64 protein-coding genes and 2 pseudogenes (2 of these 66 cut by a window edge) are annotated in these 53,328 nt (G+C 63.9%); 34 read left to right on the top strand and 32 right to left on the bottom strand.

Going from position 1 to position 53,328, the window contains the following annotated elements; genetic code table 11:
* The 5 genes in view from AC4CS3_RS11005 to AC4CS3_RS10985 are tightly spaced (each overlapping or abutting the next) and all read right to left on the bottom strand, a layout consistent with a single transcriptional unit that may run on beyond the window.
* Positions 1-604: the start of a CaiB/BaiF CoA transferase family protein gene (locus AC4CS3_RS11005; protein WP_490783496.1), read on the bottom strand. 635 nt of this gene lie to the left of the window's left edge; only the first 604 of its 1,239 coding nucleotides appear in the window; its start codon is at positions 602-604; the stop codon falls past the left edge of the window.
* The gene (locus AC4CS3_RS11000; protein ID WP_490783495.1) at positions 591-1,481 is read right to left on the bottom strand and encodes an enoyl-CoA hydratase/isomerase family protein; all 891 of its coding nucleotides are present in this window, start codon (positions 1,479-1,481) and stop codon (positions 591-593) included. Before AC4CS3_RS11000 ends, AC4CS3_RS11005 begins: the two co-directional genes overlap by 14 nt.
* The gene (locus AC4CS3_RS10995) at positions 1,478-2,452 is read right to left on the bottom strand and encodes an ABC transporter permease (protein WP_490783494.1); all 975 of its coding nucleotides are present in this window, start codon (positions 2,450-2,452) and stop codon (positions 1,478-1,480) included. Before AC4CS3_RS10995 ends, AC4CS3_RS11000 begins: the two co-directional genes overlap by 4 nt.
* Positions 2,449-3,984, bottom strand: a complete 1,536-nt coding sequence (locus AC4CS3_RS10990) for a sugar ABC transporter ATP-binding protein (protein WP_490783493.1) — start codon at positions 3,982-3,984, stop codon at positions 2,449-2,451. Before AC4CS3_RS10990 ends, AC4CS3_RS10995 begins: the two co-directional genes overlap by 4 nt.
* A complete protein-coding gene (locus AC4CS3_RS10985) occupies positions 3,984-5,156 on the bottom strand; it encodes a sugar ABC transporter substrate-binding protein (RefSeq protein WP_490783492.1) in 1,173 nt (390 codons plus the stop codon). The genes AC4CS3_RS10990 and AC4CS3_RS10985 overlap by 1 nt, the downstream gene beginning before the upstream one ends.
* Positions 5,157-5,445: 289 nt before the next feature.
* Here AC4CS3_RS10985 and AC4CS3_RS10980 point away from each other — a divergent pair, with 289 nt between their 5' ends.
* From AC4CS3_RS10980 to AC4CS3_RS10965, 4 genes are read left to right on the top strand one after another with little or no spacing between them, the layout of a single operon-like run.
* Positions 5,446-6,384: an ABC transporter ATP-binding protein gene (locus AC4CS3_RS10980; protein ID WP_490783491.1), complete on the top strand. Its 939-nt coding sequence runs from the start codon at positions 5,446-5,448 to the stop codon at positions 6,382-6,384.
* Positions 6,381-7,490: an ABC transporter permease gene (locus AC4CS3_RS10975; protein ID WP_490783490.1), complete on the top strand. Its 1,110-nt coding sequence runs from the start codon at positions 6,381-6,383 to the stop codon at positions 7,488-7,490. The genes AC4CS3_RS10980 and AC4CS3_RS10975 overlap by 4 nt, the downstream gene beginning before the upstream one ends.
* Positions 7,490-8,590 carry an ABC transporter permease gene (locus AC4CS3_RS10970; protein ID WP_490783489.1) on the top strand — a complete coding sequence of 367 codons (1,101 nt, stop codon included), beginning with the start codon at positions 7,490-7,492 and terminating at the stop codon, positions 8,588-8,590. Before AC4CS3_RS10975 ends, AC4CS3_RS10970 begins: the two co-directional genes overlap by 1 nt.
* Positions 8,591-8,636: 46 nt before the next feature.
* Entirely contained in the window at positions 8,637-9,539 is a 903-nt protein-coding gene (locus AC4CS3_RS10965; protein WP_490783488.1) for a pyridoxal-phosphate dependent enzyme, read from the top strand.
* A gap of 14 nt (positions 9,540-9,553) precedes the next feature.
* On the opposite strand, the gene AC4CS3_RS10960 is transcribed toward AC4CS3_RS10965, so the two are convergent.
* Complete coding sequence (locus AC4CS3_RS10960) at positions 9,554-10,480, bottom strand: LysR family transcriptional regulator (RefSeq protein WP_490783487.1); 927 nt, start codon at positions 10,478-10,480, stop codon at positions 9,554-9,556.
* 146 nt (positions 10,481-10,626) lie between these two features.
* On the opposite strand from AC4CS3_RS10960, the gene AC4CS3_RS10955 reads away from it, so the two are divergent.
* The gene (locus AC4CS3_RS10955) at positions 10,627-11,067 is read left to right on the top strand and encodes a VOC family protein (protein ID WP_490783486.1); all 441 of its coding nucleotides are present in this window, start codon (positions 10,627-10,629) and stop codon (positions 11,065-11,067) included.
* A 39-nt stretch (positions 11,068-11,106) separates the two neighbouring features.
* On the top strand, positions 11,107-11,406 hold the full coding sequence (locus AC4CS3_RS10950; protein ID WP_441414458.1) for a muconolactone Delta-isomerase family protein: 300 nt from the start codon (positions 11,107-11,109) through the stop codon (positions 11,404-11,406).
* A 58-nt stretch (positions 11,407-11,464) separates the two neighbouring features.
* On the opposite strand, the gene AC4CS3_RS10945 is transcribed toward AC4CS3_RS10950, so the two are convergent.
* The 3 genes from AC4CS3_RS10945 to AC4CS3_RS10935 all read right to left on the bottom strand — a co-directional run bounded on the left by AC4CS3_RS10945 (position 11,465) and on the right by AC4CS3_RS10935 (position 15,109).
* Positions 11,465-11,731, bottom strand: coding sequence for a GlsB/YeaQ/YmgE family stress response membrane protein (locus AC4CS3_RS10945; RefSeq protein ID WP_490783485.1), 267 nt, complete (start codon positions 11,729-11,731; stop codon positions 11,465-11,467).
* A gap of 109 nt (positions 11,732-11,840) precedes the next feature.
* Entirely contained in the window at positions 11,841-14,108 is a 2,268-nt protein-coding gene (glgX, locus tag AC4CS3_RS10940) for a glycogen debranching protein GlgX (RefSeq protein ID WP_490783484.1), read from the bottom strand.
* Positions 14,109-14,209: 101 nt separating this feature from the next.
* Positions 14,210-15,109, bottom strand: coding sequence for a diacylglycerol/lipid kinase family protein (locus tag AC4CS3_RS10935; RefSeq protein ID WP_490783483.1), 900 nt, complete (start codon positions 15,107-15,109; stop codon positions 14,210-14,212).
* 319 nt (positions 15,110-15,428) lie between these two features.
* Here AC4CS3_RS10935 and AC4CS3_RS10930 point away from each other — a divergent pair, with 319 nt between their 5' ends.
* Positions 15,429-16,334, top strand: a complete 906-nt coding sequence (locus AC4CS3_RS10930; protein WP_490783482.1) for a transglycosylase domain-containing protein — start codon at positions 15,429-15,431, stop codon at positions 16,332-16,334.
* Positions 16,335-16,368: 34 nt separating this feature from the next.
* Here AC4CS3_RS10930 and AC4CS3_RS10925 read toward each other — a convergent pair whose 3' ends face one another.
* The 3 genes from AC4CS3_RS10925 to AC4CS3_RS10915 are packed head-to-tail and all read right to left on the bottom strand — an operon-like array spanning position 16,369 to position 18,963.
* Positions 16,369-17,007 carry a hypothetical protein gene (locus tag AC4CS3_RS10925; protein WP_490783481.1) on the bottom strand — a complete coding sequence of 213 codons (639 nt, stop codon included), beginning with the start codon at positions 17,005-17,007 and terminating at the stop codon, positions 16,369-16,371.
* A gap of 43 nt (positions 17,008-17,050) precedes the next feature.
* Positions 17,051-18,082 (bottom strand): aldo/keto reductase, encoded by a 1,032-nt coding sequence (locus tag AC4CS3_RS10920; RefSeq protein WP_490783480.1) that lies wholly within the window; start codon positions 18,080-18,082, stop codon positions 17,051-17,053.
* A gap of 8 nt (positions 18,083-18,090) precedes the next feature.
* Positions 18,091-18,963, bottom strand: a complete 873-nt coding sequence (locus AC4CS3_RS10915) for an NAD-dependent epimerase/dehydratase family protein (protein ID WP_490783479.1) — start codon at positions 18,961-18,963, stop codon at positions 18,091-18,093.
* A 336-nt stretch (positions 18,964-19,299) separates the two neighbouring features.
* On the opposite strand from AC4CS3_RS10915, the gene AC4CS3_RS10910 reads away from it, so the two are divergent.
* The 3 genes from AC4CS3_RS10910 to arfB are packed head-to-tail and all read left to right on the top strand — an operon-like array spanning position 19,300 to position 20,702.
* The gene (locus AC4CS3_RS10910; protein WP_441414466.1) at positions 19,300-19,599 is read left to right on the top strand and encodes a hypothetical protein; all 300 of its coding nucleotides are present in this window, start codon (positions 19,300-19,302) and stop codon (positions 19,597-19,599) included.
* 45 nt (positions 19,600-19,644) lie between these two features.
* Complete coding sequence (locus AC4CS3_RS10905) at positions 19,645-20,229, top strand: HhH-GPD-type base excision DNA repair protein (protein ID WP_078105204.1); 585 nt, start codon at positions 19,645-19,647, stop codon at positions 20,227-20,229.
* A 50-nt stretch (positions 20,230-20,279) separates the two neighbouring features.
* Positions 20,280-20,702, top strand: a complete 423-nt coding sequence (gene arfB / locus AC4CS3_RS10900) for an alternative ribosome rescue aminoacyl-tRNA hydrolase ArfB (protein ID WP_490783478.1) — start codon at positions 20,280-20,282, stop codon at positions 20,700-20,702.
* A gap of 5 nt (positions 20,703-20,707) precedes the next feature.
* Here arfB and AC4CS3_RS10895 read toward each other — a convergent pair whose 3' ends face one another.
* The 5 genes from AC4CS3_RS10895 to trxA form a co-directional block, all read right to left on the bottom strand.
* A complete protein-coding gene (locus tag AC4CS3_RS10895; RefSeq protein ID WP_490783477.1) occupies positions 20,708-21,103 on the bottom strand; it encodes a carboxypeptidase-like regulatory domain-containing protein in 396 nt (131 codons plus the stop codon).
* An 8-nt stretch (positions 21,104-21,111) separates the two neighbouring features.
* Positions 21,112-21,582: a cupin domain-containing protein gene (locus AC4CS3_RS10890; protein WP_490783476.1), complete on the bottom strand. Its 471-nt coding sequence runs from the start codon at positions 21,580-21,582 to the stop codon at positions 21,112-21,114.
* 94 nt (positions 21,583-21,676) lie between these two features.
* On the bottom strand, positions 21,677-22,045 hold the full coding sequence (locus AC4CS3_RS10885) for a hypothetical protein (protein WP_490783475.1): 369 nt from the start codon (positions 22,043-22,045) through the stop codon (positions 21,677-21,679).
* A 46-nt stretch (positions 22,046-22,091) separates the two neighbouring features.
* Positions 22,092-22,481 carry a heavy metal-responsive transcriptional regulator gene (locus tag AC4CS3_RS10880; RefSeq protein ID WP_490783547.1) on the bottom strand — a complete coding sequence of 130 codons (390 nt, stop codon included), beginning with the start codon at positions 22,479-22,481 and terminating at the stop codon, positions 22,092-22,094.
* A 66-nt stretch (positions 22,482-22,547) separates the two neighbouring features.
* Positions 22,548-22,874 (bottom strand): thioredoxin, encoded by a 327-nt coding sequence (gene trxA, locus AC4CS3_RS10875; protein ID WP_490783474.1) that lies wholly within the window; start codon positions 22,872-22,874, stop codon positions 22,548-22,550.
* A 411-nt stretch (positions 22,875-23,285) separates the two neighbouring features.
* Between trxA and AC4CS3_RS10870 the strand changes: the two genes are divergently transcribed.
* Positions 23,286-23,846 (top strand): hypothetical protein, encoded by a 561-nt coding sequence (locus AC4CS3_RS10870; protein WP_490783548.1) that lies wholly within the window; start codon positions 23,286-23,288, stop codon positions 23,844-23,846.
* Here the strand turns inward: AC4CS3_RS10870 and AC4CS3_RS10865 are convergent.
* The 3 genes from AC4CS3_RS10865 to AC4CS3_RS10855 form a co-directional block, all read right to left on the bottom strand.
* Positions 23,762-24,136, bottom strand: a complete 375-nt coding sequence (locus AC4CS3_RS10865; RefSeq protein ID WP_490783473.1) for an NAD-dependent epimerase/dehydratase family protein — start codon at positions 24,134-24,136, stop codon at positions 23,762-23,764. The genes AC4CS3_RS10870 and AC4CS3_RS10865 overlap by 85 nt on opposite strands.
* A 40-nt stretch (positions 24,137-24,176) precedes the next feature.
* Positions 24,177-24,812 carry a dihydrofolate reductase family protein gene (locus tag AC4CS3_RS10860; RefSeq protein WP_490783472.1) on the bottom strand — a complete coding sequence of 212 codons (636 nt, stop codon included), beginning with the start codon at positions 24,810-24,812 and terminating at the stop codon, positions 24,177-24,179.
* Positions 24,813-24,941: 129 nt separating this feature from the next.
* Entirely contained in the window at positions 24,942-26,276 is a 1,335-nt protein-coding gene (locus AC4CS3_RS10855) for a phosphoribosyltransferase family protein (RefSeq protein WP_490783471.1), read from the bottom strand.
* A 234-nt stretch (positions 26,277-26,510) separates the two neighbouring features.
* On the opposite strand from AC4CS3_RS10855, the gene AC4CS3_RS10850 reads away from it, so the two are divergent.
* From AC4CS3_RS10850 to AC4CS3_RS10795, 12 genes are all read left to right on the top strand, one after another.
* Positions 26,511-27,491, top strand: coding sequence for a CapA family protein (locus AC4CS3_RS10850; protein ID WP_490783470.1), 981 nt, complete (start codon positions 26,511-26,513; stop codon positions 27,489-27,491).
* A gap of 112 nt (positions 27,492-27,603) precedes the next feature.
* Positions 27,604-28,020, top strand: coding sequence for a hypothetical protein (locus AC4CS3_RS10845; RefSeq protein ID WP_490783469.1), 417 nt, complete (start codon positions 27,604-27,606; stop codon positions 28,018-28,020).
* A gap of 157 nt (positions 28,021-28,177) precedes the next feature.
* Positions 28,178-28,804 (top strand): dihydrofolate reductase family protein, encoded by a 627-nt coding sequence (locus AC4CS3_RS10840; RefSeq protein WP_490783468.1) that lies wholly within the window; start codon positions 28,178-28,180, stop codon positions 28,802-28,804.
* The gene (locus AC4CS3_RS10835) at positions 28,801-29,889 is read left to right on the top strand and encodes a DNA polymerase IV (protein WP_490783467.1); all 1,089 of its coding nucleotides are present in this window, start codon (positions 28,801-28,803) and stop codon (positions 29,887-29,889) included. The genes AC4CS3_RS10840 and AC4CS3_RS10835 overlap by 4 nt, the downstream gene beginning before the upstream one ends.
* A 140-nt stretch (positions 29,890-30,029) precedes the next feature.
* Positions 30,030-30,623, top strand: coding sequence for a sulfite oxidase-like oxidoreductase (locus AC4CS3_RS10830; RefSeq protein WP_490783546.1), 594 nt, complete (start codon positions 30,030-30,032; stop codon positions 30,621-30,623).
* Positions 30,624-30,633: 10 nt separating this feature from the next.
* On the top strand, positions 30,634-31,371 hold the full coding sequence (locus tag AC4CS3_RS10825) for an FAD-binding oxidoreductase (RefSeq protein WP_490783466.1): 738 nt from the start codon (positions 30,634-30,636) through the stop codon (positions 31,369-31,371).
* Positions 31,368-31,715, top strand: coding sequence for a DUF6510 family protein (locus AC4CS3_RS10820; RefSeq protein WP_490783465.1), 348 nt, complete (start codon positions 31,368-31,370; stop codon positions 31,713-31,715). The genes AC4CS3_RS10825 and AC4CS3_RS10820 overlap by 4 nt, the downstream gene beginning before the upstream one ends.
* Positions 31,716-31,804: 89 nt before the next feature.
* Positions 31,805-32,761: an MTAP family purine nucleoside phosphorylase gene (locus AC4CS3_RS10815; RefSeq protein ID WP_490783464.1), complete on the top strand. Its 957-nt coding sequence runs from the start codon at positions 31,805-31,807 to the stop codon at positions 32,759-32,761.
* Entirely contained in the window at positions 32,758-33,822 is a 1,065-nt protein-coding gene (locus tag AC4CS3_RS10810) for an NAD-dependent epimerase/dehydratase family protein (protein WP_490783463.1), read from the top strand. Before AC4CS3_RS10815 ends, AC4CS3_RS10810 begins: the two co-directional genes overlap by 4 nt.
* A gap of 126 nt (positions 33,823-33,948) precedes the next feature.
* A complete protein-coding gene (locus AC4CS3_RS10805) occupies positions 33,949-34,725 on the top strand; it encodes a glycosyltransferase family 2 protein (protein WP_490783462.1) in 777 nt (258 codons plus the stop codon).
* Positions 34,722-35,426 carry a TIGR04282 family arsenosugar biosynthesis glycosyltransferase gene (locus tag AC4CS3_RS10800; RefSeq protein ID WP_490783461.1) on the top strand — a complete coding sequence of 235 codons (705 nt, stop codon included), beginning with the start codon at positions 34,722-34,724 and terminating at the stop codon, positions 35,424-35,426. The genes AC4CS3_RS10805 and AC4CS3_RS10800 overlap by 4 nt, the downstream gene beginning before the upstream one ends.
* On the top strand, positions 35,423-36,187 hold the full coding sequence (locus tag AC4CS3_RS10795; protein ID WP_490783460.1) for a methyltransferase domain-containing protein: 765 nt from the start codon (positions 35,423-35,425) through the stop codon (positions 36,185-36,187). Before AC4CS3_RS10800 ends, AC4CS3_RS10795 begins: the two co-directional genes overlap by 4 nt.
* Here the strand turns inward: AC4CS3_RS10795 and AC4CS3_RS10790 are convergent.
* Together AC4CS3_RS10790 and AC4CS3_RS10785 are read right to left on the bottom strand one after the other, a co-directional pair.
* Positions 36,148-36,660: a hypothetical protein gene (locus tag AC4CS3_RS10790; RefSeq protein WP_490783459.1), complete on the bottom strand. Its 513-nt coding sequence runs from the start codon at positions 36,658-36,660 to the stop codon at positions 36,148-36,150. The genes AC4CS3_RS10795 and AC4CS3_RS10790 overlap by 40 nt on opposite strands.
* On the bottom strand, positions 36,660-37,868 hold the full coding sequence (locus tag AC4CS3_RS10785; RefSeq protein ID WP_490783458.1) for a molybdopterin-dependent oxidoreductase: 1,209 nt from the start codon (positions 37,866-37,868) through the stop codon (positions 36,660-36,662). Before AC4CS3_RS10785 ends, AC4CS3_RS10790 begins: the two co-directional genes overlap by 1 nt.
* A gap of 121 nt (positions 37,869-37,989) precedes the next feature.
* Here AC4CS3_RS10785 and AC4CS3_RS10780 point away from each other — a divergent pair, with 121 nt between their 5' ends.
* Complete coding sequence (locus AC4CS3_RS10780; RefSeq protein WP_490783457.1) at positions 37,990-39,393, top strand: glycosyltransferase family 87 protein; 1,404 nt, start codon at positions 37,990-37,992, stop codon at positions 39,391-39,393.
* Positions 39,394-39,516: 123 nt separating this feature from the next.
* On the opposite strand, the gene AC4CS3_RS10775 is transcribed toward AC4CS3_RS10780, so the two are convergent.
* Positions 39,517-39,813, bottom strand: coding sequence for a hypothetical protein (locus AC4CS3_RS10775; protein WP_490783456.1), 297 nt, complete (start codon positions 39,811-39,813; stop codon positions 39,517-39,519).
* A gap of 103 nt (positions 39,814-39,916) precedes the next feature.
* A complete protein-coding gene (locus tag AC4CS3_RS10770) occupies positions 39,917-40,399 on the bottom strand; it encodes a MarR family winged helix-turn-helix transcriptional regulator (RefSeq protein ID WP_490783455.1) in 483 nt (160 codons plus the stop codon).
* A gap of 123 nt (positions 40,400-40,522) precedes the next feature.
* Between AC4CS3_RS10770 and AC4CS3_RS10765 the strand changes: the two genes are divergently transcribed.
* The gene (locus tag AC4CS3_RS10765) at positions 40,523-41,191 is read left to right on the top strand and encodes a maleylpyruvate isomerase family mycothiol-dependent enzyme (protein ID WP_490783454.1); all 669 of its coding nucleotides are present in this window, start codon (positions 40,523-40,525) and stop codon (positions 41,189-41,191) included.
* A 103-nt stretch (positions 41,192-41,294) separates the two neighbouring features.
* A complete protein-coding gene (locus AC4CS3_RS10760; RefSeq protein WP_490783453.1) occupies positions 41,295-42,218 on the top strand; it encodes an alpha/beta fold hydrolase in 924 nt (307 codons plus the stop codon).
* A gap of 9 nt (positions 42,219-42,227) precedes the next feature.
* Here the strand turns inward: AC4CS3_RS10760 and AC4CS3_RS10755 are convergent, their stop codons facing one another.
* On the bottom strand, positions 42,228-42,689 hold the full coding sequence (locus AC4CS3_RS10755; protein ID WP_490783452.1) for a GyrI-like domain-containing protein: 462 nt from the start codon (positions 42,687-42,689) through the stop codon (positions 42,228-42,230).
* A 25-nt stretch (positions 42,690-42,714) separates the two neighbouring features.
* Positions 42,715-43,020, bottom strand: coding sequence for a hypothetical protein (locus AC4CS3_RS10750; protein WP_490783451.1), 306 nt, complete (start codon positions 43,018-43,020; stop codon positions 42,715-42,717).
* Positions 43,021-43,244: 224 nt separating this feature from the next.
* Here AC4CS3_RS10750 and AC4CS3_RS10745 point away from each other — a divergent pair, with 224 nt between their 5' ends.
* Entirely contained in the window at positions 43,245-44,363 is a 1,119-nt protein-coding gene (locus AC4CS3_RS10745) for an alanine racemase (protein WP_490783450.1), read from the top strand.
* 193 nt (positions 44,364-44,556) lie between these two features.
* Positions 44,557-45,585 carry a DUF6454 family protein gene (locus AC4CS3_RS10740; protein WP_490783449.1) on the top strand — a complete coding sequence of 343 codons (1,029 nt, stop codon included), beginning with the start codon at positions 44,557-44,559 and terminating at the stop codon, positions 45,583-45,585.
* Between the two features lie 70 nt (positions 45,586-45,655).
* Here the strand turns inward: AC4CS3_RS10740 and AC4CS3_RS10735 are convergent, their stop codons facing one another.
* The gene (locus tag AC4CS3_RS10735; protein ID WP_490783448.1) at positions 45,656-46,057 is read right to left on the bottom strand and encodes a hypothetical protein; all 402 of its coding nucleotides are present in this window, start codon (positions 46,055-46,057) and stop codon (positions 45,656-45,658) included.
* Here AC4CS3_RS10735 and AC4CS3_RS10730 point away from each other — a divergent pair.
* Positions 46,047-46,382, top strand: a complete 336-nt coding sequence (locus AC4CS3_RS10730) for a hypothetical protein (RefSeq protein ID WP_490783447.1) — start codon at positions 46,047-46,049, stop codon at positions 46,380-46,382. The two genes, AC4CS3_RS10735 and AC4CS3_RS10730, sit on opposite strands and share 11 nt — an antisense overlap.
* Positions 46,383-46,455: 73 nt before the next feature.
* Here AC4CS3_RS10730 and AC4CS3_RS10725 read toward each other — a convergent pair whose 3' ends face one another.
* Both AC4CS3_RS10725 and AC4CS3_RS10720 read right to left on the bottom strand, forming a co-directional pair.
* Positions 46,456-46,803: a UBP-type zinc finger domain-containing protein gene (locus AC4CS3_RS10725; protein WP_441414499.1), complete on the bottom strand. Its 348-nt coding sequence runs from the start codon at positions 46,801-46,803 to the stop codon at positions 46,456-46,458.
* A 55-nt stretch (positions 46,804-46,858) separates the two neighbouring features.
* Positions 46,859-47,812 (bottom strand): DUF5996 family protein, encoded by a 954-nt coding sequence (locus AC4CS3_RS10720; protein WP_490783446.1) that lies wholly within the window; start codon positions 47,810-47,812, stop codon positions 46,859-46,861.
* Between the two features lie 90 nt (positions 47,813-47,902).
* Between AC4CS3_RS10720 and AC4CS3_RS10715 the strand changes: the two genes are divergently transcribed.
* Entirely contained in the window at positions 47,903-49,162 is a 1,260-nt protein-coding gene (locus AC4CS3_RS10715; RefSeq protein WP_490783445.1) for a phosphatidylserine decarboxylase family protein, read from the top strand.
* A 183-nt stretch (positions 49,163-49,345) separates the two neighbouring features.
* Here the strand turns inward: AC4CS3_RS10715 and AC4CS3_RS10710 are convergent, their stop codons facing one another.
* Complete coding sequence (locus AC4CS3_RS10710; RefSeq protein ID WP_490783444.1) at positions 49,346-49,837, bottom strand: hypothetical protein; 492 nt, start codon at positions 49,835-49,837, stop codon at positions 49,346-49,348.
* 132 nt (positions 49,838-49,969) lie between these two features.
* On the opposite strand from AC4CS3_RS10710, the pseudogene AC4CS3_RS10705 reads away from it, so the two are divergent.
* The 3 genes and pseudogenes from AC4CS3_RS10705 to AC4CS3_RS10695 form a co-directional block, all read left to right on the top strand.
* Positions 49,970-50,149: pseudogene (locus tag AC4CS3_RS10705) on the top strand (SDR family oxidoreductase); the annotation flags it as partial.
* A gap of 52 nt (positions 50,150-50,201) precedes the next feature.
* Complete coding sequence (locus AC4CS3_RS10700; protein WP_490783443.1) at positions 50,202-50,828, top strand: carbonic anhydrase; 627 nt, start codon at positions 50,202-50,204, stop codon at positions 50,826-50,828.
* Complete coding sequence (locus AC4CS3_RS10695) at positions 50,756-51,616, top strand: prephenate dehydratase (protein ID WP_490783545.1); 861 nt, start codon at positions 50,756-50,758, stop codon at positions 51,614-51,616. The genes AC4CS3_RS10700 and AC4CS3_RS10695 overlap by 73 nt, the downstream gene beginning before the upstream one ends.
* Before the next feature lie 96 nt (positions 51,617-51,712).
* Here AC4CS3_RS10695 and AC4CS3_RS10690 read toward each other — a convergent pair.
* Together AC4CS3_RS10690 and AC4CS3_RS10685 are read right to left on the bottom strand one after the other, a co-directional pair.
* Positions 51,713-51,982 (bottom strand): annotated as a pseudogene (locus AC4CS3_RS10690) (recombinase family protein); the annotation flags it as partial.
* Positions 51,983-52,154: 172 nt separating this feature from the next.
* Entirely contained in the window at positions 52,155-52,607 is a 453-nt protein-coding gene (locus AC4CS3_RS10685; protein ID WP_490783442.1) for a hypothetical protein, read from the bottom strand.
* A gap of 509 nt (positions 52,608-53,116) precedes the next feature.
* Here AC4CS3_RS10685 and AC4CS3_RS10680 point away from each other — a divergent pair.
* A protein-coding gene (locus AC4CS3_RS10680) for a hypothetical protein (protein WP_490783441.1) crosses the window boundary here: on the top strand, positions 53,117-53,328 show its 5' portion. The gene runs 124 nt beyond the window's last position; only the first 212 of its 336 coding nucleotides appear in the window; the start codon lies at positions 53,117-53,119; its stop codon lies beyond the right edge, outside the window.

The raw sequence follows: 53,328 nt of genomic DNA, 5'->3' as shown, positions 1-53,328 counted from the left end.
TGGACTCCATCAAGGACGATTCGACTAGCGATCCCCGGCCCGTCCGGTCGCGCTCGTGCAGAGCTGCGAGGACGCCGACGGCCGCGAAGACGCCCGTGGCTGAGTCGCTGATGGCAATCCCGACGCGCAGCGGCCCGGTCTCCTGTGTCCCGGTCACGCTCATGAGCCCGGACATTGCCTGTGCCGTTTGATCGAATCCGGGAAGCGCGTCGCCTGGCGGCTGCGTGCCGAACCCACTGATGTTGACGTAGATCAGCCGCGGATTGCGGGCCCGGAGCACTTCGGCGCCCAGCCCCATCTGTTCGGCGGTCCCCGGTCGGAAGTTCTGCACGAATACATCGGCGTCATCGATGAGCCCCAGCAGCAGGTCCCGGCCTTCCGCTTGTCGGAGATCCACGGCAAACGAGCGCTTGTTGCGGTTCGATGCAAGATAGTAGACGCTTTCATCCCCGTGGAACGGGCCGGACTGGCGGGCCGGGTCCCCGGTCGGGAGGGTCTCGATCTTGATGACGTCGGCCCCAAGATCTGCCAGGAGCATCGTCAACGTCGGGCCCGAAAGGTAGCGGGTAAGGTCAATGACTTTCAATCCGTCAAGAGCGGCCATGAGAGGGGATCCTTCCGTCAGTGAATTTCGGGGTTCGGCCGGTGAGAAATGCGTCGATTCCTTCGCGGAGATCGTTTCCCCCGTAGGCCTGGGTGTGCAGTTCCCGGATCAGTTCGTGCCCGTCCGTGACCGCGGGGTCGGCGGCCAGTGCCGTTACCTGTTTGGTGGCCCGGACCGTGACTTCCGAGCTTTCGACAATGTTCCATGCCAGGCGGGCCGTTTCGGCGCTGAGTTCCCCGGCTTCGACGACCTTTTGGACAAGGCCCCAGGCCAAGGCCTGGTCTGCGGTGGCGAGGGTGCCGCTGTAGACGAGGTATTTGAGGTTGGCGGCTCCGATGAGGCCGGCGACGGCGCGTGTCTCGGTGAGCCCCAGCGTCACGCCGAGCTTGCCGATCGGAATGCCGAAACGCGAGCCGCTGCTGGCCAGGCGGATGTCGCAGGCTGTTGCGAGTTCACATCCGCCTCCGACGGCCAGGCCATCGATCATGGCGATCACCGGGAAGGGCACGGATTGGATCGCCTGCAGGGCCACGGCGATCGCTGCGTTGTATCGGTCTGCCGCGGTGGTCCCTAGGCGCTTTGCCGGGAACTCCGAGATGTCGGCGCCCGCACCGAAGGCTCGTCCCCCGGCGCCCTTCACGATGACGACGCGCACGGCGGGGTCATCGCGTAGGCCAGTGAAAACTGCGCCGAGGCGCTGCCAGCCGGCGAGGGTCAGGGCGTTGTGCTGGGCCGGGCGGGTGAGCGTGACCACGGCGGCGGTCTTGTTCTCCAGCGCCAATGTCTGGACTGCGATCATGTCCTCCACGGTGTCCGCTGAAGGCTCTGCTTCGAGAACGGCGAGCAGATCCTTTGCAGCTTCGATGACGCGCGTCATCCGTTGTCCAATGGAACGCGGCGTCGGGACAGCTGGGACAAGGCGACCGCTACGAGCAGGGCACCGCCGTAGAAGAGCTGCTGGACGTAGGACTGGATCCCCATGAGTTGCAGCCCGGTGATTCCGGTGACCAGGAAGTACACGGCGATGGCGGTCCCCCACGGATTGAACCTGCCGGGCATGATGCTCGTCGCGCCGAGGAACGCCGCTGCGAAAGCGGGAAGCAAGAGGTTCGTGCCCGAGGTGGGATCGGCGCCGCCTGAGGTCCCGGCGTAAAGGACTCCCGCGACTGCAGCCAGGGTCGAGGACCCCATCAGGGCGCCGACCCGGACGCGTCCGACGCGGACACCGCTGAGCTTGGAGACGTTCCGGCCGCGCCCGACGAAGAGCAGGCGGCGTCCGATGGAGGTGTATTCCATGATCCACCACAGCAGGGCGCACAAGCCGATGGCGTAAAAGAACGCCAAGGAAATGCCGCCAAAGCGTTTTACGATGACCCAGTCCACCAGAGTGTGTGAGATGCCCGAAATGGTTGCGGAGTTGCTGACCCAGAGGGTAATTCCGCCGAGTAAGGTACCCATGCCGAGGGTGACGATCAGGGATTCAATCCCGAAGAAAACCATGATGATGCCGTTGAGGAAACCGACCAGCAGGCCCATCGCGAGGGCGGCGATGATGGCTGCCCAGATGGGCCAGCCGTATTGGACGTTGAGGATAGCGATCATCATGGCCGACAGGGTGAGCACTGCACCGACCGAGAGGTCGTAGTCGCCCGCAGTGAGGGGAACGATCAGGGCCAGGGTCAGGACGAGGAGGACGGCTTGGGAGCCGAACATGGTCTGAAACGTTGCCGGTGTCAGGAAGACGTGGGGGTTGGCGATACCGAAGCCTATGATCAGCAGTAGCCACGCACCGGGCAGTGCGATGCGCTGAACAAGGCTGAGCCGGCCCGCGCCCTTGAGAAGGGTCATGAGGCCTCCGCCGGTTGGGCGTCCTGGTCCACGGCGTACGACTGCTCCGAGATCTCTTCCTTGTTCACGTGGGTTCCGGTCAATTCCGTCACGATCCGTCCCTGCCTGAACACCAGGACGCGGTCGCAGATCAATGCCAGTTGTTCGTGGTCGCTGCTCGCGCATAGCACAGCCATCCCTTCTGCGGTCGCTGACCGCAATACGCTGAAAATTTCTTCACGGGCGCCGACGTCGACGCCCTGTGTCGGCTCATGGACCATCAGCAGTGACGGTCTGGTCTGCAGCCATTTGGCCATGAGAACCTTTTGCTGGTTGCCGCCGGACAGGCTTGAACAAGGCAGGGTCGGATCATTGGGCCGCACCTGGAAGGCGGAAAGAACCTTCCTGGCCTCCTCGCGCATGCGGGAGCGGCGAAGGATGGGGCCCTTCTGGAATTGGTCCATGGTCTGCATGCTGACGTTGTCCAGGACCGAGAGGGAGAGAATCGCCCCGTCGCGCGGCCGGTCGGCCGGAACAAGCGCCATGCCTGACCGGAAGGCGCTGGTCGGGTTTTGGCCCCGCAAACGCACGACTGATCCGTTCAAGGCCAGCGTGCCGGTCTCTGCTTTGGCCGCGCCGAACAGAATGTAGGGAAGATCCTCGAAACCGGAGCCCGACAGACCTGTCACCCCGAGGATTTCTCCCTCATGAACGGCGAAGGATGCCTCGGCGACGAGGCCCCCCCTGAGCCCGTCAATGACTGCGACTGGTTTGGTGGCCGCGATTTGCGCGGCGCTGCGGTGAGACACAGCCTTGAGCTCGTGGCCTACGATCAACTTGACCAATTCCTCGCGGCTGGTCTGCTCCGTCGCGCCGTTGCCGACAACGCGGCCGTCCCGGAATACGGTGAATCGGTTCGTAAGGCGCTTCACTTCTTCGAGGTCGTGAGAGACGAACAACACCCCGGCCCCGCCCGCGGCGACGTTGCGGGTCAGATCGAAGAGCATCTCCGTGTCGTCCTGCGGCAGGAACACCGTCGGTTCATCAAGGACCAAGAGACCGTTGCGAGGCGCACCGGAAACGGCCCGGACAATTGCCAGCAGCGCCCGTTCGACAGGCCGAAGCGTGCTGACCGCAGCGGACGGATCCAGCTCGACTTTGTACTTCCTGAAGAACTCATTGGCGATTTGGCGCCAGGACCTCCACCGGATGCCCGCGGAGTGTCCAGTGGAAATCTCATCGAGAAACAGATTCTCCAGAACGCTCAGACTGGAGATGAGACCTAGATCCTGGTGGACAAACCTCATCCCCAGCGCCTTGTAGTCTCCGGGAGCAAGCGGAAGTCTGACTTCGTTTCCGTTCACCAGCAAACGGCCACCGGCATCCGGTTCGTGGAATCCGGCGAGCACCTTGATGAGCGTGGACTTCCCGGAACCGTTCTGGCCCAGAAGCCCGTGAATCTCGCCCGCGTTGACTGTGAGGTCAACCCCTTGCAGCGCCTTGACTCCGCCGAAGGTCTTGGCGAGGTTGCTGATCTGCAGAACGGCTGACATTACTTCACGCCCCAGAGGGTCTTGTATCCGTCCTGGAATTTCGCCGGATCCCCGTAGCCATCCTTCTGGTTTGCGGGTGTTCCCGTCTCATTGACATTGCTTGCGTCGAAGAGCCGCAACGGAGTTTTTTCACTGGCAAGCGGGGCCGTTCCGGTGAGGACACGAAGGACCTGGTCCATGTTGGCCCATCCCAGCCATTCGAGGGGTTCGCCGATCTCGGCTGCGACCAGGTTCTTCGCCTGGATCATGCTCAGTACCGAGGCTGTTCCGTTGTAGGCAACAATCTTGACGCTGTCTGTCTTACCCGCCTGGGTGATGCCAGTGCCAAGCAACGGAGTCATTCCGTCGAACACCGGGACAACATAGTTGATGGTCGGGTCGCTGAGCAGGGCAGCCTGGACCTGGGTGGGGACGTCGGTCGCCCAGTTCGAAATCGGGATGTTCACGACCTTGGCCTTGCAGCTGTCGGGGCAACGGGCCTTTAGTTCGTCACTGAATGCGGACGCGATCCCCGCGCTGGGCTGGACTTCATTGGAGGCCACAAAGTAGGCGTTCACATGACCGCCGGATTGCGCAATCGCATAGTCGGCCATCAGCGTCCCCGCGCGGTAGTGGTGGGCGTCCACGAAGGCCGTCACGTCAGGAAGATCCTTCTTTGCAGAACCGATGTAGGACTCGTCGTAAAGGTGGGTGCTGATGACGGGAATCCCTGCCGCCTTGGCCGCGGCAATCTGTGGTCCGAGGAGCTTCGGGTCAGGTGAGCCCTCGAGGACGATCGCATCGACCTTTTGGGCGATGGCGCTGTCCATTCCCTGGATCCATTGCGACACCTGTCCCTGGTTGGTGAACTGAACCACCTTGACTCCGACAGCCTTGCCGGCGTCTCCCATCGCGGCGTCAACAATCTGGTTGAACGGAACAGTGCTGTTCAAGCTGATGTTGGCCACGACTTTCCCCTTGGCCTTGGAAGCATCGAAAGCCGGACCCGGTGCGGAAAACGACGGTGCCGCCTTCGCCTGGTCGATGACGGCCTTCACCGCGGTGGTATCGATGGCAGGATTCTGCGTTCCGGACGTGGCCGTACTGCCGCCCTCGGAACAGCCTGCCAGTGCCACGAGCGTCATGGCGGCCAGGGAAAGTGTTAGTGCCCTGAATCGGGTGGTGCGCGTCATTGCGGTTCCTTCAGTGGGTTCGGGCAGCGGGGCGGCCAGCCATGCTGCGTGATACGCATCACCCTACTCCGTCTTTTGAATACTGTATACAATTTTCCTTAACTTCCTCGCAGGCCCGTGATGGGTGCGTCGGGATTCTGCACGCTCCTTGTCACTACTTCGATGAGTCAGCGAGACCGCTTGTATTTTGTTCGGCACCGCCCCATCATGGAGCCGTGACGCCGCCAAATGAGTCTGCGCATCGGATCGCGACCGCGTTCCTGCTCCCGCTGTCCGGGGAGGAAAAGGCATGACTGAAACGGCCATTGAGCTCATAGGCGTGACAAAGCGATTCGGTTCCCTCACCGCCGTCGACGACCTCAGCCTGCAGGTTGAACGCGGGGAGATTTTCGGCCTTCTCGGGCCCAACGGCTCCGGCAAAACGACCACCATCGACATGATCAGCGGCCTCAGCCGCCCAAGCTCCGGCGCGGTCAGGGTCCTGGGCATCGACCTGCTGAAGGATCCGCGCAGGATCCGGCGCTCGCTCGGGACGGTACCGCAGGAGAACGCGCTTTACGAGGAACTCACGGCCGATGCCAACCTCCGGTTTCATGCCGACCTCTTCGACGTGCCCAAGCATGGTCTCGATAGGAAGATCACCTCGCTACTTGAGCTTGCGCAGTTGGTGGAACGCCGGAAGAGCCGCGTTTCCACCTTCTCCGGTGGCATGAAACGACGCCTCGCCCTGGTCCGGGCACTCCTCCACGAACCCGAACTGCTCTACTTCGACGAACCGACCCTCGGAGTCGACGTGCAAAGCAGGCATGCCCTCTGGGACAGGATCCTCGAACTCAAGGAACACGGCACCACCGTACTCCTCACCAGCAACTACCTTGAGGAAGCCAACGTCTTGTGCGATCGCTTGGCCATCATCGACCGCGGACGGCTGGTGGCGCTCGATTCGCCATCCAAGCTGCGGCGCAGCTTCGGTGACACGGTGCTTGAAATGCGCACACATCCTGCTCCCGGCGAGGACATCGTTCGGAGGGTCCTTGCGCTCCCCGGGGTTGTCTCGGCAGTTGCTTCCGACGGCTCGCTGAAGGTCACTGTGGAGGGTGGTGCCGACGTCACCGGCAAAGTGGTGACCGCCGTCGTCGGATCCATGAGCCTGGAGGAAATCCAGAGCCGCGAACCGAGCCTCGACGAGGTCTTCCTGAGCCTGACGGGCAAGGAGCTCCGGGAATGAGCCTCCGCCATGACCTGCGTGTGGTCCGGGCCGTGGCGGCGACGGACATCCGGCTCACCCTCCGGGAGCCGTTGTTCGCGATCATCGGCGTCCTGATCCCGATCAACTTTTTGCTTCTCTTCCTGCTCTTCGCGATCAGCGGCGGCCAAGCACCGATCGCGGTCGTGATGAATGATCACGGACCGCTGGCGGAACGTTTCGTCCAGGCCATGGACGGCGCGCATTCGTTCATCATCCACACCGCAACGCCGTCCGATGCAGAACGGGAGATCCGCTCCGGCAGCATTGTCGCCGTCGTGACCGTCCCACAAGAGTTCGACGCCGCCCTCGCCGCCGGAGCGCGAATCGAGATTCCGGTGGAAGTCAACAACTTGAACGTCGACTTCACGAACGACATCCGTAGGGCGGTGCCCCTGTCCATCACGTCCTTCTACGCGGACGCCTTCCCCGATCAGGTGGTGGTGACAGCCCGCGAATCCGACGTCCAAGCCCAGGACACGGGCTACATTCCGTATCTCGCCGTGAGCATCATGGTTGCCGGCCTGATGCTCGCGTCCCAACTGCAAGGCAGCGTCAATACCGCGCGGGACTACGAACTCGGGACCATCAAGGAACTCGCGCTGGCGCCTGTGAGCCGTTTGACCATCGGGGTGGGCAAGGTCCTGGGAGCCGCAGTCCTCGCGGCGGCGTCCGCGCTGCTGCTACTCGCCGTCGTGGTCCTTTTTATCGGGGTCCATCCGCTCCATCCCTTCGAGGTGTTGGGCTTCGGACTCCTGATTCTGGCGGCGTTCCTCGCCCGCGGTGTCCTGGTCGGGACTCTGGTCCGCCGGAGGCAACAGGCAATCCCCTTATCCATCGCGGCCGTCCTTCCCCTGTTCTTCTTGAGCGGACCGTTCGGGCCGGCGAACTGGCTGGGCGCCATCCCTGGAGGGATCGCCGCGATATCGCCTCTCACGTATGCGATCGCCGCCTTCCAGCACGCCTTCCACGGTTACCAGACGGCCCCGCAAGGCCTGGCTGTGGACGCCATCGTGCTGGCAGCCTTCAGCTTGGCGGCCATCGGGTGCACGGCCTTCGTGTTCGGCCGGCGGGGGGCGAGGCACTGATGGCCGCCGGCCGTGCGGTGCTCGCCATCGCGGCGAAAGACATCCTGACCTGGTTCCGGACGCCGTCGGCGATTCTGGCCAGCCTGCTGCCGCCTGTCGCGTTCCTGCTGATCATCTTCGTGGTGGCCGGGGCGGTCGGCCGGAACCCGGTCGCACTGGTGGTTGAGGACAGCGGGCCGCAGGCGCAGCGACTCGTCTCGATCCTTGAGGGATCGGACGCGTTCCGCGTCCAACGGGCCGACCCCGTTGAAGCCACCCACCTCCTGGACACGCTCCAAGTCGCGGCGGTCATTACCGTACCCGCCACGTTCGACGACGACTACCGGGCACAGCGGCCCGACCCCGTCAGCGTGCGGATCAACAACCTGAACCTCGACTTCACGAACGATCTGCGCCGTTCAGTTCCGGCTGCCATTACCAACTTTTATGCCGGCCAGCCGGACACGCCGATCATGGTCGGCGTGGCCGAATCGGACCTGAGGCCGCACGACGTCGGTCTGGTCCAGTTTCAGCTCGTGCCGATCCTCGTGCTCCTACTCACGATCATGGGGATCGTCAATGGCGGGTTGGCCGCCGCCCGCGAGTTCGAAGACCTGACCATCAAGGCGCTGTTGCTCTCGCCGATCGGGCGCGGGTCGGTGATCGCCGGCAAGATCCTGGCGTGCTGGGTAACAACCATGCTCGTGGCGGCGATTGTCCTTGTCTTGTCGTTCGCCTTTGGGGTCCTCCGGCCTGCCGGCTGGTATTGGTTGCCGGCGCTGGCCGCGATTGGACTGATCGCGCTAGCGGCCGCTGGGCTCGGCACGGCTTTGGGTGGTGCGCTGCGGCGCTTCTCAGCCGTTGCCGGGGCCGGCATCAACCTTTCGATCTACCTGTTTTTCCTCAGCGGAGGAATCAGTGTTGCGGCGTTCTTGCCGGATTGGATCCAGGCCATTGCGCACTTCACACCGACGTTTTACGGGGTGGATGCCTTGGAGGCCGCGATCTTCTACCAGTCGACCGACAATCTGGGCCGGGACCTCGCGGTGCTGCTAGCGACGGCCGCGGTCGGGCTCGCTTTGGGAACGGTGTCCCTTCGGCGGCGGCTCGTCGCCGACTAGCTTTCGCCGTCCGCCCGTTCCCGCGACCTTTGAGACGAAGCTAAGGATGGAAAAGAAGATGCAATTCTTTATACGGCCGACCCCGGTAGAAGCGGTACCCCGGCTAGCTGCGCCCCTCGGCATCCCACGAGATCGGTTGGTCTTCAAACGCGATGACCTGATGGGCCTTGCGGGCGGTGGCAACAAGGTGCGTAAGCTCGAAATCATGATGGCGGACGCTGTAAAGCACGGTGCGCGCGTCATCGTCACCACTGGCGCTCAGCAAAGCAATCACGCGCGGCTCACGGCTGCCGCGGGAGCTCGCCTTGGAATGCACGTGATACTCGTACTTGCGGGAGCACGCCCGGAAAAACTCACTGGCAACCTTCTGCTCGATCAAATCCTGGGCGCTGAGCTTGTATTCGCCGGGACCTCGGAAACTGAAAGCATCGCCGCAGAATTAGCGAGCGAACGGGACGCGTTTCGGATACCTTTCGGCGGAACGAACGCACGCAGCGCGGAGGCGTATCGGCAAGCGGGAATGGAGCTGCTCGAGCAGGTACCTGATCTGGGGAGCGTCACCGTGGCAGTAGGCTCCGGCGGGACGATGGCTGGCCTGGTCGCAGCCATCGGAGCGGAGCGCGTATTCGGTGTTGACTCTGGAGCGCTCAAAGATGCGCGAGCCGCCGTCGCACGCCTCATCGACGAGATGGGCTTTGCCAGCGGCGCGCTTCGCATTGATGAAGAGCAGGTCGGCGCCGGATACGAATACCTCACAGAGGCGGCACGAGAAGCGATTCATCTGACCGCTCGGATGGAAGGCATTATCCTCGATCCGACATATACCGGGCGCGCCATGGCCGGCTTAATCAGCGCAGCACGCCACCATCGTCTACCGGAAGGCACAGCAGTGTTTCTCCATACAGGCGGGCTGCCAGGTCTTTTCGGCAACGACCAAATCCAGTCCTAGGGGTGCGAAACCCATCACGCTTGCTTTCCAATGGTTGGGGGCCAGTGGGTTTCGGTCGGCGGTATTCGCCACCCAGCCGCCGAGGCACCGTCGATCAACGTTCGGATCGCGCTCGTGACCATAGGCCGCGTGTCATCCGCGCGGTGCAGCAGATCCCAAGCCCACAGCGGTACCGGGGACGTGACAGGCCGACGGGTCAACGTGGGTGGCATCGGCGCGGCATGACGTTTGGGCGACTGGAGCACTGGGCGCCTCAAACGGGCCACGTGCTCGAAGAACGCGGGTCCGGTTATGCCACCGTCGTCGATTTGTGTGACGGACGCGCCACTGGCCTGCGCGAAGGCCAAGGCGTAGCGGTTCCACGAGTCCCAGGACGCCTCGTCGACATCGACGAGGACCGTGAGTTCGGCTGCTGGCACACTGTCGTGACGAGCCGCGTGGTGCGTGCCTGGCATGACCGCTTGCAGTCGCTCGTACTCTAAAAGCTCGGCGGCCAGGCCCTGCCGCACAACGTCGGCCTCCTCAATCCACGCGATGGCGAGATCGAGGCTGCCTTCGGCCACCCGCGCTGCCTGAGTGTGTGATGGCAGGACCCACTCGTCGAGACGGATCCGAAGGTTGGGCATTGTCGCGATCCCTGGGGGAAGCCAACTGACATAGCCCAGCCGCAACGGCAATTGTCGGTCGCCGTTGCGAGCCCGATCGAACGCTCGTGCGGCAGCGGCCAAGACCTCCCGGGCATCAGTCAGGAACTCGCTGCCGGCGGGCGTCAGCTCGACGTGCCTGCGATCACGGATGAGGAGCCGAGTCCCGAGCTCGCGCTCGAGGTTGATGATCTGCTGGGAGAGCGACGGCCCGGCAATGTGAAGCCGCTCTGCGGCTCGACCGAAATGCAGCTCCTCGGCGACAGCGACGAAGTAGGTGAGCTGCCGGAGTTCCACGGGTTGATTGTACGCCGGGATGACCGGTGAGAGGCGGGGCCTACCAGTGTTCGGATACAAGTCGTGGACCGCAGACGGGCACTCGGGTTGACTCAAAGAAAGGGCACCCGCCCGGCAACCAACAAACACCGAAAGGACAGATAGCCATGAGTGCAAGCATCCCGATGAACCTCGAGGTCCAGGTCATCGCGGTATCGGACCCGGACCGATCCAAGAAGTTTTACGAACAACTGGCTTGGCGCCTCGACGAGGACGCCGCCCCGATGGAGGGGTTGCGCATTGTCCAGTTCACCCCGCCGGGCTCGGGAACCTCGGTCGACTTCGGCATAGGTCTCAACCCGGCCAAGCCGGGCTCAGCCGTGAACACACTCGTCGTGTCCGACATTGAAGCTGCCCACCACGAACTCGTCGGGCGTGACATCAAGGTGACTGACATCTGGCACGGTCCGCCGTTCCCCGTTGAGGCGCGACAGCCCGGCGTCGACCCCGAACGCACCAGTTACGCGTCCTTCTGCTCCTTCGAAGACCCCGACGGCAATCTGTGGATCGTCCAGGAAGTCACCGATCGCCTCCCAGGCCGCATCTAACAACAGGCCGCATCTGACAACAAGAAAGAAAGCAGTCCCATGGAATTCCTCACCACGCTCACCACGAACGTCCCGCATGGAACGCCAGAATCGACGGTCGACGCTACCAAGGATCGCGAGGCTATCCGCGCTGCCGAACTGGCGCAGATGGGCCACCTCCTGCGATTGTGGAGGCCGCCCACGGAGCCGGGCGAGTGGCGCACTCTCGGCCTCTGGAGCGCCAACACGGAGGCCGATCTCAAGGAGATCCTGGCCTCGCTCCCGTTGCATGTGTGGATGACTGTGAAGATCACGCCGCTGAATCCACACCCGAACGATCCCGTGGCGGCGAAGGCCTGACCAGCATCGCGGGTACGGACGATAGAAGGGCGTACTCCACAGGTCCCTGCCTCCGTGACTAGACCCTGCTTCGACGTCCTCTGACTACGCCGAAGATCAGAAGCACGATGATGGCTCCCAGGATGGACAGCAGCCAGGTCCTCAGATCGAAGAAGTCTCCCAGTCCACCACCGAAGGCGAGAGAACCGATCCAACCACCAAGAAACGCTCCGACAACTCCCAGAAGAAGGGTAAGCAGCAAGCCGCCGCCTTGCCTTCCAGGAAGAATGGCCTTCGCGATGGCGCCCGCGATCAGGCCGAGCAGAATAAAAGCGAGAAATCCCATGGTGCATCTCCTTTGCAAACGAAGACCAGCGCCAGTCCGGCGCTTCGCCTCTGAGTCAATCAGCATGCTTACTGACAGGCAAGGCCCCGATCAAGAAATAGCCGACCCTTCACGGAGTGTTCCGCTTGCTTGGCCGCCGCGCTGCCGCCGGCTTCTTCGTCTTTTTCGGCTCGGGAACGGTAGGTGACGTGAGCGCCGCTGTCTCGGCGGTCGCCGTCTGCGTCAGCGCTGCGAGCGACGCGGCCACCGAGTGATCGGCTACCTCCTCGGGAGTGCTGTGCGCGCGAAGCACCACGAGGGACTTCGCGGCGAGAGAGACAATGCCGTCTGCTCCGACGGGTTTGGAGTCAGCGCCTACGCCGGCTGTATCGATGAGGATGTCCCAGGCCGGTGCGTACTCATCCGAAGGCAGCCTGAACTTGACCTCGTCGTCGTGGGCGTTGAAGTAGAGCAGGAAGTTGACGTCCGTGATGCGCCGGCCCTGGTTGTCCCTGCCGTGGATGCCGTCACCGTTCAGGAACACGCCCACCGAACGGCCGAAACCGTTGTCCCAGTCCTCGGGCTGCATGAGGGCTCCCTCCGGGTCGAGCCAGACGATGTCCGGAAGAGGTTCTCCCTCGCCCCTGTGCACGGGCCGGCCGTCGAAGAATCGGCTGCGCCGGAAAGTGGGATGCTTGGCACGCAAAGCACTGACCGCGGCCGTGAACTCCACCAGCGGCTGGTCCACGCCGTCCCAGTTGATCCAGGTCAGCTCGGAGTCCTGGCAGTAGCCGTTGTTGTTGCCCCGTTGCGTCCGGCCGAGCTCGTCACCGTGCAGCAGCATCGGGACTCCCTGGGACAGGAGCATGGAGGCGATGAAGTTCCGCTGCTGGCGGGCACGAAGGCCCAGGACCTTCGGGTCCTCCGTGGGCCCCTCGACGCCGCAGTTCCAGGAACGGTTGTGGGATTCGCCGTCGTTGTTGCCCTCGCCGTTGGCCTCGTTGTGCTTCTCGTTATAGGACACCAGGTCGGCCAAGGTGAAGCCGTCGTGGGCCGTGACGAAGTTGATGGAAGCCACCGGGCGGCGCCCGGAGTGCTCGTAAAGGTCCGCCGAACCGGTCAACCGGGAGGCGAACTCACCGAGGGTGGAGGGCTCGCCCCGCCAGAAGTCGCGGACCGTGTCCCGGTACTGGCCGTTCCATTCCGTCCATTGCGGCGGGAAGTTGCCCACCTGGTAGCCGCCGGGACCGACGTCCCACGGCTCGGCGATCAGCTTGACCTGCGAAACCACCGGATCCTGCTGGATCAGTTCGAAGAACGTCGACAGCTTATCCACCTCATAGAACTCCCGGGCCAACGTGGAAGCCAGATCGAAACGGAAACCGTCCACATGCATCTCCGTGACCCAGTACCGCAGGGAATCCATCAGCAACTGCAACGAATGCGGCTGGCGGACGTTCAAGGAGTTACCGGTACCGGTGTAATCCATGTAGTGCTTCTCATCACCGTCCACCAGCCGGTAGTACGCGGAGTTGTCGATGCCCTTGAACGACAGCGTCGGGCCCAGGTGGTTGCCCTCGGCCGTGTGGTTGTACACGACGTCAAGAATGACCTCGATACCGGCCCGGTGGAGCGAACGGACCATGGCCTTGAAATCCTGGACCTGCTGGCCGGTGTCCCCCGCGGAGCTGTAGCTGTTGTGCGGGGCGAAGAACCCGATCGTGTTGTAGCCCCAGTAATTGTTCAGCCCCCTGTCCTCGAGAGTGCCGTCATTGACGAACTGATGGACCGGCATGAGTTCGATGGCCGTGATGCCGAGCTTCTGCAGATGGGAGATGACCGACGGGTGTGCGACGCCGGCGTAGGTGCCGCGCTGCTCTTCCGGAACCTCCGGGTGGAGCTGGGTCAGGCCCTTGACGTGCGCCTCATAGATCACGGACCGGTGGTACGCGATCCGCGGGAGATGGTCGCCGTCCCAGTCGAAGAACGGGTTGATGACCACGCCCATCATCATGTGGGGCGCAGAGTCCTTGTCGTTGCGGGAGTCCGGATCCCCCATGTCGTAAGAAAACAGAGCGGGATCCCAGTCGATCTGGCCATGTACTGCTTTCGCGTAAGGGTCCAGGAGGAGCTTGTTGGGATTGAAGCGCTGACCGGCGGCAGGGTCATACGGACCGTGCACACGGTAGCCATACTTCTGTCCCGGCTGCACCTGCGGCAAGTAACAGTGCCACACATAACCATCGACTTCCACGACATCGACTTTGGTTTCGGAGCCGTCCTCCTGAAACAGGCAAAGCTCGACTTTTTCGGCCCTCTCGCTGAACAAGGCGAAGTTGGTTCCGGTTCCGTCGAAGGTAGCGCCAAGGGGATACGCCGATCCGGGCCAGATTTCCATTCGTACTCCTATTATGTTGTCCATCCCGGCAAGTACTAAGCTTGCTGACTATATCCCAGATCGCTCCACCACGAGATTCATTGCACGGTGCGGTGCCTTGTTTATCCCAGGGTGGAGAGGGCCGCCGGGGCGCACTCGATCCTGACCGGCATGTCCGCGTCAACGGATTTCACTTCACCGTCAATCTGGTACGTCAGGGGCTTGAGGGTGGTGAACGAGTAGCTGCTCACACTGGGCTGGTCCCCCAGGCCCGTCGTAGCGGCCCGCAGCGCCGTCAAGAGCACCCGCCACTTCGGCATGTGGGCAAAGCGGACCACTTCGAATTTGCCGTCAGCAAGCTTGTCGTCCGCGTCGCTGAGCGTGGCGTACTTTGCCATCTCCGGAATATTCGCGAGCACAAGGCTGTCCAAGCGGCGTCGCACACCGTCGGCCTGACGTATTTCGAAGGGCTCAAACTTCGAGAAGGTCCGCACCACGGAGACTATTTCCTTCAGGGCCCCCTTGCCGCCCTTTTCCAAGTCCATCGCCACCACCGGCGTCAGCCCGAAACCGACATAGGAGTGCGCGTACTCCCCGGGCGAATCCGCTTCCCCGCCTGCGTGCACACGCAGCAAATCGATGCTCCGCACCCGGCCCGCGGCGATCGCTTCCCCCAGCGGCTGAGTGCCGGTGCTCCGCCGGTGATCATTGGCATTGCCCGCCCCCAGCACCGCACACACGGCCCGGGGATTGCCTCCCTGCATCACACCGTTGACCACCTCGTTGTAACCGCCGTCACCACTAACGGAAACCACCAGCACGTCCCCGCCGCCGCTCACAGCATCCCGTGCCAGCTCCACTGCATGACCGGCATGGCTGGTCGGCTGGAGCCTGATGTCCACCGGGTAGCTAAGAAGACCCTCCAGCTCGCCGAGAAGACCCTCCGCCAGCCTGCGCGCATCCCCCGTGCTGTTCGGATTGAAAATAATGACAATCGATTCAAAGGTCCGTGCAGAAGTCATTGCCGCTCCGATATTTGCTCGTGATGACTTCGGTAAGTGTACTTACAATCTTCCCCCGCACCCTAAGGGATGGGGACCGGACTACTTGGCTGAACGGAACAACCAGCAAGGCCCGGTAGACTTTCGTGCCATCCTCTACCCCTCCCGGGGGTAACCGCGCGGGACGAGAAGTGAAGGCAGACCGATGGACAACCCATCACCACCGACCTCCCCTCGGCGTCCGCAGCCCGGGCGCCGCCCTTCAGCGGGCCGCGCGGAACCGGCGCGTGCAAAAGTCATCAGCTACCCGGTGCCTGTCCCTTCCGAGCCAGAGAGAGCTATGCAAGACGGGTCGGCGCGGCCCTCGACGGAGGCGGATCCGACCCTGCAGCCGGTTCCCAAAGACGCCAAAAAGGCCAAGCGATCCAAACGGAAGTGGCGCCGCAAACTCCTCCTGGCGCTGATCGCCCCGCTCGTTCTGCTACAAATTATTGCCTTCATGTTCAGCATGGGCGTGACCCCGACCCGTACCGCTTACATGCTGGAGGCGGGCGAGCCGAACGTCTACCAGTTCGTCTCGATCAACCACATGAGCCGGCACTTGCTGGCCGCGACCATCGCTCATGAAGACGAACAGCTCGGCACACGCAGCGGGGCCTTCGACCTCGGAGACCTCCAGGCGAGGGCACAGGCCTATCTCCAGGGAAAGCCCGACCCGAGCGGTTCCACCATCCCCCAGCAGCTGGTCAAGAACATTTTCCTCTGGGATGACCAAAACGCCGTGCGCAAGGGCATTGAAGCCGTCCTGGCAACCCAGTTCAGCTACACGTTGAGCCCTCAGCGGACCTTGGAGCTCTATCTGAACTATGCCCAGTTCGGTCCCCATCTGTACGGCGTCTGTGCTGCCAGTTGGTACTACTTCGGAACACCGCCGTGGAATATGACCGATTACCAGTCGGCGCAGCTGATGGGCGTCCTCCCACTGCCGGATCTGGTCAAAAGGGACCCCAACGGAGGCATCTACCTTGGCACGGGCGTCGACCCCGCCGTGTGGAACCTTGTGAATGGGGCTGCAAACGTTTGGGTCCCCCGGCAGCTCGTTGGCCTGGGCGGATGGCAGGGGGCTGTCGCGACAATCGGCATCACGGACACCTCCGACAGCCATGCCGACCAGCGCTCCGACAACGACGCATGCTCCACCATGCCCCAAAGCGTCAGGGACCGCATCCAGAGCGAAGCCGGCTAGGACCGCCGGGACACGTCCGGCGTCGTACCCTGACTCAGCCGCGTGGCGCCGGCAAGTCCAGGTTCCAGTGGCGCGAGACCATCAGCAGCCAATCGACGTCGTCGTCGTGCCCCGCGGGTCCCGGGGTGATGAAGAACCGGGAGACAACGCGCTGCGAGCCTTCAGCGTCTCCGTAGAGCACGTCGACGGCGAAGCCCTCGCCGGCCGCGCCCGTAGTTGCGTTGCGGAAGTCGGCCGACTCCGGGTCCCGGATCGCGACCTGGCAGAATCCGGCGTCGTTGGCCGGGACGTAGATGTCCCGGGTCAGCCGGTGGAACTCCTCCACCGGTGACAACGGAGCCCTGGAGTCCGGTGGAAGGTGCCAACCGTGCAGGATCGCCACTCCCGCACCGGCGTTGCGCACAGACATCAACAGGTACACGGCGTTGTCGCTGATCTCGAGGGCAGCGTGGCCACCGCGCACCACCATCCACTTGCCTTCCATGAACCGCACCTTCTGCGGGGCGTCAGACCAGTTGGAGGGCAGCAGGATGGGGCGCAATCCATTGAGCAGGGCGCGCTCGGCCAGCCGTGCCGACCGGTTGGCCGAGCGCGTGGAAATGAACGTCGCGACGGCAAGAACGGTCGTACCGAGAGCGGTGCCGAGGTTGGAGATCAGGACCCAGTCGACCATAAGCCACATTCAACGCCTGTCCCGCCTCGTGGGCAATGGAAGCCTATCTTCCACCCTCGATCTTCCGGCTGCGCTGGTTCTGCGCCATCGGACCGTACGGGTAGACGCCCACGCGCGGTTGGCTGGCCTGCGTGAGCCGGTCGGTTTCCTCGGGGCTGAGTTCCAGGTCTGCAGCAGCCAGGTTGTCTGCTAGCTGTTCGGCTGTGCGGGCGCCGAGGATCACGGAGGTCACGGCAGGCCGGTCCGCCAACCAGGCCAGTGCAACCTGGGAGGCGCTGACGCCATGGTCCGCTGCGATCTTTTCCACTGTTCCGATGACGTCCCAAGTTCGGGGGTCGTTGTTGCGGGCCTGCCACGCCTCCATGCCGCGCTCCGGGTTTTCACCGAGACGGGTCGCACCGGTGGGCGGCACGTCGCGCTTGTACTTGCCAGAGAGCCAACCGCCCCCCAAGGGAGACCACGGCAGCAGCCCGATTCCAGCATCCAGCGAGGCCGGAACGATCTCCGATTCGATCTCACGGACCAGCAGGCTGTACTGCGGCTGCAAGGTCACCGGTGCGCTCCAGCCAAAGGCCTTGGCGACGTGGACGGCCTTGGTCAATTGCCAACCCAGAAAGTTGGAAAAACCGTAGTACGCGATCTTGCCGCTGCTGACGGAGTCGTGCAAGAAGCGCAGCGTCTCCTCCAACGGTGTGATGGGGTCCCACGCGTGCATTTGGTAGAGGTCGATCTGCTCCACGCCCAGGCGGCGCAGCGAGTCGTCCAACGCCCGCGTGAGGTGGCGTCGGGAGGTGCCGACGTCGTTCGGCGCCGTCCCCATGGGGAAGCGGCCCTTGGTGGCCAGCACCACGCGGTCCCGCGCATCGGGCCGTTCGGCCAGCCAACGGCCGATGATCTCTTCCGATACACCGGCGCTGTAAACGTCGGCGGTGTCAATGAAGTTGCCGCCGGCCGCGACGTAGCTGTCCAGGATGGCGTGGGACGTTTCCTCGGTAGCCTCGGCCCCGAAGGTCATGGTTCCGAGCGCGTAGTTGGAAACCACTGCGCCGCTGTTGCCCAGAGTGCGGTATTGCATGCTGTTCCTCAATCCTCGACGGGGGTGGTGCGGTTCGAATGGTAGGTGCGCCAAGTGTGTTCAGGCTCAAAGCCCAGGAGTCGCCTGGCCTTGTCGATGGAAAGCATAGTCTCGTGCTCTTCCAGATCCTTGGTCACCTTCACGTCGGGGAACACCTCCGCAGCCAGACTGGCACTGGACCGGCTCATGACCGTGTCCGCGTTTGCGATGATGAATGCTTCGAACCCCGGCTTGCCGTTTTCAAGGGCCCGGGCCACAGCCTGTGCCCCGTCGCGGCCATCGATGTAAGCCCAAAGGTTCCACTTGCGCAGCTTGGCGTCGGAGTCGAAGGACGGAAACCGTTCGTAGTCTTCCGCGTCCATGACGTTGGAGAACCGCAGCCCCACGATGCTCAGCTCGGGGTCCCAGCGCGTCAACTCGATGGCCATCTGCTCTTCCAAATGCTTCACGAGCGAATAGGTGCTTTCCGGCCGCGCCGGGTATTCCTCATCCACCGGGATGTACGGAGGGTCGACGTCGAACGGCAGTCCCAGGACCGTTTCACTTGAGGCGTAGACAACCTTCTTGATGCCGGCCCGGCGGGCCGCCTGAAAGACGTTGTATGTCGAAAGCATGTTGTTCTCGAACGTCGCCACATCCGGGACGATGCCGGGGGCTGGAATGGCCCCCAGATGCACGACGGCGTCGAAGCCACTATGCCGGTCGTCGAGCCCCAGGAACACATCCAGCACCTGGCCATAGTCACGCAGGTCGACGATCGCCAGACCGGGGCTCCGCACGCCCGCGCGGTCCAGGTTCAACACCTGGTGCCCGTCCCCGCTGAGCCGGCGCACTACATGCCGGCCCAGTTTTCCACTTCCACCCGTCACTGCAATTCTCATCGGTACTCCCTCGATATAACTCGGCGGTCTTGACTCGACACTAGGGCACAAGCCAGCTCTGGCGCGTGGCCCTCCCGGTCCTAGGACAGCCAGACACCCGCTCCCGCGTAATTTCCTCCGCGGATGCAACTCGCCGACACGGCGAACTTTTTCGGCATTTCAACTTGTGCCCGAGCCGCCGATCATCCACACTGGCTACAGATCCGCAGGAAAATCCTTCCGCCGATCAAGCCCGCCGGACTCTACGGCCAGCAACCGCCCCCATCACAGAATGCCGGGCAGCCCCTCTCGAACCACCGCCTTCCGCCTCCCCGGGCGCACCCGGCCCGGAAGCCCGTGACCGCTGAGAGCCCGGTACTTCCCACCGAGAAAGAGCCCACGATGATCAAACGCCACTCGGACGTCGTCCTGGAAATCACCGCCCACGACCCTGACACCATCGAGAACGACCTGAACACCGCCGTCGAAATCGCCCGCGAACACGCCGGCAAGGAGCGACGTCACGGGATCCTCGTTACGCAGCACGGATTCACCAGGTACACCGTCGCAATCAGCCGGGACGTGCCCTATGGGCAGACACTCGAACGGCGCGAGTTGCCGGGGAGCTCACAGACGAAGACGGAATCAGACTGCTGAGTCGGCCACCATGACGCGAATCAAAGCAGGTGGGAGGATGGGCGCATGGAACTGCACATTACCGGCGACCCCGCCGCCGACCAACTGCTCAGCGATGACGCGTTCGCACTTCTCATCGGCATGCTGCTAGACCAACAGGTGACCATGGAATCTGCGTTTGCCGGACCCGAAAAGATCCGGACGCGCATCGGATCCATGTCCCCTGCCGCAATCGCCGAATATGACCCGGCGGGCTTCGTCGAGGTCTTCAAGGAGCGTCCGTCCGTCCACCGTTTCCCCGGCTCGATGGCCGGCCGCGTCCAGGATCTCGCCGCGACCGTTCAGCGCGATTGGAATGGAGACGCAACCGCCATCTGGACCCAGGACAACCCAGACGGCCAGGAGGTGCTCCGCAGGTTGAAGGAATTGCCCGGCTTCGGAGAGCAAAAGGCAAAAATCTTCCTCGCACTGCTCGGGAAGCAGCGCGGACTCCAGGCACAAGGTTGGCGCGAGGCTGCCGGCGCCTACGGCCAGGAGAGCGCTTTTCTTTCTGTCGCCGACATTGTGGATCCGGAGTCGCTGAGAAAAGTTCGCGCCAACAAGCAGGCTGCCAAGGCCGCCATCAAAGCGGCGAAGGCCTCCGGAAGCTGAGAAGCACGCGACGGGCTTTGTTCCCGCCGATATCGTGAAACGCTTGCAGCATGGATCTCGAAGTGTCGCCTGCGCTCACGATTCCGACGTCGGAACTCGGCTGGCGGTTCTCCCGCTCGTCAGGACCGGGCGGTCAACACGTCAACACCTCGGACAGCCGCGTTGAACTGTCATGGAATGTCGCCGAGTCCGCAGCGCTTTCCGATGACCAACGGCTTCTGCTGGTCACGCGTCTTGGACCCCGCCTCATCGCCGGGGTGATCACCGTGACTGCCTCCGAGCAGCGGTCCCAGTTGCGGAATCGCGAAATCGCACTGGCCAAGCTCTCGCGCCTCGTGGCGGAGGGTCTTGCCCCCGAAGCGGCTGCCCGCCGGGCGAGCAAACCCACCCGGAGCTCGAAGCGCCGGCACCGGGTCGCAAAGGAACACCGGGCGGCGACGAAACAACAACGAAAACGACCGTCTGCCGAGTAGCTCGCTTAGCGAATCCCGCTGTCGACAACCAGCGTGACATGAACGGGGGTCTCCGAGATGACCACGGGCTGGGTCGCCGTCGAATGGTAACCGCCGATGTTGCTCGCCTTGATCACGTAACGACCGTCAGGCAGCGTGAGATGGAAGGCACCGGTGCCGTCGGTCCGTGTCGCGCCCCGGACAGCTTCCCCGTCCAAGGCGACAACCGCGGCCCCTGAGACGGGGCGCGGCGGACACTCCTGACCGACACGTTCGACGGGACATACCGGGGCGGTCAGGACGACGCCGGTGACAACACCGGTATGACCCGCGTCCGGACCTCCCGGACCGGCGCATCCGCACAACCACAGGGCCGCGGCCAGCAGCGTCACGAGGAATCGCTTCACTTCACTCACCAACATGTGTCGATTCAGGGAGCCGGATGAATGGGATCGATCCACTGGACTACTTCCGGGGGTTCAGCGGACTCGATATCCAGGTTAACGACTATTGGATCCTGCCCGCTGCGTACAAGTACACAACTGAGAACCTCGGTCTTGCTCGCGTTGATCTCCTGATGGGGTGCGAACGGCGGAACAAAAATGAAGTCGCCCGGACCGGCCTCTGCGACAAACTCCAGGCTGTCTCCCCATCGCATGCGTGCCAGGCCGCTGACAACGTAGATGACGCTTTCCAGTTCTCCGTGATGGTGAGGCCCGGTTTTGGCATTGGCATCAATAGTGACCGTGCCTGCCCACAGTTTGCTGGCCCCCGCCCGGGCAAGTGTGATTGCCGCCGCCCTTGCCATGCCAGGGGTCTGCGGCGTATTCGGATCGAGCTGCGAACCTGGAATGATTTTGACTCCTTGGTCGCGCCAATTCGGCTGTGGCTCAGGGCTCATTTCTTCCCTCCGCAAAGCAGTGGCCGCGCCCCCTGGGACAATCATAGGCGCGTCAGGTCCACCCAGCCTTGCCGGCTTTCGCTCGAGCCAGGCCTCAAGAACAGGTTCTCAGGAAGCCCGTGGCACCAGCACGTTCGTGGAAGGTCACCGTGTGGCCGCTGTCGTCATGGAAGACCGCTCTCTGTCCCTCGACAGTCATGATGCCGGGCTGGTAGGGGTTGCCCCAGCCTGTCGGAGGATTGCCGTGGCCGTCGTCCAGCGGTTCGTCGGCAACAAAGAAGGAGCCCTGCACCTGTGCCTCGTAGATGCCACAGTGGGTGAATAGAGCAAAAGGGACGCCCGAATCAGCGGATGTCGTCGAACTTGCCGGGACGCTGTTTTGCGGCGCTGCCGGCAGCGCACATCCGGTCAGCACTGCCAGCGCCGCTGCAGCGGCGATGCCTCGGCCGCATCGAGTTGCCATGGGCCAAGCCTCCCTCTCATAGGAACTGCTGATTCTGGCGCAGTCTTCAGATGTAGCTGCAGATCCGGGCGGCGTCGCATGCCTCCGGGTCCGCAGCAGCCGCGACGGCGTGGAAATCGGCGACGGTGGCGCGCAGCGCGACGAGTTCGGCGATTTGTGCGTCGAGGTCGGCCAACTGACCGGCTAGGAGGTTGCGCACATGGGTGCAAGGGGCGCGGCCCGCGTCCCGGAGAAGCAGGATTTCGCGGATCTGTGCCAAGGCCAGTCCTGCGGCGCGACCGCGGCGAATGAAGTCGAGCCTGTTGATGGTTTCGCCTGTGTAATCGCGATATCCGTTGCCGGAGCGTTTCGCAGCCGGCAACAGCCCATGCTCTTCGTAGAACCTCAAGGCCTTGCTCGTCATACCCGCCGCCTGGGCGGCTTCACCGATTCGCACCATGTACCCCGTCATCCCCCATTGACCTCCCACTGTAGGGGAAGGCGCCCATGGGGTGAAGCAGGACTAGCGCAAGTATTCAGCGAATTCCATTTCGAAGTACCGCTTCGCCCCGACGCCGATCACGGAGATTCTTCGTTCGCCGTCTTTGAACAAGAACACCGACGGAACAGAGCTAATCCCGAAGGCACCCGCGGTTTCGGGATTCTCATCGACATTGACTTTGACAACGTCGATTTTGTCGGCGTATTCGACCGCGAGCTGTTCCAGGACCGGGGTAAGCCTGGTGCAAGGTCCAGACCAAACCGCCCAGAATTCCACGACGACGGGTTTGGCCGACTTCAGCACTTCGGCGTCGAAGGACCCGTCAGTCACTTCTCTGGTTCTTGCCATGCCTTTCAACTCCTTGAGTTGCCGGATTTGTAGGGCCGGGGTATTCCCCGCCCCATCCCCCTTCGCGGCCGTGCGACTCACAGGGCCACCCTGTGTTCCACCCTCGCACCCTCCCCTAAGGGAAATGTCAAGGGGCAGAATCCTGTGATGGGTACGGTGGCCGGACTGGCGACTTGCGCGATAAGCCATCAAGCTAGGTAGGGGGGAACTGAGGGAAGGAACACTCCCTCCGCACAGGAAGGCCCCGCAATTCCTAGCCCGAAACGACCACTCACTCCATGGATCCGCACGTACCTCAAGGGCGGCGACGTAGGCAGCGCGAACGCCAAAGGCCTCGGCCCTCTCAAACCTGTCGAACCTGCCGCCCGGCGGGAGGGCAAGCCCCTCCTCGGGGAGGATCAGGTCTATGTAATGAAGAACGGCAAGGAGTACCACCCCGCGTGGTGCCACGTTGTGGCCGACAAATGGAGCAGCGCCCCGCGAGGGCTGCTTGTGACCCTCTTGGCCGACGTCGGCACACGGGCCAGGTGCCAGGAATGCGATCGCTCGTTGAAGACGGTCACGGAACCCTTAACCGGGAAACACGAAAAGCAACCCAGGCACGCCCGGCAGCCTGACACAGTAATACCTTTGCGAGTCGTCGGGTTCTCCCATGGCATCCTGTTCCTGGCGGCTGGGCCGAAATATCAGCATCTCCTCAAACAGACCGCGGTCGAGCCGGCCACCCCGCTGCTCGTCGATGGTTTGCGGCACGGAATGCTGCTGCGGGTGGACGCCTCCCGCCAGGAGCCACTCCTGGTTATCCAGATGGATCCCCGCGCCAAGTTCCGGAGCGGCGCTTATCAGGTGCGATTGCGTCTTCCGCTGCAGCGCTCGGCCACCAAACCCTATGCTGTGGACTCCATTGAGCCGGCGGCGCGGGCCAGGCACGCCGCACTGCACCCCCCGGTCGCTGGCGATTCGGGAAGTTGAGCCTGACCCGGTGGCGTCACCTCCGGACAGGTCCGGGAACGCGCTCTGCGAGGAACTGCGAGCCGGCGGGCCTTATCGCCGTCGCCCTTCTGCGTGCCCGCGCAGTGCACCACCGTCCGGATACCGCTCAAGGAGGCTTCGAGTCCGTCTCCGGTGTCGAGGTCACACCTCGCGAATTCGATGTCTTGCTCCGGTGGAGGTGCATGACGGCCCGCCACGCGCACCGCATGGCCCCCGTCCTGCAGGCGCGATGCCACGAGCCGCCGAAGGGTACCGGTCCCGCCTGTCACCAAAATCGTCGATTTCGTGACCGTTTCCCTTCGGATTGATTTATGCCGGGCCGTTGCCCGGCGGACCGCTGAGCACCGTCGGTATGTATTCGAGCAGCTGGAGTCGACCGTCGAAGGTCCTGTTCTCCACCATCTCAAGCGAGACGTCCGGATAGCCGTCGTAGATCCGCTCGCGCCCGGTGCTGCCCGTGATCACCGGGAAAACGACCACCCGGAATCTATCCACGAGTCCAGCGGTCAGCAACGACCGGCAGAGGCTCAGGCTCCCGAGGGTGCTCAACGGCCCGGTCCTGGTCCGTTTCATCTCCGCCACGGCCTGGACCGCGTCCCCCGTGACCAGCTCCGAGTTCGGCCACGTCAAGGGTGCCTGCAGCGTGGACGAAAAGACGACCTTCGGCACGGCAGCAAGGCCGGTCAGGGTGGCGCCCTCATCCTCGGAGAATCCCGAGCCAGCGGCCGCTGCTTCCTCCGACATCCTGGACATCAGCCGGTAGGTGTTCGCCCCGAGAAGGAAGGTGTAGCCCTTCTGCCCCTCCTGATCGAGCCACGCCAGGTATTCCGGCCCCTCCAGACCCCACCAGCCGGGCCATCCCACGGCCGAGGCGTACCCGTCCAAGGATATGATCAGGTCGACCATCAGGTCCGCCGAAGTCGCCTCCGCCGCTGTCTCGCCCATGACCGTCTCCTCGAGTTTGATCGATGTCAGTGGCTGCCTGGCCCTCGGCCAATGACAGCCGGGTCCCGTGGCGGCAATGCTAGCCCCGGAGCGATCAGACGTTCAAGGGGCGGCGGCCCGACCTCTGCATCAAGGGCTTCGGTTCCCCGCGCCGCCCTCTCCGTGCGGCAGGTACTGAACAAACCAGTCCACGGCGAGAATCGCCGCCGCCTCCAATGTTCCGGGTTCTTCGAACAGGTGGGTGGCCCCCGGGACAAGCTCCAGCCGGTTGGGGCAGCCCATCATGGCTTGTGCCCGGCGGTTGAGTTCGAGCACCCTGTGATCCGCGCTGCCGACAATCAGGAGTGTCGGGGCGCGGACAAAGGCAAGCCTCGCGCCAGCCAGATCCGGACGGCCTCCCCTCGAGACGACTGCGCCGATCTTCTCTCCCAGTTCGGCTGCCGCCCACAACGCGGCGCCGGCGCCGGTACTCGCGCCGAAGTATCCCACGCTGCGTGAGGCCGTGTCCGGCCTTCTGCCGAGCCATCCGGTTGCCGCAATCAGCCTGCGCGCAAGCAGTTCGATGTTGAACACATTGGCACGATTGAGCTCCTCCCCTGGGCTGAGCAGGTCAAGGAGCAAGGTCCCGAGGCCCGCCCGCTGAAGCGTTTTGGCGACGAATCTATTTCTCGGGCTATGGCGGCCGCTACCGCTTCCATGAGCAAACACCACCACGCCGGCGGTCGATCCGGGCAAGTGAAGGTGTCCTTGAAGCCACAACCCGTCAGAGGGGATCCGGACCTCCTCATCGACGCCGCGGTCTCCTGCCGTTGAAGAGGCGTTTTGCAGGCGCTCGGCGGCAGCGGCGAGCAGCCACACCACCTCGTCGTCGCCCGTCGGTGAGAAGTCACGGTAGTGGTAACCGACGGCCGTAAGCCGTGGAGGCGTAGCAAGGCACACCACCTCGTCCGGTTCCGTCAATCCCGCGAGGACGTCCGCCGAGGCGACAGGAACGGCCAGAATCACCTTGGCGGCCCCCAAGTTCCGTGCAATGCGGCATGCCACCCTGGCGGTTGAGCCCGTAGCGATCCCGTCATCGACGACGACGGCGATGCGGCCCCTCAGATCGACGCGGTCTCGGCCAGTACGGAAACGCGCAACCCGGTCCTCGAGGATAGCCCGCTCCCGTGCCTCGACAGACCGCAGTTCTTCCCGTTTGACCCTAGTGGCAGAGAGAACGCCTCGCTCGAGCGCATATGCGCCATCCTCCCCGATGGCTCCCATCGCGAGTTCGGGCTGGGACGGGACTCCCAGCTTCCGCACGACGATCACATCCAGCGGCGCGTCCAAGGCCACTGCAACCTCAAAAGCAACCGGAACGCCGCCGCGTGGCACCCCTAGGATGACTGCCTCTTGGCCACGCAGATGCGCCAGCCGCTGCCCCAACTGCCGCCCTGCGTCAGCCCTGTCCTGAAAAATTCCCATCCCCGCGACGTTCCCATCAAGCTGCCGCGCCACGCAGCAAGAAATGCACGGGGGGCGGCCTCCTGATTCAACTATTCCCCACGAATCCGGACCACGCGAGGCCTTTGCTGGAAGAACCGCTGAATCGGCACCCCTTCGGGGTCGACGGCGGATATCGCCTTTGTCGCTTGACTGGCACCGGGCGACGAACCGGCCCATCCTGATAACAAAGACCTGCGACGTTGGAGGTGGAGAATGCGGATTGCGCTCCTCGGGGATGTCATGCTCGGTCGGCTGGTTAACGACCTGCTCAAGGTGGCGGCTCCCGAGTATCCTTGGGGCGACACCCTCCCGGTCCTCCGGCAGGCCGACATCAGATTCGCCAATTTGGAAGGCGTTCTGGCGGACGACGGAACGCCTGCGGCCGGCAAGATGTATCACTTCCGCTCGGATGCCAAGAACGTGGAGAGCCTGCGCTCCGCGGCGATTGACGTGGTCTCGCTGGCCAACAACCATGTGCTCGACTACGGAGTCGATGCGCTATTGGAAATGCTGCCGACGCTCGATGAGCACGGGATCCTGCACGCGGGGGCAGGGATAGACCTGGAATCTGCCCGTCGACCGGCGGTCCGGCGGGTCAGGTCAACTGCGGTCGGCTTTCTCGCTTTCACCGATAATGAACCGGGCTGGGAGGCAACCGCCCGAGCTCCGGGAATCCACTATGTCCCTGTGGACACCGGTGACCGCCGGGTGAAGGAATTGCTGGACTTGGTCCGTTGGACGAAAGACCACAACCAGCTACTGGTCGTTTCGGCACACTGGGGCGCCAATTGGGGGTCCAAGGTCCCGCCCGCGCACCAGAGGTTGGCCCGGGCATTGATTGACGCGGGGTCCGACGTCGTGTTCGGGCATTCGGCCCACATCTTCCGCGGCATCGAAATCTACCGGGGCCGGCCCATCGTCTACAGCGCCGGCGACTTTATGGATGATTACGCGGTTGACCCGGATGAACGCAATGATCAGTCGTTCGTCTTCGTCGTGGAAACAGATGGAGACGTACCCCGCACTTTGCGCCTGTATCCGACGAACATCACCCACCTGCAAACTCGGCTGGCGAGCCGGAGCGCGGGGAAAATCGCTGAGCGGATGCAACGGTTGAGCAGGCAGTTCGGCACCCGGAGCACGTGGATCGAGGGCGACGGAGTCCTGGAAGTACCGATCGACGTGGTCTCATAACCATGGAAGTCCCGCTGGCACGGGAATCATGCCGGGTTCCCGTCCGTTCTCTCCGTTGATGACCTGCTTTCATTGGCGGGAACAGACACGACAGAAAGTTTGGGGACTGACCATGACGTTGAACGAAACCATTGCCCGTCTCCGGGCCGGGCACCTTATGGTCCGCGACGCCCAGGAGTGGGACAAGCTATCCACTGACTTGAGGCGCGCTTACGACAGCAATGACGACGAACTCATTGAACAGCTGCAGCCACAGTTCCTGCAGTCATGGAGGACAGTCACAAGATACGTCCTCCGCGACACTTTCGACGCAGCGGGCATCGCAGTCACCGAACCCAGCCATCCTTGGGGAATCGCAAGACTCACCGCAAACGGATCCAGTTGCGAACCACTCCTCTGCCACGCCGACGAAACAGACACGGGAAGGGCAGGGGCCGTCACCAAGAGCGGAGTCCAACTTCTCACTTTCGCGGACACCATGACCAGCTACACGGACTGCCTGTCGCGCCTGCTTGATGAGCTGGACTGAGCAACGATTTCCAACTCGAGGGGACAAACACCATTTAATCCATTGATTTCGCGACTTCCCTACAGGCTCTTGCCTTCCCGTTGCGCTCGCCGAAAAATGGGGCGTGTGGATGTCGATTCCGCGATATCCTGCTCGCCGTCATGAAAGGGAGCGCACCATGGGAATCATCGTGGTCGACTTGTTCAGCACCCTTGACGGTGTCTACCAGGCGCCCGGCGGACCAGACGAAGATCGCGAGGGCGGCTTCGAGTTCGGCGGCCGGCAGGCACCATACTTCGATAAGGAGTCCGGCGAGGCGATCGGCGCGGGAATCGAACGCATCGACGCGCTTCTCCTCGGCCGGAAGACGTACGACATCTTCGCCGGGTTCTGGCCAACCGCCCCGGCCGATGACCCGATCGCGGCCCGCTTCAACACCGTGCCGAAATATGTCGCATCACACACACTGACCGACCCCCTTTGGGCCGGGACGACGGTGCTGACGGATGTCGCATCCGAGGTCCGCGGGATCCGCGAACGCCATGACGAGACGCACGTCATCGGCAGCGGCGACCTCCTTCAGACCCTCCTCGCCGAGGACCTCGTCGACCGGTTGAATCTCTGGCTGTACCCGGTGACCTTCGGCACAGGCAAGCGGATCTTCCGGGACGGAACCATGCCAGCCGCCTTCGCGGTCACCCAGCAGCCTCGGGCCTTCCCGAAGGGCGCGGTCTGGCTCGTCTACGAGCGCGCGGGCGATCTGGTCACAGGCGTCGACATCGAGGCGGAGCGCGCACAGACATGACAACCGGTGGCGTGGGCGGAAACCCGTGGGTGCTGCACGTTGATCTCGACCAGTTCATCGCAGCGGTCGAAGTGCTCCGGCGGCCGGAGCTTGCGGGCAAACCGATCATTGTCGGGGGCCGCGGCGACCCCACGGAACGGGCTGTGGTGTCGACCGCGTCCTACGAAGCCCGGGCGTTCGGCGTGGGTTCCGGAATGCCCTTACGCATTGCCGCGCGGAAAGTGCCCGACGCCGTGATCCTGCCCGTCGATCAGGAGGCCTACCTCGCGGCGTCTGAAACGGTGATGGCTACCCTGCGCGCGCAGCCCGGCGCCACAGTGCAGGTGCTGGGTTGGGATGAAGCCTTTGTAGGGGTTGAGACAGAGGATCCGGAAGCCTACGCCCACCAGGTGCAGGCCGCCGTCCTGGCGCGAACGCAGCTGCATTGCAGCGTGGGCATTGGCGACACCCTGGTCCGGGCCAAGGTCGCCACCGGGTTCGGAAAGCCAGCCGGCGTCTTCCGCCTCACCGGCGGGAATTGGCTTGATGTCATGGGCAGCCGGCCCACCAAGGAGCTGTGGGGCGTCGGCAGCAGGGTGTCGGCCCGGCTGGCCAAACTCGGCATCAACACCGTCGCCGAACTCGCCGCTTCCGACCCCCAGGATCTGGTCCCGGAGTTCGGCCCCAGGATGGGTCCGTGGTATGCACAGCTCGGACGGGGCGACGGGACCAGCGTTGTGGACGACACCCCGTGGGTTGCCCGCGGGCATAGCCGCGAGACCACCTTCCAGCAGGACCTGAGCGATCCGGCCCAGGTGGAGGACGCCGTGCGGGAGCTGGCAGCGCATGTCCTTGAGGATGTTGTGGCCGAAGGACGGCCCGTCATCGGGCTGACCCTGAAGGTCCGCTACGCGCCGTTCTTGACCACAACCCAGGGGAAGAAGATTCCGGAGACCTTCGACCGGAACGAAATCCTCGCGCGGGCCTTGGAGCTCACGGCCGGAATCGAGGCGGGCCGCCCGATCCGGCTCCTGGGCCTGCGTGCCGAAATGGCAATGCCCGACGACGCCCGAAAGGGGCACACTCCCACGCGCGGCGGTTGGTGACGGCGTCGTTCCCCTCCTTACCAGAATGGAGCGGTGTTCATCAGGCCTCCAATGCCCAGTGTCTAGACCCCGCCCGGCCGTTGCCCTATCGTGGGGGAACCGGGCACAGTCGGCTTGAGTCTCCGCATCGGAGGAACATGATGGGCATCATCTCTTCTGGATTTCATGGAAGACGGCAGAGCGGCAATCCGGCGTTGCCACCGGGCCAATATGAGACCGGCAGCTTCCCGGTTCTTACCGCCGGCCCCGCTCCCTGGATCCCCACTGACGACTGGGAATTCTTCATCACTACTGAGGCAGGGCAGCGCCATGCGTGGTCCTGGGCCGCCTTCATGACGTTGCCCCAAATGGACATCGAAACGGACATCCACTGCGTGACCAGCTGGTCCAAGCTGGGCACGACGTGGCGGGGAGTGTCCTTGGATTCTCTATTTGAGAACGTGGAAACAAACTGCAGTTTCACGATGGCCCACTCCTACGGCGGATACACGACCAACGTCCCGCTCGAGGACCTTCTTGGCGGCCGGGCGTGGGTGGCTTGGGAATTCGACGGCGAACCGCTCGAACGCGCCCACGGCGGACCTGCCCGTCTCCTGGTGCCGCATTTGTACTTTTGGAAGAGCGCAAAGTGGATCAACGGCATCGAGCTGACGCAGACTGACGTTCCTGGTTTCTGGGAGTCCAACGGCTACCACCTCCACGGCGACCCGTGGCGGGAGGAGCGCTACTCATGAGGTACGCCGGATGAGCACCCTATGGCGCGTGGCCGACGTCGTGAGCAGCATGCCCGAGACGGAAACCGCCAGGACCATAGGGCTGCGGGTGAACGGCCTGAACGGCAACCTCGCCGGACAGCACATCGACATCCGCCTCACCGCCGACGACGGGTACTCGGCCGTGCGCTCGTACTCTGTGGCTAGGGCAGGCATGAACGAGACCCTGGAGATCACCGTTGACGAATTGGCCAACGGAGAAGTCTCCCCCTATCTGGTCCGGGAACTGGCCGTCGGGGACCAGCTGGAGATCCGCGGGCCGGTGGGTGGCTGGTTCGTCTGGAAGCCGACCGATACAAACCCCGTTCAGCTGATTGCCGGAGGATCCGGCATCGTGCCGCTCATGTCCATGATCCGCGCCCACCATGCATCGGAAAATCCGTCGCAGTTCCGGCTGCTCTATTCGCTCAAGTCACCCGGGGCGGGGTTCTACCGTGAAGAACTCGAAACCCTGGGCGAGGAATCCAGCAAGCTCATCATCGACTACGTCTACACACGCAAGGCGCCCGCGGACTGGCCGACTGCCCCGCAGCGGCTCACAGCGGAAACCCTGCTGGCCAACATCTTGCCAACGGATCCCACTCCGGACATCTTCATTTGCGGCCAGACCGTCTTCGTGGAAACAGTCGCGGAATGGCTCGTGCGGGCGGATTACCCCGCCGCCTCGATCAAGACCGAGCGCTTCGGCGGAACAGGAGGAACCCGGTGAGTGGCAACAACGGCTCCGATTCCCCGGACGCTCCGGATCCGGACCTCGAGGATCAGGACATCGCCGGACTCGCAGGCAACGCGATACCCCACCTGGACGGAAACGCGGTGGCAGGACCGCTCTGGGAACTGTTCCGCTTCGATATCGTCGCAGCGATCGGACGGTGCAAGCACTGCGGCGCGGTCCGAGTCTTCGGGGAGGCGATGGTGTACGTTGACGCTCCGGGAATCGTCGTGCGCTGCGCTTCCTGCGAGGGCGTGCTGCTTCGCCTCGTGGAGACGCCCACACGGTACTGGCTCGATGTGAGCGGACTCAGTTATCTGCAAATCGAGCGAGACGGTTAGGGTTGCGATCCCCGTGTCACAGCGTCCGCGTTCGGGATCCGTAAGAATTCACCCGCGACGGCGAGGGCCGGCGTTGGGATGATGGGGTCATGTCACCGCTCCCCGAAAACAACGCAGCACCCCGTGCACGGATTGCAATAATAGGCGGCACCGGCCTGTACAAGCTGCCCGGGGCCGTAGTGCTCGACACGCTGGACATACAGACGCCGTTCGGGCCACCCTCGAACGCCGTCACGGTCGCCCGGCTGCCCGCACCCGACGACCCGGACGGTCCCGGCGGCGAGGACGACGGCGGCCCGCTGGTCGCATTCCTGAGCCGGCACGGCCGCGGGCACGGCGTTGCTCCGCAGCAGATCAACTACCGCGCAAACCTCTGGGCCCTTAAGAGCCTGGGCGTGGAGGCCGTTATCTCCTCCGCGGCGGTGGGCGGGCTGGTTTCGAGCCACGGAACCGGCACTTTTGCCGTACCTGATCAGGTCCTGGACAAGACCTGGGGCCGCGCGGACACCTTCTACGACGGCTCGCTGCCCACCGGGGTCCAACACTTGCCCGCCGCCGAGCCCTACAGCGCGCCGTTGCGCGCGGCACTCATCGCAGCCCTGGAGCGCGAAAGGGAAGACTTCGCCGGGGCGGCCACCCTGGCCGTCATCAACGGTCCGCGATTCTCGACCAAGGCCGAGTCCGCGGCCCTGGTTCAGTCCGGCGCACATCTGATCAGCATGACCCAGTACCCGGAACCGATGCTCGCGGCGGAGTTGAACATGCACTTCGCCGCCCTGGCATTCATTACGGATGCCGACACCGGGCACGACGGTTCCGAACCCGTGACGGCGGAACTGGTTCTGGGCCGACTGGCGGCCGCGCAGCCGCGGATCCTCGCGGTGTTGTCCGACGCGGTGCGGACAGTGTCCGCGGGGTTGGCCGGCGCTGAACCAACGAACGACGGCGGAATGTGGCGGATGGCGCTCATGCCGCCCGCCGCGGTGGCCACCGTGATGGGAGCCACCGGCCCGGCCAGCCATGGTACGAAACGAACAGGGCCATGAGGATTCTGGTCACCGGCGGGGCCGGTTTCATCGGCAGCCACATCGTCGATGCTGCCGTGGCGCGCGGCTGGGAGGTCCGGATCCTGGACTCATTGGATCCTTTGGTGCACCCGGATCGACCGCCGGGAATTCCTGGCGTGCCCCTGCTCGTGGGCGATCTGGGAAACCCGGCAGCCGTGGCAGAGGCGCTCGCGGGAGTCGACGTCGTCGTGCACCAGAGCGCCAAAGTGGGCCTCGGAGTGGACTTCTCCGATGCTCCGGACTACATCCGCAACAACGACCTGGCCACGGCCGTCCTCCTGGCCGGCATGGCAGCCTCAGCCGTCGACAAACTTGTCCTGGCTTCCTCCATGGTGGTCTACGGCGAGGGCGCTTACACCGATTCAACTGGCAGGCCGGTCCACCCCGGCCCGCGCCGGGTCGAGGATCTGGAGCACGGAGTGTTTGACCCCCGCGACCCTGCCACCGGCGAGCTGTTACTCCCTGCGCTGGTTAGCGAAGACGCGGTCATGGATCCGCGGAACGTCTATGCTGCCTCCAAATTGGCCCAGGAGAACCTGGCTTCGGCGTGGGCGCGCTCAACCGGAGGCACCGCCGTCGCACTCCGGTACCACAACGTCTATGGCCCTCGGATGCCCAAAAACACCCCCTACGCGGGCGTGGCCAGCCTGTTCCGTTCTGCGCTGGCCCGTGGAGAGGCCGTGCGGGTGTTCGAGGATGGCGGGCAGCGGCGCAGTTTCGTCCATGTCCGGGACGTTGCGGAGGCGAATCTGTTGTCCATTGACACGTTGGCGGGAGGCCGGATTGCTCCTGGCAGCCTGAGGGCGTACAACATCGGCGCCTCGGAGGTCCACACCGTAGGGCAGATGGCGGCAGTATTGAGTTCGCTTGCCGGCGGGCCTGAGCCGGTGGTCACAGGTGACTTCCGGCTGGGCGACGTCCGGCATATCACCGCCAGTTCGGCCCGTGCCAACGCCGAGCTGGGTTGGATCCCCAAGCACGGTTTTGAGGACGGAATGCGCGAGTTCGCCACCGCACCGCTGCGCGGCGATCAAAGCTAGGGCGCCGGAGGGTAAACGTCCCGGTTCCGTAAGGATTTCCGCCTGTCGCGCCGGGCCTGCGGATTCTACGGTCAAAGGGTGGAGAAAGAGCAAAGCGGTTCACGCGGTCCGCACGATGGAATCGGCATGGCCGGCATCCCAAACGGACCGGCTGACGACGACGGCGGTCAACCCGCAGCGCTCGTGGACGTGGTGCTGCCGTGCCTCAACGAGCGTTCGGCCCTTCCCAAGGTGCTCGGAGCTCTGCCGCCCGGATACCGCGCGATCGTCGTGGACAACGGATCAACCGACGGCTCCGGTGCCCTGGCCGCCAGCCTGGGGGCCACCGTCGTCGACGAACCGAGGCGCGGCTTTGGCGCAGCAGCACATGCCGGACTGCTCGCCGCCACGGCGGAGTTCGTCGCATTCTGCGATTGCGATGGTTCACTGGACCCCGCCCAACTGGCCCCGATGCTGGACCTCGTCCGCACCGGTCGTGCCGACCTGGTGTTGGGTGCGCGGCGACCTGCCCGCGGTGCCTGGCCGATCCACGCCCGCTTAGCCAACATGGCCCTGAGCCGGCGGTTGCGTCGGCTCACCGGCATTCCTGTCACGGATCTTGGCCCCCTCCGCCTTGCCCGCCGCGGCGCTCTCCTGGGACTGGACCTCGGGGACCGACGCAGCGGCTACCCGCTGGAAATGTTCCTCAAGGCCCACCGCGACGGCTGGCGTGTGGCCGAGATCGCGGTCGACTATGCACCCCGCTTGGGGAAGTCCAAGGTCACGGGGACACTCCGCGGAACTGTCACGGCCCTCAAAGACATGGCGACGCAATTGGCCGCCGCTTCGAGGCGGACACCGGAGACGAAGGACGGCAGACCGGCGGATCGGCCACCGGCCGATGCCCAAGGAGTGACGCCGTGAACTTCTCCATCGCCGTCATTGCCAAACAATGCGTCCCCGGCAGGGTCAAGACGCGCCTCACTCCCCCGCTCACCCCGGTGCAAGCCGCAGCCTTGGCCCAGACCAGCCTGAGCCAGACGCTGGAAACAGTCCGGTCCCTTCCCGCGGCCAGGTGTTTGCTGGTGTTTGAGGGCACGCCGCAACCAGGGGACGCCGCGGGTTTTGAAGTATTCGCCCAGGGTGCCGGTGGCCTGGACGAGCGGCTGGCGGCCATCTGCGCGCTCACGGACGGACCGTTGCTGATCCTGGGCATGGACACGCCCCAGCTATGCCGGGAGCAGTTGGACCCGCTGCTGGCTGACTGGGCAACCCCCGCTCCGGCACCGCATCGCCGCGCGTGGTTCGGCCCGGCGTCGGACGGCGGCTTCTGGGCTTTGGCCCTGTACAGGCCCGACGGCGGTCTGCTCCGCGGCGTGGCAATGTCCACCCCGCAGACCGGAGCGCAGCAATTGGAGCGGCTTGCCGGCGCGGGCCTGGACGTGGGACTGCTGCCCGTCTTGACGGACGTGGACCATTTTGCCGATGCCGTGGCTGCCGCGCGGGAATGCAACGGAACCCCGTTTGCCCTCGCAGTGGAGCGCCTGAGCATGGAACTGCCGGCAGCGGCCATGCCGCTTGTGGTGCCGTCCGGGGTCGTGCCCACGTGGAGTTCCTTGCGATGAGCATCCAGGCAGTCCCCAAGGGTTCCGGCAGCCGGGCTGACTCTTTTGCTGCGGGCACCGGCCCGCTTGCCCTCTCTGGACAGGCCCTCTTTGGTGAAGCCCTCTTTGGACAGGGAGGACACGAACCGTACGCCCGTAGCTTGCCCCACGGCCTGGGTTGCCTGACACTGCGTCCGGAATCTACGTTGACAGAGTCCATCGGGCCGGTCCACTTCAACATGCTCGGTTGGTCTGGCCCGGCCACGGCAGGCGAGCGCGAACTACTTCGCACCCTCCGTGGGCCCGTTCTCGATGTGGGCTGCGGCCCCGGCCGGATGCTGGAGGCCGCCCGGGAACTGGGGCTAGCGTCCATGGGCGTCGATTCGAGCCCCGCCGCCGTGCGGCTGGCAACCGACCGTGGGGGCGCGGCCATCCTTGGCTCCATCTTTGACCCCGTCCCGCACGAGGGAAGTTGGGGTTCGGCCCTGTTGCTGGACGGGAACATCGGCATCGGCGGGAACATCCGGCTGCTTCTGGAGCGTGTTGCCTCACTGCTGGCGCCGGGCGGGCAAGTGCTGGCAGAGGCCGAAGCCCCGGATTTTCTCGATGTGGCCTATCCGGCGGTGCTGGAAGATTCAGATGGACGCGCCAGCGCGGCCTTTCCCTGGGCCCGCGCCGGGTCGAAAGCGCTAGCTTCCCATGCGGCCCGGGCGGGGCTGGATTCCGTGGCCACCCGGACGGTTCAGGACCGGTTCTTTCTGACCTTGGAACGGCGGCCGTAGAGTCCGACGGCGGCCACAACCGCAGCCGCGGCCACCACCAGGACCACCCAGAAAACGCCCAAGGCCAGCACATAGTCCCCCTGCAGGACGGTGCCGTTGGCGCCGCTGCCCGGACCGCTTGGCTGGAGCACCTGCTGGGCGCGAATCACCGGGGCTCCCACCAAGGTCACTAGCGCCCCCACCAGCAGTGCGCCGCGCACTATCCCCTGTTGAAGGGGGCCCAGCCCATACGTCAGCCGCGACAATCCGCCACCGGCCAACGTTGTCAGCGGGACCAGCACGCCGTCGTGCACCAACAGCGCCACGGCAAGCCAGGCCACCACGCCGATCAGCTGGGCAGGTGGCACATTGGCCAGGAATCCGAAGAGCGCATAGCCGAGGGCCGCAAGGCCCAGGGCGCCCAATGCCGCCCTCACCCACCAGACGGTCCTGCGTCCCGCCGGCGCCGACGAAGCCACCAAGGGGAGCCGCATCAGATCACCTCCACTTTATGCACCCATTTGGTCTGCAGGACCCCCGGGCGTCCGGGTGCGATGATCCGCGCCGGATAGCCATGGTCGAGGTCCAGGGGTTCGCCGTTCAGCTCTAGCGCCAGCAGTGTCTGCTCGTCCTGGCTGTATGCAGCTGGCATGAAGGAGCGCCCATAGACGCCGCCCTTCTCCATGCTGGAAATCTGCAATTCGGCATCAGGTGGCGCGCCCACCGTTGCCATGAGGTCCCGGATCCGGACACCGCGCCATTGTGCCCCTTGGCTCCAGCCCTCCACGCAGGCGATGGGCAATCCGTAGCTGTACTGCGGCAGGGCCGCCAGTTGTTCCAGCGTGAATGTCTTCTGCACGGATCCCGAGGCCACAGTCAGCACCCAGTCGGGGGCCAGCGCAGCGTCCGCCACACCGGCCTGGGCCGCGGTCCTGTTGATGGGTACTCCCTGCGGTCCGGTATCCATTCGGCGCGGCGCGAAGAGGTTCAGGCCCGACAGCCAGGCGAAGGACTGGCCCGCCGTCGTCAAGACGACGACGCCGGTCCCGGCGGTCAGTGCCGCCAGGAAACCCCTGCGGCTCCAGCCGTGCCCGGTTCCAGGCCTTACGGCGGCCGGAACTGTCTTGCTGTCCGGCACTCCCCCCTCAGGGGTGGCAGCGATGGCGGCCGCGTCCGATCGACGGCTCCAATGGGCCAGGATAAGGGGCATCTTGACAGCGACGTGGAGCGCCAAAGATCCGATGATGACCCAGGCCAGCCAGTAGTGGACATCCCTGAAGGAAAACGGCCAGGGGTACCACTGGAAAGTGTTGAGCAAGCCGATGGTGACTTCCACCAGTGAAGCGGCCACGAAGAGCGCAATCGAGGCCCGTTCGAGTGCATGCACCACGGATTTCAGCGGAGGCCAGCGCAAGAGTTCGGGGTACACGGACCATAGCTTGGCCGCCAGGAGCGGGATGGAGGCTATCCCGGTGGTGACGTGGATGCCCTGCGTAGCAACGTACAGCCACGCGGGACGGGTGAGGAAAAGCATCCAAGCCGGCGGATCCTGCAGAAGGTGGCTGAACAGCCCGGTCAAGAAACACATAGTGAAGGCAAGGCCGAGCCAACGGCCCAGCACCACCGTCAGCCGCCTGCTGCGCAAGGGCGAGGAGAACCGTCCGTTCACCGCTTCCATCCGCTGTTGGAGGAAAGTGGTCAATCTGTCCATACCTTGATCACACCACCAAGACCCTTCGGTCGTCCCGGTCCAGACCTTACGAAACGCAAACGGTCCCTTGGGTTCATGGCCTGGGTGCGTGCAAGTGATGCAGGATCAAAGGGTGAGCGAATCAACACCCCGGCGGGCGTCTGGGACTTCGGCTGCGTTGGCGGCGCTGGCCCTGGTGGCTTTGCTCGCCGTCGTCGTCTGGTGGACGGTCACTAACGATCCGTCCGCGGAGTGGGTGTCCCCATTTGGCACGCTGGCTGCCTGGACCGTCTTCGTCCCGGCAGCACTGGTGGCGCGGCGCATCCCGGCGCGCCACGCGGCCGCCGTCGTCCTCCTGGGCTCCCTGCTGGTGGGAGCCGCGGCCATCGCCGCACCGCCGGCCACCAGCAACGATTCCGCACGGTATGCGTGGGACGGCATCGTCCAGAAAGCCGGAATCTCTCCCTATGCCCACGTTCCGGCGGACGAGGCGCTGCGGCCGCTGCGGCCGGCCTGGCTGTTCCAGGACGCCGGACCGGATGGAACATGCCATAGCAATCCCTTCCCCACGGGTACCGAGACCACCACCAACACTCCCGGCGGCAGCACCCTGTGCACGGCCATCAACAGGCCTGCCGTGCCCACCGTCTATCCCGCGGTCGCAGAGTTGTATTTTCTGGCAGTGCGGCTCATCCCTGCTTCCGAGGTGGGGTTCATTGCCTTCCAGGCGGCCGGGCTGCTGCTCAGCCTCGCCATAACGGTGGCGTTGCTGGCGTTCCTGCGCCGCACCGGAAGGCCCGCACACCAAGCCGCGTGGTGGGCTTGGTCTCCGCTGGTGGCCTTTGAGGCCGTCAACGGTGCGCACGTGGATGCGCTGGGCACCGCTTTGGCCTTGGCGGCAGCTCTGTTGCTGGTGGGCGGCCGCACACTGGGTTCCGGAGTGGCCTTTGGCGCGGCGGTCGCCACGAAACTCATTCCGGTCATCAGCGCCCCGGCCCTGCTGTACCGGCGGCCGGTCCGCTTCGTCTCCGCGGCCGTGGCCACGTTTGCCGTCGCGTACGTACCGTACGTCCTCGCCAGCGGTTGGGCTGTCCTGGGCTATCTGCCCGAATACCTTCGTTCGGAAGGGTACGACGGACAGGACAGCCCGCGCTTCACCTTGTTGAAGCTGGTGCTCCCTGCCGGTTGGGCGGGGCCGGCCGCACTCGTGTTGCTGCTTGCTCTCGCCATTTACGTGTGGCGGACCACCGACGTCGCCCGGCCCTGGGACGGACAGGTCTTGATGGTCGGAGGAATGCTGCTGATCGTTTCGCCCAGCTACCCCTGGTACGCACTGCTACTTCTGCCGTTCGTCGTGCTGAGCCGTCGCTACGAGTTCACCGCCATCGCTCCCGTGCTGGCCCTGATGTATTTCAGCGGCGCCGAACCCTACGGCCCGTTGGCCGCGCGACTCGGCCTGGGCGCCGTCGTCGTGCTCGTGGTGCTTGCAACGGTGGTGAGGCGACGCTCGCTGCAATTCCGGCGGACAAGCAAATGACTTCTGCCGGGCCATCTGATGCGGCCTCGGTCCCGATGGAACGCGAAGGACCCCTCGCCATCCGCTTGTGACAGCGGATCGGCAAGGGGTCCTTCGAAGCCTAGGTGAGCGCTGAGATGCGGGTCAGGCCATGGCCTGGTTGATCTGCAGCGTTCCGCCGCGCGTGACGAACGGGTGGGAAGCGAGCAGTGCGCTCACGGCGTCGGCCGAGTCTGCTTCCAGAATGGAATAGCCGAGGATATCTGCAACGGCCTCCGGCGCCCCTGTGGCGACTTGACCCGCGAAGCCCAGCGGTGCGCCGGGATCTGTGACCGCCGGACCGGCATTGCCAAGCCACGCCATGAAGTCTTTCCGGGCAGCTTCCATTTCGGCCGGATCCGGATGCCCTGCGCCGTGATAGGTGATCAGAAATTTGGCCAAAATGACTCCTCAGTTTGGATCGTCCGCTGCGAGGTTCCCCGCAGCATCGCCAGTGTACCCGGCCACCCTGACCACGCAGCTGGTGAAGAGAGGTAGCCCGCGTCTAGCTCCCCTCGGGCAGATCTTTGTTTGTCGCCGTCGACGCGGTCTCCGGCATCTCTTCACCCCAGCGGACAGACCCGAGCCGGCGGATAACGGCCACCAGCTTGTCGCGCAGTTCCTCCACGCCGCTTTCGACGCCGGGCGCTAGATTCCGGGCAAGCGTCCGAGCCTGGGCAAGGGCCGTTTTGCCCAACTCGGAAACAGCCACCCGCTGCGAGCGCCCATCCAGGCGACTCCGTTCCCGGGTAATGTGCCCGTGCGCTTCCAGCCTCGAAAGTGTCTGTCCCATGGTCTGCGCCTGCACCCGGACTTTGACTGAAAGCCGGGCCTGCACCATGGACCCTTCCGCATCGAGAACTTCCAGCGCAATGACCCCCGCATGGGTCAGGCCCAGGACGGCAAGCTCTTCATTCCAGGCATGCTCGACCAGTCGCGCTGCAGTCGAGAGCAACCGTGGAGTTGTCCAGTCGTTTAAGTCCGGCATACTCCCAGCATAGTAAGCTTGCTTCCTATCTACAGCTTGTCTGTATGAAATGGGTGGACCCATGACCATATTCGGCTGGCACATTATGCTCGCCATATGTCGCCGGATCGCTATCTTACTGAATTGGCCAGCAGCCTTGACCGCCTAAGGGCCCTGGCACGCCAGCCCGAGGGCATTCTGACCCGCCCTGTGCCGGCTTGTCCTGGCTGGACGCTCAAGGAGCTCTTCGGGCATCTGGGGTCAATCGAACGTTGGGCAGCCGAAATAGTCGTTTCGGGCAAGTTCATCGATGAACCGGCACCACCGGCCACCGGAGCCGTAACGTGGTTCCTCGAAGGCGCGGACGCCTTTCTTGGGACGATGTCGGCGCTCGATCCCGAAAAGCCGTGCTGGAACTTTGGGCCTCCCCCGCGAAAAACCGGATTCTGGCTTCGACGCCAGGCACATGAACACGCCGTCCACCTCATCGACGCATGCCAAGCATCAGGGTTGGCGGTCCCCTCCTTCGCAGCAGATTTCATGCTCGACGGAATCGACGAAATCCTGACGATGTTCACTCCGCGACAGCTTCGCCTGGGACGGATGCCCCAGCCGGAAGGGGCAGTGACCTTCCACATACCCGGAGCCCGGAGCTGGAAACTCGGCCAAGGGGTAGCCGAAGCTTCCATTACCGCCCCGCTGGCCGGGATGTACCTGGGTCTCTGGGGCCGCTCCAACCTCGCAGAAACAGCTCTCATCGAAGGTGACAAAGCGCTTGTCGTCCGCGTTCTGCAAGGCCCCCTCACCCCCTGACCACCAGGTTTTCGGCTTATATGCATAGCGGCGTCGGCCGTCGATTCAAGTCCCATCCGGTACCTCTGCGGCTACGAACCAGTTTCAGCGAGTAGGAGCAAACGTGACCAAGAGTGTTCAGCAGCATAGCGCCGTTACGCTGAAGCGGCATGTCTTTCCCACGGAGCTGGGTCCCTGCATGGTGCGTGTCCAGCAGGGTACCCGGGGACGGTGTGCCGCGTCCGGCACGCCGGAGGTCTACCTCCACGGCGCCGCGGGATCCTGGACCACCTTCCAGGCACTCCATTCCCGGATGCCGCTTTCCGGGGCACCAGACCGTGACCGGGTCCTTATTGATTTGCCGGGCTGGGGCGAATCGACGAGCGGTGCCCGGCTGGAACACTTCGGTATCGAGGCGATGGCACGCGCCGTCACCGGGGTGCTGAATGCGCTGGGCTACCGGCGGTGGAACCTGGTGGGCCACTCCATGGGAGGCTTCCTGGCCTTGCACATGGCAGCGGCATGGCCGGAACAGACCGCCAGCGTGGCCGCCATTTCGGCCACCACATTCAGTGTGTCCGACGCGTGCCGCGCGCCACTCCCCGGCCTTTACAGATTCCCGTCATTCGCAGGCATGCTGCTGGCCATGCGCTCCATGGCGGTCCTTGGTCCGGCGGGGACGGCACTGGTCCGTACCATCGCCACCACACGCCTGATGCGACCGTTGATGTCCCCGTTCTTCGCAGACCCCGCAGCCATTCCACCGGCGGTGTTCCGCGATCTCGGCGACGACGCCCGGCCGGCCAGCTTCTCCGCTGCCGCCAGGGCCGCCGCGGACTACGATTTCAGCCCGTGGCGCGGCATCCTCTGCCCGGTGCTGGCGATCCGCGGCGACAGCGACGTGTTCACGCCCGAGCCTGACCTGGCCCGGTTGGCAATAATGGTCCCCCACACCCGGCTGGCGACAATCCCGTACTGCGGCCACTTTGCCCACAACGAGCAGCCCGACCAAGTGCAACAGCTGCTCCACGAACTGTGGTCCCGGTGAAGCGTTGCCCTACTTCAGCAGGTGCACGATCGTCGTTTCGGTGTCGGCTGGATCGGGTGTCGGATCTCCATAGATCTCCCAGGAGTGACCGGCAGACTCCCTATGATTCGCCGCCATCCACTCCTCGATCGCCTTGTATGCCGCGTCCATGCGGTGGTAAGGCCCACGGTGGACTGCTATGGCAGCCTGGCCCGCGGGGGTTTCGGTTGCGTAGACCTCCCCCGCCGTTTGAAAGGTGCGCGTGACTTCGACGCCGAAGTCGCACAAAAGAGGCGCGTCGGGCGTGTTCGGGTGGTGGTACACGAAGATGTTGTGGCCGTGCGTCCACAGGCCCGGCTGACTCCGAATGAAGTCCCAGACCTTGCCCACCGCTGGCCCCCATGCCGAGCCGACTTCGTCCGGCGCGATCTCGCGCCGGACGGCGGCCAGCTTGCGCGGGCTAACAGTCTGTACGTTGACGGGGACCGACATGCCAGGGATCGGCTCGGATCTTCAGCTAGTACTTGTCCGCGGAGTCGACGGATTCCCCGACGGTGATTTCAGGGGCCACACTGGGATCGCCGCCGACCGAGCCGATGAACGCCTGGATCTCGGGATCACCGAAGAATTTCTGGAATGCATCTGTCGATTCCCATTCATCGACCACGAGGACAAACCCGTCCCCGACCGCGAACTGATGGTGGATTGCGCCCGCCGCCCGGCCGCGCTCGCCCCACTGGCGGTACTCGTCCGCGCGTTCCTCGAGCGACTTGGCGAAAACGCTCGTGTCACCGGAAATCTTGCTTGCAATGATGACTGACATGATGTGACCTCCTATGGCCTGAATTCGGCTCGTGGCAGCCAACCACACGACGATGCGCCTGAACGGTCTGACACGTGAAAGACCATACTCACTCCGCCCGGCAACCGCCCGAGTGGCCACTACTTGTCATTCGCCGCGATCTGTCCTGGGTTCTCTAGTTACTGAACCCGGATAGGATTTCCGGGTACCCAGCTTCCCGAACTGTCCCGAAAGACTCGCACCGCATGCCGCACCTTGACGCCGCCCTCCCGCTCCACACCTTGCCGCAGATGCTCCTGGACGTTGCCGCCATCGAGCGCAATATCGGCATCAAAGAAGCCTGGACACGGGAGCACGGCATGGTGCTGGCTCCGCACATCAAGACCACCATGACGGGTGAAATTGTCCGCCGGCAGTTGCCCGGTTCCTGGGGCGTGACCGTGGCGACCACCGCGCAGGCCGCCCACGCCATCGAATGGGGTGCCACCCGGATCCTCATCGCGAACGAGGTGCTGTTCCGCGGCCACCTTGAGCAGCTGCGTGCCTGGCTGGCGGCCTCGCCGGAGCTGGAGATCTACTGCCTGTCCGATTCGGCGGCGGGCGTCCGGGGCATGGCCGAGGTGTTCGAGGACTCGCCCCGGCCGCTGAACGTACTGATCGACGTCGGAACCCCCGGCGGCCGCACCGGGATCCGCAGCGAGGCCGAGGCCGGGCCCCTGGCCGAGGAGATCCGTGCCGCCAGCGGGCTGCTGCTGGCCGGCGTCAGCGCCTACGAGGGCGTGGCACCGAACACCCGGACGAATGAAAACCTGGCCGGGATCGATTCGCATTGCCGCCTGGCCCGCGACATATTCGATGAGCTGCACCCCGCTTTCGAGGTGGGGCTGCCGGTTTTCAGCAACGGCGGCTCTGCGTTCCAGGATCGTGCGGCCGCGTTCCTGCCCAACAGCGCCTCCGTCAACGTGCTCCGCTCAGGCTGCTACGTGGTGCACGATCACGGCACCTACCAGGGCGTCTCCCCGGTCCCCGGCCTCACCGCGGCCGTCGTGGTACGGGCGCTCGTCATCTCCGCCCCCGAAGCCGGGCGCGTGGTCCTGAACGCGGGCAAGCGCGAGTTGGCGTACGACGCCGGTCTGCCGGTGATCGTCTCCCGTTACCGTAACGGGGCCCTCCTGCCTGCCGGCGCAAGCGCCACGCTGACCCGCCTCTTCGACCACCACGCCATCGTGGACGACGCCGAAGGCCTGCAGGTCGGCGACGTTGTGGACCTTGGCATCTCCCACCCCTGCTCGGTGTTCGACCGCTGGCGCGAGGTCGTCGCAGTCGGCGATGACGCCGTCGAGACCTGGCGGCCTGTGTTCTAACCGGTCGAACGCGCAGAAACCGTTTCGGCCTGCAAGCGTCCATTACAACTCGTCCCCGTGTTGTGAATGAAGGAGCAGAAGCCGGGACTACAGAGTCGCAACTTAGCGTTCATCACCCCGCCAGCGGGCGTTCATTACCGCCAAGTAACTTTGAGAGCTCTTGTAAGGCCCCAACCCTTTGAGAGGCTCCACCATGAGTAAGAACCGCACCCGAAGCATCCTCACGGCCACCGCCGCCGTCATCTTGGCAGCGTCCGCGATCGGCGGCACCGCTGCCGCCCAGGCCGCCGGCAACAATGACCAGCAACAGGGCAACAACGCCGACTCCGGCAGCCACAATGAAACGAACACGGCCCTGGCCGACGACTTCAACGGTGTTGACCGCAGCACTAACTGGCAGCAGACCTCGAAGCTGAAGCTGAACTTCCCCACCTTCCACACCGAGGGAATCGCCTACAGCCAGGACCATATCTTTCTCTCAGCCGTCCAGATCATCGAGCCGACCAAGAAGTTCCCGACTCCGCAGAACGGGTTCGACCGTACCCCTGGAAAGGGCATTGGCCACCTTTTCGTCATGGACAAGACCGGCAACCTGCAAAAGGACATTGTGCTGGGCGAGGGCGACATGTACCACCCGGGCGGCATCGACTTCGACGGCACCAACGTCTGGGTCCCTGTGGCCCAGTACAGGCCCAACAGCAGCGCCATCGTCTACCGAGTCGATGCGAACACCCTCGACGTCCACAAGCAGTTCGAGGTCAACGACCATTTCGGTGGCATCGTGATGGACAAGCAGACGGGCCACTTGGTAGGCAATACCTGGGGCTCGCGCCGTTTCGCCGAATGGGATCTCCAAGGCAAGCAGCTCTCGACGTGGGAGAACCCGAACTACTTCATCGACTACCAGGACTGCCAGTACGTGCCCAGCTCCAAGATGCTGTGCGCAGGGATCACCAATCTCCCGCAGACTCCGGGGGCCGGGGGCACCGGAGCCACCTATGAACTTGGCGGCATGGCGATGATTGACCTCAAATCCCGCAACGTGATCCGCGATGTTCCGTTCCAGCAGTGGTCCACGGCCGGGCACGTGGCCAGCCGCAACCCGTTCAAGATGACCGCCGACGGGAACCACCTCACCATGAAGGTCGCCCCCGACAACGGCGACGAAGGCAACGGCACCGAAATCCTCACCTACGAAGCCACCGTCACGCCCGCTAAGTAGCGCAACCAGGCGATAGCCGGACAATGCCGGGTTCCCAGCCGGGCCCCGGCATTGTTCCCTCACCGATCGGCTACCGCCCAGTGCCACGCTCCCTGGTCTCCCAGGGAAAGGCTTCAACACGCTTCAGCGCCTTCTGAATATCCTTGGCATGCGATTCAAGCCTGAGGTCCGCAAGACGCTCACGAGGCGTCGGCCGCCAATCGAACCACCCCTCGATCAGCGCTGCCACCACCTGGGCAATGATGTCCGCAACCATTTCATCGCCTCCCAGGAAGTACTCGTAACGGGGACCCGCAGGCCGGCAATCAAATGGGGACTGCGAAATGTCGGTGGAGACTTTTGAAGCGAGCGTACCTATTCCGTGGACACAAACGATTAAAAGAGTGAGGACAATACCGAGCCAACCCTCGCGAAGGCTGCGTGACAACGGCGCGCCGTACAACCCGGGAAAGAACACATCAATGACACTCACTGCCGAGGCCATTCACACGCTGGAAGAGATCGCCGTCCGCTTCAGCCCCGACGGCGCCCCGTTGGCCGTCCGATATGACGGCGGCATCTGGGCTGTGGATCCCGACGCCGGAGCCGCGCACTGGTTCGGGCGCGGAAGCGGGCGGGATGGCAGCGACTCGGCCGCCACCGACAGCGAACACCTCGCATCCATTGAAAACTGGCGGGTACAGGCTCGCCTCAACTCCGACTCCGCATTGCGTACTTTCCATCTGCAGCGAAGTCCGGGATCCCCGGACTGGTTCCTGGTCACGACCGAGGAAATGGTCGAGCAGCTTTCGGTCTGAACGACACACCGCCCTCGACACGCTGGCATGCCGACGGCGGATCGCGCAAGTGCGTTGCAGCCTTGCGCACCTCTCAGTGCAGTCGCTGCTGCCAGTCGGCCGGGACACGTGAGGCTGGGCCCGGAACAGTTTGGTCGAGCGGGTGATGCGCCGGGGGTTCAAGTTCCGGACCGGCGAAAAATGCGGAGTCGGGATAGTTGAAGAACCAGTCCTCGCCGGGTTCGAAGCTGCGGATGACCGGGTGGCCGCTGGACTGCGCGTGGGCTGTGGCGTGTTGCCCCGGCGAGTTGTCGCAACAGCCGATATGGCCGCACTCGGCGCACCGCCGCAGATGCAGCCACCAGCCTCCGTTGGCCTCGCATTCGACGCAACCAGGTCCGCTGGGTGGAATCGAAACGTCGATTCCATGATTTGCATTCATGTGGCTTTCCCTCGTATCGGAGTGCCTTTGGACCACCCACTACTTTACGCCCCGGCTAATTCACGCCGAAGGAATGTTGCCCTCGTGGTGAGTGCGGCCAGCGGGCCGGATCCGCCTCCAGCGCGGCCCGGTCCCAACGTCCTGTCTCCGCAGCCGCCTCGTAGGTGGACTGCAGGAACCGCAACAGCATCTTGTCGGGGTCCGAGGCAGTGCGGACGTTCTCATACGGGAGGAGGTACAGCCTGCCGTCATTGTTGTAAGCGGCACCGTCGGCGTCGGTCACATATTCGCCGTAGCCGGCAGGCTCGGGATAGCAGTAGGCATAGAAGGCTCCTTCGTCCCCTCCCCCGGGCCAAAACCCGCAGCTGCTGAGCTCGTGGGAGTAACCCTCCACCATCACCCAGTCGGCGCAGTTCGGGACTCCTCCGGGGTGGGTGGGCGCGTCCCGTCCGGAGAAGCGGGAGTACGCGAGGTCCATGCCTCCCCAGAAGAAGTGCACAGGACTGGCCTTGCCCCTGAAACGTGACCTGAATTCGTTCAGGACGCGGTCCGACTGGACCAATTGCCGCCAAAACAGCCCGATAGCCTCCGGGTCGTAGGAAGCGTGCTGATGGTCCTCGGCGAAGGGTATGGCCGGGTCCACCTCGTTCGGAATGCCGCGGATAGACGCCTCGATACCGAGCCGGCCCAAGGCGTCGAAGACCTCGGAGTGGAATTCGGCCACCGACTTGGCTCCGAGAACGACGAATGCTGAAGTTCCGTTGCTGGAGCGTATGTGCAGCCGGTGTTCAAGGAAATCGAATTCGATGTCGTAGGCACCGCGGGCATACGGGATCATTGATGTCGTCAGCCCGCGCGGCGTGACGTAAAGCGTCACCTGCCACCAGTGGTTAAGCATCGGAGCGTGCGCCATGCGGATTTTTCCGACGATCTGGGTCCACATGTGCACAGTCTCCCGGGTCGGGGTCCAATCATCGACCCGAAGCCGTGGCCATCCAAGGTGAGCCATCTGACAATTCTGCCACCTTTAGCGCCAGAACCGCCGAGGTCCCCTGCTTCGGCGCCTGGCCCGACGTCGGAGGCGCGTAGGCTCGGCACTATGACAATCAACGCTTCATCCGACCGTGTCCGACGACTGGGCGGCTGGCTGCCCGAGCGACAGGACGACCTCGAGGAATGGATTGCCGGTCACCGGGAACGGGTGGAGGCGCGGGGCGAAGACGCTGCTCTGCATCCCGTGATCGTCGAGTTCAAGGAGCTGATCGCGAGCGATCCGGTTGTCCGCCTCTACATGACGGAGATGATCGAGCAGGTTCCTAAATCGAAGCCCTACCGCAAACGGCATCTCACGAGCGTTGACCAGATGCTTCGGCTCATCAACGAGGTCCTGACGACTGCCCCCGAGTTCAGCGAAGGCGGCATGGTCACCACGCCGTTGACAGCGATCCTCGATTGGACCATGGGAACCGAGGCCGGGTTCGCGGCTCACCGCGATCCCCGGATCGTCGCCATGTTCCGCAAAATACTGAACGCTTGGTCCGAGTTCCTGAGCAGCGAGGACTCGCTTTATGTGCTCAACGACTCGCCGTCCGGGTGGATGTCGGAGAAAGCGCGGCAAGTTGTCGGGATGGACGACTATGAACACGATCCCCTCGCCGAGCACTGGGGCTTCACGTCGTGGAACGATTTCTTCACCCGCCGGCTCACCTCTACCTCAAGACCCGTCGCTGCCCCCGAAGACGACAAAGTCATCGTCAGCGCCTGCGAGTCGACGCCATACAAGATAAGCTCCGACGTTCAACGCCAGAGCCGGTTCTGGGTCAAGAACCAGCCCTACTCACTCGAGGACCTGCTCGCCCGGGACGAGTCAATGGATCACTTTGTGGGCGGAACGGTGTACCAGGCGTTCCTGAGCGCGCTCAATTATCACCGGTGGCATGCTCCCGTCGCCGGAACGATCGTGCGGGCGTACGTCAAGGACGGCACGTACTTCTCCGAGGCAGACTCCGAAGGGGCCGCCGCCGTCGAGCCGACCCTCTCCCAGTCATATCTGGCCCATGTCGCTGCCCGCGCGATCATACTGATCCAGGCCGACGACCCCGTCATCGGTCTCATGGCGGTGATCCCGGTAGGCATGGTCGAAGTCTCGTCCTGCGTGATCGATCCGGAGATCGTCCCGGGCCACCACGTGAACAAGGGAGACGAGCTGGGGTACTTCCAGTTCGGCGGCTCGACCGAGTGCCTCGTCTTCCGGCCCGGTGTCATCGACCAGTTCGCTCTCACCGCTATCCCCCAACGGCAGGATCCGAACGCACCCCTCGTGAGGGTCCGGTCGAAGCTGGCGACCGCTAAGTCCTGAGGTCGACGGGCTGCTTCCTGATCTATCGTTTGCCCAGGATGAATGACGGGGATACGCGACGACCAGGGCCTCGTCGGCTTCGTCAACGTGATCTGGGACGGCCAGGCGCACGCGTTCATCGAAGACACTCTGGTGGCACGTCGAGCCCGCCGACAAGGTATCCTCGGGACGCAGCGGCACGAGCTAGTCTTGATGTGCCCTAGGGGTCTGGCCAGAGTGCCGGAGCACGGTCAACGCCCGCGTAAGCGATATGTCCACCCGGGCGATGAGCAGCGCTGTCAGCAAGGCTGCGGCAACGTGGGTGTCCAGCATCAAATCCGGTGAGTGCCCGGCAAGGGATGGCGTCGCGGTCAGCTGCCCAGGCTGCAATCCGGTCGCTGCATGCTGATGTTGGGCGGTCGCGGCAGCCGAGAAGGTCCCTGAGAGCCGTTCGAAGGCAAGATGCAGAACTTGCTGGGCCACGCCGCAGAGAACGAGCAATAACCAAGTCGGTAGGTTGATCCGTGCGAGCAGCGAAGCGCACATACTCAGCAGAGCCGTCAGTGCAATCAGCACCGGCACCCCGGGAGGCACGCCACCCGAGACCAGGTGGGCGACCAAGCCCAGTCCGACCGCCGCCGGTCCGACTTCCCAGCCCGGGAATCTCGGACGTCGACCGGATCTTCGCTCAACCATGCTGTTCTCCCTTCCACCGTTGGACGGGTTCTGCTCTCCTTCATGGTGCCGCCGTTTCGCACCTGAAGGAAGACTTTCCGGCCGTCCACGCGTGGGCCAAAGCACCCCTACCTATGGCTAGGAGATTCGGAATCCGAAGGTGCCATCGTAAACATGGCGTCGATCCACGGCGCCATCGCCGCTCCTGGCAACGCCGCTTACACCGCGGCCAAGCACGGCGTCGTGGGCCTGACGAAGAATGCTGCGGCTGAATATGGGGCCCAGGGGTTGCGCGTCAACGCGATCGGCCCCGGCTATATCGATACGCCGCTGTCTGAGCCTCCGCTGTCAGCCGGCGACTCGCGGATCAGGGGGTAGTCCGAGTGTGCGATGGCATCCGAACCAGAACGCCTTCCGGCGCAGCGAGCTGGTGAAGACCCAAAATCCGTTCGCAGTCATCTTTGGGTGCGCGGATTCCCGCCTCGCCGCTGAGATCATCTTCGACGTCGGCCTGGGCGACGTCTTCGTGGTGCGCACCGCCGGGCACGTGATCGACGACGCCGTTCTCGGCTCGCTCGAGTACGCGATCTCGGTACTCCATATCCCGCTAATCGTGGTCCTTGGACACGACAATTGCGGCGCCGTCACCGCCACGAAAGACGCCGTCGAAACCGAGGAGGTCCCCCAAGGCCACATCCGCGACGTGGTTGAACGGATCACACCGTCGGTCCTGAAGTCGCTGCGTGACATTGCACACTCAGCTCCAGGAAAGCTGCTCGATCCTCCGTTTCACCTCTCCGGTCATGGGCAAAATCGACGTGAACGGTCCTGCGCGCCACCCGGTTTACGGGCGGCGCTTCCCACTCGGCAAAGTGTGACACCATTTGCTCCATGGTTCGTAAAGTTGCATACCAAGGAGAGCCCGGCGCCAACTCCAACATCGCCTGCCTACAGATGTTCCCCGACATGGAGCCAGTACCGTGCCCCAGCTTCGAAGATGCTTTCGAACTAGTGAAATCCGGCGATGCGGACCTCGCCATGATTCCGATTGAGAACTCCATCGCCGGACGGGTTGCGGATATCCATGTGCTCCTGCCGGAATCCGGATTGCAGATTGTGGGCGAGCATTTTCTCAGGATCCGATTCCATTTGCTGGGCATACCCGGAAGCACCCTCGAACAGGCGCGAGAAGTGCACAGCCACGTTCATGCCCTCGGCCAGTGCAGGAAGCTGATCCGGTCAATGGGGCTGAAACCAGTTGTTGCCGGCGACACGGCAGGTTCCGCACGGGAGGTCCGCGACTGGAATGACGCTTCCAAGGTCTCGCTGGCGCCTCCGCTCGCCGCCCAGATGTACGGGCTGGATGTCTTGGCAGAAAACGTCGAGGACGACGCCACCAACACGACCCGGTTTGTCGCCCTGTCCAGGGAGCCAAGGCAGCAGACCCGCGACGAGTTGCCCGGTCCCGTGATCACCAGCTTCGTCTTCAGGGTCAGGAACGTACCGTCGGCGCTGTACAAAGCCCTGGGTGGTTTTGCGACGAACGGTGTGAACATGACGCGCCTGGAAAGCTACATGGTAGGTAACGAGTTTGCTGCCACCACCTTCATGGCCGACGTTGAAGGGCACCCATCCGACACACCCGTGCGACTTGCGCTCGAGGAGCTGGTGTTCTTCACCGATGAGGTCAGAGTTCTCGGCGTATATGCTGCTGCTCCTTACCGAAGCCTGGGCTTCACCGATTCCGGCAATCCAGGCACAACGCCTGCTGGCAGTCCAAAGCCCACCTTGTCGCTTTAGTGGCTACCCGGGTGCGTGAGCATCGGCAAGACCCACGCGATAATCACTGGAAGTTTGAAAACAGCGATGACGAAACAGGTCGCGACGGCAAGCGCCCCTCGCATCCGGCAGGGACCGTGCGAGCCGGTCAAGTTTGGTCACGACAAACGTGTCGCCGCCGCGGCACGCCGCGAGAGCGTTGTCCAGCCCGGGTCGGTCGCGCTTCGTGCCGGTGAACCCGTGGTCGACGTGGACCATCTCGGCGTTGACGCCGAGGGCGTGGAGGGCATGGCGCTGGGCGGTGAGGTCCTGGGCGCTGGCCGAGCAGTGTGCGTAGCCGATGAGCATGCTTGGGACTGTAGCGTATAAGGCACCTTCACCGGGCATTAATTCGGGCAGGGTATACGGGAATCCGGCAGTGGCGGAAACACGCGGATGTGAAAAGGGTCCAACGGCGGCGCCGGGATGTCCGGTGGACGACCGGCTTGCGGGACATGACGTTGACCGGTCTTGGCCTTCTCTAGGCGCTTAGGAATCCTATGGCCAGATCCCGATTGCGCTATCCGCAGGCCCAATCGAAAGTATCGGATTCCAAATCGAATTGAGCGTTCCCGCCACCGCCGAAGTTAAGGCCCGAGATCTCTTCCAGTTCGAGGTACCAAGGTGTAAGGCCATCAGGCATTGCTTGGATAGGGAAGGCCGTTCCGCCCAGGTGGCTCAAGGCGAAGAGCGGTTCTGCCCAGTCGGCAAGTCCGTTCCCTGTTGAGGGATTGACGTAGCCATCCGCGCCAACATCATCTCCCCAGAGTTCAACGGGAGCCTTGCCAGCATTTGGATCGGCGCGCGGAACGAGCCAAATGTCGGTGGTCGGCTCGACGTTGTCCCAGGCGTTAGTACCTTCTGACTCGTCCACGTACTTGCCCTCGGCACGAAGATCGGGACGAGGTGCCGTCGGACCTGCCGCCAACTCATCACCCGTAAGCCAAACGATCGCAAATTCTCCGTCGATCACGTCCCTGCGCCTAAGCAGGCCGGGATGGTTCTCGGAGGCTGCGAGGTCACGTAGGAACGGATCGGTTGCTTCAGCGCTCGGGATGGGAGATTTGTCTTCCAGTGCGAATTGGCCCTCACCAGCAAATACGGCAATCCCCGGAAACTGGGGCCCGCGCCTTTGGAAGTCCGCGGGTAGCCAGAGAGTCAGCACATGCATCATGGGCAAACCAGTGTTGAGGCTTCGTGGCCAGTGTTCCCAACGAACGCCCGGCCCATGACTTCCTGTCCACCCCGAGGGCGGCTGGCTTGGCAGGGAAGTATCGGCAGTTTGTCCTGGCGCATTGCCAAGGCCAGTGCCACAACGAAAGGCCAGGTTCCAAGCGATCATCTCGGTCATGGCACCACCATATGAGGTGAATGATCCAAATCAGATCTGTCGGACTCAAGTTGTGTCCGATGAAGGATCCCTCACCGGACTTTTTGTAGCTCGCGATCGACTAACAGGTGGCGCCGACATAGGATTCGAGCATGTTCGCCAGCATGCCGAAGGTTCTTAGTCAGAGCGGGATCCACTTCACGGTGCAGACAGTCGAGACGACCGATGCGCACGTTCTTATCCGTGTGCGTTCGACGGAGATGAGGCCGGGAAGACATCACGACAGCGCCGTCTCTCCGGCAATCTTCGGCGAACGGCTTACGCTCTCCGACGCTCACGGCGCCTCCACGCCGATGCTCCAGGG

It is taken from the genome of Arthrobacter sp. SE2 (genome assembly GCF_058244265.1).
Note: the sequence above shows the minus strand (reverse complement) of the source record. Positions and strands in the feature narration are given on the sequence as shown.

What these genes read in the sequence shown, in the direction of transcription:
- AC4CS3_RS10950 (WP_441414458.1), top strand. Translation starts at nt 11,107, where the DNA reads ATGGAATTCCTCACCACGCTCACCACGAACGTCCCGCATGGAACGCCA.
- AC4CS3_RS10915 (WP_490783479.1), bottom strand. Translation starts at nt 18,963, where the DNA reads ATGAGAATTGCAGTGACGGGTGGAAGTGGAAAACTGGGCCGGCATGTA.
- AC4CS3_RS10805 (WP_490783462.1), top strand. Translation starts at nt 33,949, where the DNA reads ATGGCCGGCATCCCAAACGGACCGGCTGACGACGACGGCGGTCAACCC.
- AC4CS3_RS10965 (WP_490783488.1), top strand. Translation starts at nt 8,637, where the DNA reads ATGGAAAAGAAGATGCAATTCTTTATACGGCCGACCCCGGTAGAAGCG.
- AC4CS3_RS10985 (WP_490783492.1), bottom strand. Translation starts at nt 5,156, where the DNA reads ATGACGCGCACCACCCGATTCAGGGCACTAACACTTTCCCTGGCCGCC.
- AC4CS3_RS10790 (WP_490783459.1), bottom strand. Translation starts at nt 36,660, where the DNA reads ATGCGGCTCCCCTTGGTGGCTTCGTCGGCGCCGGCGGGACGCAGGACC.
- AC4CS3_RS10955 (WP_490783486.1), top strand. Translation starts at nt 10,627, where the DNA reads ATGAGTGCAAGCATCCCGATGAACCTCGAGGTCCAGGTCATCGCGGTA.
- AC4CS3_RS11000 (WP_490783495.1), bottom strand. Translation starts at nt 1,481, where the DNA reads ATGACGCGCGTCATCGAAGCTGCAAAGGATCTGCTCGCCGTTCTCGAA.
- AC4CS3_RS10840 (WP_490783468.1), top strand. Translation starts at nt 28,178, where the DNA reads ATGGGAATCATCGTGGTCGACTTGTTCAGCACCCTTGACGGTGTCTAC.
- AC4CS3_RS10825 (WP_490783466.1), top strand. Translation starts at nt 30,634, where the DNA reads ATGAGCACCCTATGGCGCGTGGCCGACGTCGTGAGCAGCATGCCCGAG.
- AC4CS3_RS10990 (WP_490783493.1), bottom strand. Translation starts at nt 3,984, where the DNA reads ATGTCAGCCGTTCTGCAGATCAGCAACCTCGCCAAGACCTTCGGCGGA.
- AC4CS3_RS10930 (WP_490783482.1), top strand. Translation starts at nt 15,429, where the DNA reads ATGCAAGACGGGTCGGCGCGGCCCTCGACGGAGGCGGATCCGACCCTG.
- AC4CS3_RS10835 (WP_490783467.1), top strand. Translation starts at nt 28,801, where the DNA reads ATGACAACCGGTGGCGTGGGCGGAAACCCGTGGGTGCTGCACGTTGAT.
- AC4CS3_RS10895 (WP_490783477.1), bottom strand. Translation starts at nt 21,103, where the DNA reads ATGTTGGTGAGTGAAGTGAAGCGATTCCTCGTGACGCTGCTGGCCGCG.
- AC4CS3_RS10920 (WP_490783480.1), bottom strand. Translation starts at nt 18,082, where the DNA reads ATGCAATACCGCACTCTGGGCAACAGCGGCGCAGTGGTTTCCAACTAC.
- AC4CS3_RS10770 (WP_490783455.1), bottom strand. Translation starts at nt 40,399, where the DNA reads ATGCCGGACTTAAACGACTGGACAACTCCACGGTTGCTCTCGACTGCA.
- AC4CS3_RS10740 (WP_490783449.1), top strand. Translation starts at nt 44,557, where the DNA reads ATGAGTAAGAACCGCACCCGAAGCATCCTCACGGCCACCGCCGCCGTC.
- glgX (WP_490783484.1), bottom strand. Translation starts at nt 14,108, where the DNA reads ATGGAAATCTGGCCCGGATCGGCGTATCCCCTTGGCGCTACCTTCGAC.
- AC4CS3_RS10850 (WP_490783470.1), top strand. Translation starts at nt 26,511, where the DNA reads ATGCGGATTGCGCTCCTCGGGGATGTCATGCTCGGTCGGCTGGTTAAC.
- AC4CS3_RS10905 (WP_078105204.1), top strand. Translation starts at nt 19,645, where the DNA reads ATGGAACTGCACATTACCGGCGACCCCGCCGCCGACCAACTGCTCAGC.
- AC4CS3_RS10890 (WP_490783476.1), bottom strand. Translation starts at nt 21,582, where the DNA reads ATGAGCCCTGAGCCACAGCCGAATTGGCGCGACCAAGGAGTCAAAATC.
- arfB (WP_490783478.1), top strand. Translation starts at nt 20,280, where the DNA reads ATGGATCTCGAAGTGTCGCCTGCGCTCACGATTCCGACGTCGGAACTC.
- AC4CS3_RS10870 (WP_490783548.1), top strand. Translation starts at nt 23,286, where the DNA reads ATGAAGAACGGCAAGGAGTACCACCCCGCGTGGTGCCACGTTGTGGCC.
- AC4CS3_RS10750 (WP_490783451.1), bottom strand. Translation starts at nt 43,020, where the DNA reads ATGTCAGTCATCATTGCAAGCAAGATTTCCGGTGACACGAGCGTTTTC.
- AC4CS3_RS10975 (WP_490783490.1), top strand. Translation starts at nt 6,381, where the DNA reads ATGAGCCTCCGCCATGACCTGCGTGTGGTCCGGGCCGTGGCGGCGACG.
- AC4CS3_RS10980 (WP_490783491.1), top strand. Translation starts at nt 5,446, where the DNA reads ATGACTGAAACGGCCATTGAGCTCATAGGCGTGACAAAGCGATTCGGT.
- AC4CS3_RS10815 (WP_490783464.1), top strand. Translation starts at nt 31,805, where the DNA reads ATGTCACCGCTCCCCGAAAACAACGCAGCACCCCGTGCACGGATTGCA.
- AC4CS3_RS10810 (WP_490783463.1), top strand. Translation starts at nt 32,758, where the DNA reads ATGAGGATTCTGGTCACCGGCGGGGCCGGTTTCATCGGCAGCCACATC.
- AC4CS3_RS10935 (WP_490783483.1), bottom strand. Translation starts at nt 15,109, where the DNA reads ATGACTTCTGCACGGACCTTTGAATCGATTGTCATTATTTTCAATCCG.
- AC4CS3_RS10755 (WP_490783452.1), bottom strand. Translation starts at nt 42,689, where the DNA reads ATGTCGGTCCCCGTCAACGTACAGACTGTTAGCCCGCGCAAGCTGGCC.
- AC4CS3_RS10720 (WP_490783446.1), bottom strand. Translation starts at nt 47,812, where the DNA reads ATGGCTCACCTTGGATGGCCACGGCTTCGGGTCGATGATTGGACCCCG.
- AC4CS3_RS10730 (WP_490783447.1), top strand. Translation starts at nt 46,047, where the DNA reads ATGACACTCACTGCCGAGGCCATTCACACGCTGGAAGAGATCGCCGTC.
- AC4CS3_RS10795 (WP_490783460.1), top strand. Translation starts at nt 35,423, where the DNA reads ATGAGCATCCAGGCAGTCCCCAAGGGTTCCGGCAGCCGGGCTGACTCT.
- AC4CS3_RS10860 (WP_490783472.1), bottom strand. Translation starts at nt 24,812, where the DNA reads ATGGGCGAGACAGCGGCGGAGGCGACTTCGGCGGACCTGATGGTCGAC.
- AC4CS3_RS10995 (WP_490783494.1), bottom strand. Translation starts at nt 2,452, where the DNA reads ATGACCCTTCTCAAGGGCGCGGGCCGGCTCAGCCTTGTTCAGCGCATC.
- AC4CS3_RS10945 (WP_490783485.1), bottom strand. Translation starts at nt 11,731, where the DNA reads ATGGGATTTCTCGCTTTTATTCTGCTCGGCCTGATCGCGGGCGCCATC.
- AC4CS3_RS10725 (WP_441414499.1), bottom strand. Translation starts at nt 46,803, where the DNA reads ATGAATGCAAATCATGGAATCGACGTTTCGATTCCACCCAGCGGACCT.
- AC4CS3_RS10925 (WP_490783481.1), bottom strand. Translation starts at nt 17,007, where the DNA reads ATGGTCGACTGGGTCCTGATCTCCAACCTCGGCACCGCTCTCGGTACG.
- AC4CS3_RS10830 (WP_490783546.1), top strand. Translation starts at nt 30,030, where the DNA reads ATGGGCATCATCTCTTCTGGATTTCATGGAAGACGGCAGAGCGGCAAT.
- AC4CS3_RS10855 (WP_490783471.1), bottom strand. Translation starts at nt 26,276, where the DNA reads ATGGGAATTTTTCAGGACAGGGCTGACGCAGGGCGGCAGTTGGGGCAG.
- AC4CS3_RS10715 (WP_490783445.1), top strand. Translation starts at nt 47,903, where the DNA reads ATGACAATCAACGCTTCATCCGACCGTGTCCGACGACTGGGCGGCTGG.
- AC4CS3_RS10845 (WP_490783469.1), top strand. Translation starts at nt 27,604, where the DNA reads ATGACGTTGAACGAAACCATTGCCCGTCTCCGGGCCGGGCACCTTATG.
- AC4CS3_RS10710 (WP_490783444.1), bottom strand. Translation starts at nt 49,837, where the DNA reads ATGGTTGAGCGAAGATCCGGTCGACGTCCGAGATTCCCGGGCTGGGAA.
- trxA (WP_490783474.1), bottom strand. Translation starts at nt 22,874, where the DNA reads ATGGCAAGAACCAGAGAAGTGACTGACGGGTCCTTCGACGCCGAAGTG.
- AC4CS3_RS10745 (WP_490783450.1), top strand. Translation starts at nt 43,245, where the DNA reads ATGCCGCACCTTGACGCCGCCCTCCCGCTCCACACCTTGCCGCAGATG.
- AC4CS3_RS10885 (WP_490783475.1), bottom strand. Translation starts at nt 22,045, where the DNA reads ATGGCAACTCGATGCGGCCGAGGCATCGCCGCTGCAGCGGCGCTGGCA.
- AC4CS3_RS10970 (WP_490783489.1), top strand. Translation starts at nt 7,490, where the DNA reads ATGGCCGCCGGCCGTGCGGTGCTCGCCATCGCGGCGAAAGACATCCTG.